Source organism: Hamadaea sp. NPDC050747, from assembly GCF_040654195.1.
Lineage (GTDB): Bacteria > Actinomycetota > Actinomycetes > Mycobacteriales > Micromonosporaceae > Hamadaea.
Genome location: NZ_JBFAHM010000008.1, coordinates 325997 through 383667 on the forward strand (window position 1 = coordinate 325997; position 57671 = coordinate 383667).

Annotated in this window: 48 protein-coding genes (2 of these 48 running past the window's edge); 27 read left to right on the top strand and 21 right to left on the bottom strand. The window is 70.2% G+C overall.

Annotated elements, in window-relative coordinates; genetic code table 11:
- On the top strand, positions 1-271 hold the final stretch of the coding sequence (locus AB0H43_RS21290; protein ID WP_360001477.1) for a YegS/Rv2252/BmrU family lipid kinase. 611 nt of this gene lie to the left of the window's left edge; 271 of the gene's 882 nt are visible here — the last part of the coding sequence; the start codon falls outside the window, past its left edge; its stop codon occupies positions 269-271.
- 45 nt (positions 272-316) lie between these two features.
- On the opposite strand, the gene AB0H43_RS21295 is transcribed toward AB0H43_RS21290, so the two are convergent.
- The gene (locus AB0H43_RS21295; RefSeq protein ID WP_360001694.1) at positions 317-1030 is read right to left on the bottom strand and encodes an HAD-IA family hydrolase; all 714 of its coding nucleotides are present in this window, start codon (positions 1028-1030) and stop codon (positions 317-319) included.
- A 134-nt stretch (positions 1031-1164) separates the two neighbouring features.
- On the opposite strand from AB0H43_RS21295, the gene AB0H43_RS21300 reads away from it, so the two are divergent.
- Together AB0H43_RS21300 and AB0H43_RS21305 are read left to right on the top strand one after the other, a co-directional pair.
- On the top strand, positions 1165-3921 hold the full coding sequence (locus tag AB0H43_RS21300; protein ID WP_360001478.1) for a DEAD/DEAH box helicase: 2757 nt from the start codon (positions 1165-1167) through the stop codon (positions 3919-3921).
- Between the two features lie 106 nt (positions 3922-4027).
- Positions 4028-4879 carry an MHYT domain-containing protein gene (locus AB0H43_RS21305; RefSeq protein ID WP_360001480.1) on the top strand — a complete coding sequence of 284 codons (852 nt, stop codon included), beginning with the start codon at positions 4028-4030 and terminating at the stop codon, positions 4877-4879.
- Here the strand turns inward: AB0H43_RS21305 and trxA are convergent.
- The 5 genes from trxA to AB0H43_RS21330 form a co-directional block, all read right to left on the bottom strand.
- The gene (gene trxA / locus AB0H43_RS21310) at positions 4848-5192 is read right to left on the bottom strand and encodes a thioredoxin (RefSeq protein WP_360001482.1); all 345 of its coding nucleotides are present in this window, start codon (positions 5190-5192) and stop codon (positions 4848-4850) included. The two genes, AB0H43_RS21305 and trxA, sit on opposite strands and share 32 nt — an antisense overlap.
- Positions 5189-5536, bottom strand: a complete 348-nt coding sequence (locus AB0H43_RS21315; protein ID WP_360001484.1) for a MerR family transcriptional regulator — start codon at positions 5534-5536, stop codon at positions 5189-5191. Before AB0H43_RS21315 ends, trxA begins: the two co-directional genes overlap by 4 nt.
- A gap of 34 nt (positions 5537-5570) precedes the next feature.
- A complete protein-coding gene (locus tag AB0H43_RS21320; protein ID WP_360001486.1) occupies positions 5571-5777 on the bottom strand; it encodes a hypothetical protein in 207 nt (68 codons plus the stop codon).
- Positions 5778-5925: 148 nt separating this feature from the next.
- Positions 5926-7071, bottom strand: coding sequence for a geranylgeranyl reductase family protein (locus AB0H43_RS21325; RefSeq protein WP_360001487.1), 1146 nt, complete (start codon positions 7069-7071; stop codon positions 5926-5928).
- Positions 7072-7179: 108 nt separating this feature from the next.
- Entirely contained in the window at positions 7180-8298 is a 1119-nt protein-coding gene (locus AB0H43_RS21330) for a neutral zinc metallopeptidase (RefSeq protein ID WP_360001489.1), read from the bottom strand.
- 96 nt (positions 8299-8394) lie between these two features.
- On the opposite strand from AB0H43_RS21330, the gene AB0H43_RS21335 reads away from it, so the two are divergent.
- Entirely contained in the window at positions 8395-9996 is a 1602-nt protein-coding gene (locus tag AB0H43_RS21335) for an ABC-F family ATP-binding cassette domain-containing protein (RefSeq protein ID WP_360001491.1), read from the top strand.
- A gap of 18 nt (positions 9997-10014) precedes the next feature.
- Here the strand turns inward: AB0H43_RS21335 and AB0H43_RS21340 are convergent, their stop codons facing one another.
- Positions 10015-11076: a hypothetical protein gene (locus AB0H43_RS21340; protein ID WP_360001493.1), complete on the bottom strand. Its 1062-nt coding sequence runs from the start codon at positions 11074-11076 to the stop codon at positions 10015-10017.
- 395 nt (positions 11077-11471) lie between these two features.
- On the opposite strand from AB0H43_RS21340, the gene AB0H43_RS21345 reads away from it, so the two are divergent.
- The 3 genes from AB0H43_RS21345 to AB0H43_RS21355 all read left to right on the top strand — a co-directional run bounded on the left by AB0H43_RS21345 (position 11472) and on the right by AB0H43_RS21355 (position 14541).
- On the top strand, positions 11472-11699 hold the full coding sequence (locus tag AB0H43_RS21345; RefSeq protein ID WP_027343421.1) for a helix-turn-helix domain-containing protein: 228 nt from the start codon (positions 11472-11474) through the stop codon (positions 11697-11699).
- A 38-nt stretch (positions 11700-11737) separates the two neighbouring features.
- A complete protein-coding gene (locus AB0H43_RS21350) occupies positions 11738-12529 on the top strand; it encodes an enoyl-CoA hydratase/isomerase family protein (RefSeq protein WP_360001495.1) in 792 nt (263 codons plus the stop codon).
- Positions 12530-12609: 80 nt separating this feature from the next.
- Positions 12610-14541, top strand: a complete 1932-nt coding sequence (locus AB0H43_RS21355) for an ABC transporter ATP-binding protein (protein ID WP_360001496.1) — start codon at positions 12610-12612, stop codon at positions 14539-14541.
- Between the two features lie 283 nt (positions 14542-14824).
- On the opposite strand, the gene AB0H43_RS21360 is transcribed toward AB0H43_RS21355, so the two are convergent.
- A complete protein-coding gene (locus AB0H43_RS21360; RefSeq protein WP_360001696.1) occupies positions 14825-15697 on the bottom strand; it encodes an RIO1 family regulatory kinase/ATPase in 873 nt (290 codons plus the stop codon).
- Positions 15698-16047: 350 nt separating this feature from the next.
- Positions 16048-16620 carry a helix-turn-helix domain-containing protein gene (locus AB0H43_RS21365; RefSeq protein ID WP_360001497.1) on the bottom strand — a complete coding sequence of 191 codons (573 nt, stop codon included), beginning with the start codon at positions 16618-16620 and terminating at the stop codon, positions 16048-16050.
- Between the two features lie 80 nt (positions 16621-16700).
- Here AB0H43_RS21365 and AB0H43_RS21370 point away from each other — a divergent pair, with 80 nt between their 5' ends.
- The 4 genes from AB0H43_RS21370 to AB0H43_RS21385 all read left to right on the top strand — a co-directional run bounded on the left by AB0H43_RS21370 (position 16701) and on the right by AB0H43_RS21385 (position 21023).
- Positions 16701-17546: a carbon-nitrogen hydrolase family protein gene (locus AB0H43_RS21370; RefSeq protein WP_360001499.1), complete on the top strand. Its 846-nt coding sequence runs from the start codon at positions 16701-16703 to the stop codon at positions 17544-17546.
- A 42-nt stretch (positions 17547-17588) separates the two neighbouring features.
- A complete protein-coding gene (locus AB0H43_RS21375) occupies positions 17589-18245 on the top strand; it encodes an HAD family hydrolase (RefSeq protein ID WP_360001501.1) in 657 nt (218 codons plus the stop codon).
- A 106-nt stretch (positions 18246-18351) separates the two neighbouring features.
- Positions 18352-19746 carry a DUF222 domain-containing protein gene (locus AB0H43_RS21380; RefSeq protein WP_360001503.1) on the top strand — a complete coding sequence of 465 codons (1395 nt, stop codon included), beginning with the start codon at positions 18352-18354 and terminating at the stop codon, positions 19744-19746.
- Positions 19747-20441: 695 nt separating this feature from the next.
- Positions 20442-21023 carry a HEAT repeat domain-containing protein gene (locus AB0H43_RS21385; protein WP_360001698.1) on the top strand — a complete coding sequence of 194 codons (582 nt, stop codon included), beginning with the start codon at positions 20442-20444 and terminating at the stop codon, positions 21021-21023.
- A 9-nt stretch (positions 21024-21032) separates the two neighbouring features.
- Here AB0H43_RS21385 and AB0H43_RS21390 read toward each other — a convergent pair whose 3' ends face one another.
- From AB0H43_RS21390 to acnA, 5 genes are all read right to left on the bottom strand, one after another.
- A complete protein-coding gene (locus tag AB0H43_RS21390) occupies positions 21033-22121 on the bottom strand; it encodes a glycerophosphodiester phosphodiesterase (RefSeq protein WP_360001505.1) in 1089 nt (362 codons plus the stop codon).
- 70 nt (positions 22122-22191) lie between these two features.
- Positions 22192-22734, bottom strand: a complete 543-nt coding sequence (locus AB0H43_RS21395; RefSeq protein WP_360001507.1) for a hypothetical protein — start codon at positions 22732-22734, stop codon at positions 22192-22194.
- A 112-nt stretch (positions 22735-22846) separates the two neighbouring features.
- Positions 22847-24631 carry a glycosyl hydrolase family 18 protein gene (locus AB0H43_RS21400; RefSeq protein WP_360001509.1) on the bottom strand — a complete coding sequence of 595 codons (1785 nt, stop codon included), beginning with the start codon at positions 24629-24631 and terminating at the stop codon, positions 22847-22849.
- A gap of 205 nt (positions 24632-24836) precedes the next feature.
- On the bottom strand, positions 24837-25202 hold the full coding sequence (locus tag AB0H43_RS21405; protein WP_360001511.1) for a group 1 truncated hemoglobin: 366 nt from the start codon (positions 25200-25202) through the stop codon (positions 24837-24839).
- 196 nt (positions 25203-25398) lie between these two features.
- Entirely contained in the window at positions 25399-28143 is a 2745-nt protein-coding gene (acnA, locus tag AB0H43_RS21410; protein ID WP_360001513.1) for an aconitate hydratase AcnA, read from the bottom strand.
- Between the two features lie 173 nt (positions 28144-28316).
- On the opposite strand from acnA, the gene AB0H43_RS21415 reads away from it, so the two are divergent.
- From AB0H43_RS21415 to AB0H43_RS21425, 3 genes are all read left to right on the top strand, one after another.
- Complete coding sequence (locus AB0H43_RS21415; protein ID WP_360001515.1) at positions 28317-28676, top strand: VOC family protein; 360 nt, start codon at positions 28317-28319, stop codon at positions 28674-28676.
- 64 nt (positions 28677-28740) lie between these two features.
- Positions 28741-29664, top strand: coding sequence for a septum formation family protein (locus AB0H43_RS21420; RefSeq protein ID WP_360001517.1), 924 nt, complete (start codon positions 28741-28743; stop codon positions 29662-29664).
- Positions 29665-29713: 49 nt separating this feature from the next.
- A complete protein-coding gene (locus tag AB0H43_RS21425) occupies positions 29714-30202 on the top strand; it encodes a glutathione peroxidase (RefSeq protein WP_360001519.1) in 489 nt (162 codons plus the stop codon).
- Positions 30203-30249: 47 nt separating this feature from the next.
- On the opposite strand, the gene AB0H43_RS21430 is transcribed toward AB0H43_RS21425, so the two are convergent.
- A complete protein-coding gene (locus tag AB0H43_RS21430) occupies positions 30250-32631 on the bottom strand; it encodes a discoidin domain-containing protein (protein ID WP_360001521.1) in 2382 nt (793 codons plus the stop codon).
- Between the two features lie 398 nt (positions 32632-33029).
- Positions 33030-34616, bottom strand: coding sequence for a gamma-glutamyltransferase family protein (locus tag AB0H43_RS21435; RefSeq protein ID WP_360001523.1), 1587 nt, complete (start codon positions 34614-34616; stop codon positions 33030-33032).
- Positions 34617-34713: 97 nt separating this feature from the next.
- Here AB0H43_RS21435 and AB0H43_RS21440 point away from each other — a divergent pair, with 97 nt between their 5' ends.
- Entirely contained in the window at positions 34714-35598 is an 885-nt protein-coding gene (locus tag AB0H43_RS21440; protein WP_360001525.1) for a septum formation family protein, read from the top strand.
- A 41-nt stretch (positions 35599-35639) separates the two neighbouring features.
- On the opposite strand, the gene AB0H43_RS21445 is transcribed toward AB0H43_RS21440, so the two are convergent.
- Complete coding sequence (locus tag AB0H43_RS21445; protein ID WP_360001526.1) at positions 35640-36827, bottom strand: FAD-dependent monooxygenase; 1188 nt, start codon at positions 36825-36827, stop codon at positions 35640-35642.
- Between the two features lie 55 nt (positions 36828-36882).
- Here AB0H43_RS21445 and AB0H43_RS21450 point away from each other — a divergent pair, with 55 nt between their 5' ends.
- The 5 genes from AB0H43_RS21450 (at position 36883) to pulA (ending at position 45330) form a co-directional block, all read left to right on the top strand.
- The gene (locus AB0H43_RS21450) at positions 36883-37494 is read left to right on the top strand and encodes a PadR family transcriptional regulator (RefSeq protein WP_360001528.1); all 612 of its coding nucleotides are present in this window, start codon (positions 36883-36885) and stop codon (positions 37492-37494) included.
- Entirely contained in the window at positions 37491-38363 is an 873-nt protein-coding gene (mmuM, locus tag AB0H43_RS21455) for a homocysteine S-methyltransferase (protein ID WP_360001530.1), read from the top strand. Before AB0H43_RS21450 ends, mmuM begins: the two co-directional genes overlap by 4 nt.
- A gap of 9 nt (positions 38364-38372) precedes the next feature.
- A complete protein-coding gene (locus tag AB0H43_RS21460) occupies positions 38373-39200 on the top strand; it encodes a phosphoribosylaminoimidazolesuccinocarboxamide synthase (RefSeq protein WP_360001532.1) in 828 nt (275 codons plus the stop codon).
- 98 nt (positions 39201-39298) lie between these two features.
- Complete coding sequence (locus AB0H43_RS21465) at positions 39299-39589, top strand: hypothetical protein (protein WP_360001534.1); 291 nt, start codon at positions 39299-39301, stop codon at positions 39587-39589.
- 125 nt (positions 39590-39714) lie between these two features.
- Positions 39715-45330 carry a pullulanase-type alpha-1,6-glucosidase gene (gene pulA, locus AB0H43_RS21470; RefSeq protein ID WP_360001536.1) on the top strand — a complete coding sequence of 1872 codons (5616 nt, stop codon included), beginning with the start codon at positions 39715-39717 and terminating at the stop codon, positions 45328-45330.
- A 413-nt stretch (positions 45331-45743) separates the two neighbouring features.
- Here pulA and AB0H43_RS21475 read toward each other — a convergent pair whose 3' ends face one another.
- Positions 45744-47237, bottom strand: a complete 1494-nt coding sequence (locus AB0H43_RS21475) for an aminopeptidase P family protein (RefSeq protein ID WP_360001538.1) — start codon at positions 47235-47237, stop codon at positions 45744-45746.
- A 134-nt stretch (positions 47238-47371) separates the two neighbouring features.
- Here AB0H43_RS21475 and asnB point away from each other — a divergent pair, with 134 nt between their 5' ends.
- Together asnB and AB0H43_RS21485 are read left to right on the top strand one after the other, a co-directional pair.
- Positions 47372-49315, top strand: coding sequence for an asparagine synthase (glutamine-hydrolyzing) (asnB, locus tag AB0H43_RS21480; RefSeq protein WP_360001540.1), 1944 nt, complete (start codon positions 47372-47374; stop codon positions 49313-49315).
- A 6-nt stretch (positions 49316-49321) separates the two neighbouring features.
- Positions 49322-50266 (top strand): PfkB family carbohydrate kinase, encoded by a 945-nt coding sequence (locus tag AB0H43_RS21485; RefSeq protein WP_360001542.1) that lies wholly within the window; start codon positions 49322-49324, stop codon positions 50264-50266.
- A 118-nt stretch (positions 50267-50384) separates the two neighbouring features.
- Here the strand turns inward: AB0H43_RS21485 and AB0H43_RS21490 are convergent, their stop codons facing one another.
- Positions 50385-51260: an MBL fold metallo-hydrolase gene (locus tag AB0H43_RS21490; RefSeq protein ID WP_360001544.1), complete on the bottom strand. Its 876-nt coding sequence runs from the start codon at positions 51258-51260 to the stop codon at positions 50385-50387.
- Complete coding sequence (locus AB0H43_RS21495) at positions 51257-51664, bottom strand: hotdog domain-containing protein (protein WP_360001546.1); 408 nt, start codon at positions 51662-51664, stop codon at positions 51257-51259. Before AB0H43_RS21495 ends, AB0H43_RS21490 begins: the two co-directional genes overlap by 4 nt.
- Positions 51665-51786: 122 nt before the next feature.
- Between AB0H43_RS21495 and AB0H43_RS21500 the strand changes: the two genes are divergently transcribed.
- Both AB0H43_RS21500 and AB0H43_RS21505 read left to right on the top strand, forming a co-directional pair.
- Positions 51787-52929, top strand: coding sequence for an acyltransferase (locus tag AB0H43_RS21500; RefSeq protein ID WP_360001547.1), 1143 nt, complete (start codon positions 51787-51789; stop codon positions 52927-52929).
- Positions 52930-52968: 39 nt separating this feature from the next.
- Entirely contained in the window at positions 52969-54444 is a 1476-nt protein-coding gene (locus AB0H43_RS21505; RefSeq protein WP_360001549.1) for a replication-associated recombination protein A, read from the top strand.
- On the opposite strand, the gene AB0H43_RS21510 is transcribed toward AB0H43_RS21505, so the two are convergent.
- Entirely contained in the window at positions 54406-55404 is a 999-nt protein-coding gene (locus AB0H43_RS21510; protein WP_360001551.1) for a hypothetical protein, read from the bottom strand. The genes AB0H43_RS21505 and AB0H43_RS21510 overlap by 39 nt on opposite strands.
- A 286-nt stretch (positions 55405-55690) precedes the next feature.
- On the opposite strand from AB0H43_RS21510, the gene AB0H43_RS21515 reads away from it, so the two are divergent.
- The 3 genes from AB0H43_RS21515 to AB0H43_RS21525 form a co-directional block, all read left to right on the top strand.
- Positions 55691-56611, top strand: coding sequence for a hypothetical protein (locus AB0H43_RS21515; RefSeq protein ID WP_360001553.1), 921 nt, complete (start codon positions 55691-55693; stop codon positions 56609-56611).
- The gene (locus AB0H43_RS21520) at positions 56605-57171 is read left to right on the top strand and encodes a hypothetical protein (protein WP_360001555.1); all 567 of its coding nucleotides are present in this window, start codon (positions 56605-56607) and stop codon (positions 57169-57171) included. Before AB0H43_RS21515 ends, AB0H43_RS21520 begins: the two co-directional genes overlap by 7 nt.
- 87 nt (positions 57172-57258) lie before the next feature.
- Positions 57259-57671, top strand: partial view of a DUF948 domain-containing protein gene (locus tag AB0H43_RS21525; protein ID WP_253762196.1) — the 5' portion only. Its footprint extends 43 nt past the window's final position; the window shows 413 of its 456 coding nt (coding positions 1-413); the start codon lies at positions 57259-57261; its stop codon lies off the right edge, out of view.

Here is a 57671-nt window from a genome sequence, read left to right on the forward strand (position 1 = left end):
CGGCGGCATGCGGATCTGCCCGGCCGCCGATCCGACCGACGGGCTGCTCGATCTGGTCGTCGCCGGCCCGGTCTCGCGGTTCACCCTCATGCGGATCAAACCCCAGGTGTACGCGGGAACGCACGTCGATCATCCGGCGGTACGCCAGCTGCGCGGCCGCGTCGTGGAGGTGGCCTGCGACGGCATCACGAGCTACGCCGACGGCGAGCAGTCGCTGACCTTGCCGGTGACGATCAGCGCCGTGCCCGGCGCGCTTCGAGTGCTCGGCTGACGGAGTGGGTATGAGCGGGGTATGGCCTGCCCGTTTTGGTGGGATTCAGCAGGGCACGGCGAGGTTCAGCACCGCGCTCAGGCCGTTCGCCTGACCCGGTTCGGCGGCCGGCAGGACGAGCGTACGCAGACCGGCGTGCACGGCTCCGGCGTCGGCCGGGGTGTCGCCGACCATCAGCGTCCGTTCCGGCTCGGCGCCGAGCGCGGCGCACGCCCGCAGGAAGATCTTGGGATCCGGCTTGATCAGGCCGACCTCGTACGAGAGCGTCACCGGCAGGTCGCCCAGGCCCCAGGCGCTCAGATGCGGCCGGATGTCGAAGCCGATGTTGGACAGGACGCCGACCGCCACGCCGGCTTCGCGGAGCGCCCGGATCGTCGGGACGGCGTCGGGATAGACGGTCCAGCCCTCCGGCGTCAGCACCCGTTCGTAGATCGCCTCGGCGAGCCCGTCCACCCCGGAGTCGACCGTCTCGCACAACCCGATGTACGCCGCGCGATGGGCGTACGCCGAAAGATCACGATCGGACCACACTTCGGCGAGGTGGATGGGGATCCGGGCGTCCCGCTGGGCGACCCCCGGCAGCCCGCCGGAGGTGGCGTACCGGTCGGCGAGGACGGCCAACCGACCGGGATCGAGCGCCGCCCCGAGCTGGACCAGGGCGGCTCCGACCCAGGTCACCGGGGGCTGTGTCATGGCGAGCGTCCCGTGGAAGTCGAAGATCACGGCGTCGAGCAGGCGATCGGGGACTCCCGGGAGCATTCGGTTGGGCACGCCAGCACCATACCTACATGCAGGTTGGGGACCCCAGCAACTAGGCTCGGCGGTATGTTGCGCCGCACCTCCTCGCGGAGGCCCCGGATCTCCCATAGGCCGACCGGTGTGAGGAGTCCGAGATGACCAGCCCCGCGGAGCGGTACGCGGCCGCCAGGCGCCGGGCCGAGACTCCCCGGCTCACCGAGTTCACCGCCGGTCTGGAATTCCAGCTCGACGACTTCCAGAACCGGGCCTGCGAGGCGCTGGAGCGTGGCTCCGGTGTGCTCGTCTGTGCGCCCACCGGCGCCGGTAAGACGGTCGTCGGCGAGTTCGCCGTCCACCTGGCCCTGCGAGAGGGCCGCAAGTGCTTCTACACCACGCCGATCAAGGCGCTGTCCAACCAGAAGTACCACGATCTGGTGCAGGTGCACGGCGCGGCCAAGGTTGGCCTGCTGACCGGGGACAACGCGTTCAACGGCGACGCGCCCGTGGTCGTGATGACCACCGAGGTGCTGCGCAACATGCTGTACGCCGGTTCGAACTCGCTCAAGGGTTTGTCCTATGTGGTCATGGATGAGGTGCACTACCTGGCCGACCGGTTCCGCGGCGCGGTCTGGGAAGAGGTCATCATCCACCTGCCCGACTCGGTGAACCTGGTGTCGCTGTCGGCGACGGTGTCCAATGCGGAGGAGTTCGCCGACTGGCTCGTGACGGTACGCGGCCAGACCGAGGTCGTCGTGAGCGAACATCGCCCGGTCCCGTTGTGGCAGCACATGCTGGTCGGCAAGCGGATGTTCGACCTGTTCCACGACGCCGAGGCGGCCCGGTCCCACGAGGTGCACCCCGAACTTCTCCGCTACACCCGTGAGGTCAGCCGCCGGCTGGAGATGGGCGACATCCGCGGCGGCGGCCGCGGGCGGGGTGGCCGGGGCCGCAAGGCGATGATCTACCGGCCGGAGATCATCGAACGCCTCGACCGCGAGGGTCTGCTCCCCGCGATCGTGTTCATCTTCAGCCGGGCCGGCTGTGACGCGGCCGTCCAGCAGTGCCTTCAGGCCGGGCTGCGGCTGACCAGCCCGGACGAGCGCGCCGAGATCCGCGCGATCGTGGAACGCCGGATGAGCAGCGTGCCCAGCGAGGACCTGAACGCCCTCGGCTACTGGGAATGGCTCGACGGCCTCGAACGCGGCCTCGCCGCCCACCACGCCGGCCTGCTGCCGCTGTTCAAGGAGATCGTCGAGGAGCTGTTCGTCCAGGGCCTGGTCAAGGCGGTCTTCGCGACTGAGACGCTGGCCCTCGGCATCAACATGCCGGCTCGGTGCGTCGTGCTCGAACGGCTGGTCAAATACAACGGCGAGGCGCACGTCGACCTCACGCCGGGGGAGTACACCCAGCTCACCGGCCGGGCCGGGCGGCGCGGCATCGACGTCGAAGGGCACGCGGTCGTCGTCTGGGGGCCGGACGTCGACCCCCGGCACGTCGCCGGACTGGCCTCCACGCGGACCTATCCGTTGCGGTCCAGCTTCCGGCCGTCCTACAACATGGCGGTCAACCTCGTCGGCTCGGTCGGCGCCGATCGGGCCCGGGACCTGCTGGAAGCCTCCTTCGCCCAGTTCCAGGCGGACCGGTCGGTGGTCGGCGTGGCCAAGCAGGTCCAGCGCAACATCGAGACGATGGACCAGTACGGCCACGAGGCCGAGTGCGACAAGGGCGACTTCGCCGAGTACTTCGGCCTCCGGGTGGCGATCGCCGACCGGGAGCGGCAGCTGGCCAGGCAGTCCCAGCAGCACCGCCGGTCGCAGGTCGCGCATTCGCTGGAGCAGCTCAAGCCGGGTGATGTGATCCGGGTGCCGTCCGGGCGCCGGGCCGGGCTGGCCGTCGTCCTCGACGCCGGCGTCGGCGGATTCGGCGAACCGCGGCCGCTCGTCGTGACCGAGGACCGGTGGGCCGGGCGGCTGGCCGCGGGCGAGTTCAGCGTCGCCGTCGAGGTGCTCGGCCGCGTACGCCTGCCCAAGCACGTCAACCACCGCAATCCCGGGGAACGCCGGGACATCGCGGCGAGCCTGGCGGCGCTGGGGCTCGAACGCGGCTCCGGTCGCCGGGGCGGCCGGGCGAAGGCGGCCACCGGCGACGACGACGAGCTGCTGCGCCTGCGGCACCTCATGCGTAAGCACCCCTGCCACGCCTGCCCGGAACGGGAGGACCACGCCCGGTGGGCCGAGCGGCGGCACCGGCTCGAACGCGACACCGACCAGATGCGGGCCAAGGTCGCCAGCCGGACGGGGTCGCTGGCGCGTACCTTCGACCGGGTTTGCGACCTGCTCACCTCGCGGGGCTACCTCGTGCCCGGCGCGTCGGCCCTGGACGGCGGCGGAGTCACCGACGCCGGGCGGATGCTGGCGCGCATCTGGACGGAGGCCGACCTCCTCGTGGCCGAATGCCTGCGGGAGGGCGTCTTCGACGGGCTCGCCCCGGCCGAACTCGCCGCCGCGGTCTCCGTGGTGGTGTACGAGGCCCGCCGGGAATCGGAGGACCGGGCGTCGCTGCCGCGTGGCCCGGTCACCGACGCGGTGGAGGGCGTGCTGAGCGTCTACGGCGGACTGATCGGCGAGGAGCGCGAACGCGGCCTGCCGCTGACCCGGGAACCCGACCTCGGCTTCGTCTGGCCGATCTACCGCTGGGCCCGGGGTGAGCCGCTCGCCAAGGTGCTGGCCAGCGCGAACGCGATCGAAGGCGAGCTGCCGGCCGGCGACTTCGTCCGCTGGGCCCGTCAGGTCGTCGATCTCCTCGGGCAGATGGCCGAGGCGAAGGGGACGCCCGACGGCGTACGCACGACCGCCCGAGCGGCCATGGACCTGATCAATCGTGGCGTCCTGGCCTATACCTCAGTCGGGTGATCGGCTGAGGCGGAGATCCCTTCCGGCTCTGTTACCTTGACCCGGGCCCCTGTCAACGGCGAGAAGGCTTGCCACCTGACGGGGTCCGGGGGTTCGAGGGGGAGGCATGGCCGGAGTCTTGTCGGCTGAGATTCACCATTTCACATACGGTCCGATCACACCGATTCTGGCGTACGCGGTCTCGGTGCTCGGCTCGCTGCTCGGGTTGACCTGCACCGCCCGGGCACGACGCCTCGAACCGGGCGCGCGTCGCGGCGGCTGGCTCATGCTGGCGGCCTGGGCGATCGGCGGCACCGGCATCTGGACCATGCACTTCATGGCCATGCTCGGCTTCGGGGTCGCCGGCGCCGCGTTGCGCTTCGACATCCCGATCACGGTGGCGTCAGCCGTCCTCGCCGTGGCGGTCGTCGGCATCGGACTGTTCATCGTCGGCCTGGGCAAGCCGAGCGCGCCGCGAGTGCTGTTCGGCGGCCTGTTCACCGGGCTCGGCGTCGCCTCGATGCACTACACCGGCATGGCGGCGCTGCGGGTCGACGGCACGATCTCGCACAGCCGGAACCTCGTCATAGCCTCCGTCGTCATCGCGGTTGTGGCCGCGACCGTCGCCCTCTGGTTCACCCTGGTCGTCTCCCGGCCCGGCACGACCTTCGCGTCGGCGCTGGTCATGGGCGTCGCCGTGTGCGGGATGCACTACACCGCCATGGCGGGCGTACGCGTGAACGCCAGTCAGCCGTCGCTGCACCTGCACGGGGCGACCGCCGGCACGATGCTGCTGCCCATCCTGGTCCTCGTCGTTCTCGTCATCATCCTGCTCTTCTACGCTCTGCTCTCCGAGCCCAAGGAGGAGGACGCGGCGGCCCGGGCCTTCCTCGACCGGCAGGCCGCCGAACGTCTCGCCGCTCAGCAGGCGGCGCCCGCGGCGCAGCCTATCGGCGTACGCCGGACGCGGCTGCGCTGATCGCCTCGTCGAGCTTGGCCCGCAGCCGGCTCGTCGGCTGGGCGCCGATCACCTGCCAGACGACCTCGCCCCCGGAGAACAACGCGAACGTCGGCATCGCCATGATCCCGTACGCCCGGGCCGTGGCCGGGTTCTCGTCCGCGTTGAGCTTGGCGACCTTGGCACGGCCGGCGTACTCCCCGGTGAGCTGGTCGAGCACCGGCGCCATCTTGTGACACGGCGGGCACCACTCGGCCCAGAATTCGACCAGCACCGGTTCGTACGCCCCCAGCACCTCGTCGGCGAAATCGGCGTCGGTGACGGACAACGTCATGAGTTCTCCTCCAGCTCCAGGCTCACCCGGCGGCGGATCTCGACCAGCCGCCCGATGCTCGCGTCCAGATCGGCGAGCTTGCGACCGAGTACCGCGACCGAACCCGGGCACTGCCCGCCCGACTCGTGCCCGGAGCGGAGACAGTCCACGAACGGCCGGGTCTCCTCCAGCGAGAACCCGATCTCCAGCAACGACCGGATCTCCCGGACCAGCCGCAGATCGTCCTCGCCGTACTCCCGATAGCCGTTGGCGGCGCGCCGGGCGCTGAGCAGCCCGTGCTCCTCGTAGTACCGCAGCGTGCGGGCGCTCGTCCCGGCCCGGTCGGCCAGCTCACCAATGCGCATGCGGCAACGGTAAACCTTGACGCCCGCGTCAACGCTAGTGTGTCGCAGGTCGCCATTCGCCGGTCGACAGCACGCCCGCGGCGTAGTCCCGCGCCTGGCCGGAGTCGTCGAACCACCGGATGGCCCGGCGTCCGCCCGGCTCGGTCAGCCGGACCTCCCACGCCCCGAGAAGGCTGCTCCGGACGAGCAGCTCCAGCGGCGTCCCCTCGACGTCGCCGATCCAGCGCCCCGCAACGGTCATCAGAAGAGGGTAGAAAACGGGCCTTCGTGCCGGTCAAGCTCGACGCGCCCGCCGCGTGTGCCGCGCGTGCCACGATCATTGCGCCAGCCACGACGTTTCGCGGCGCGATTCGTCCGGTTAAACAGCATGGCTGACGCGATGATCATGATCAGAGGGCGCTGAGCAGCGCCATCCCGGCGCGCAGCGAGCGGCGCTCCATCGCGTCCGCGAACGTCAGCTCGCCCCGGCACATCCCCGCGAAGGCGCGCCAGCCCGCCTTGGTCGCCATCACCGTGTGGAAGGGTGCCGGGTGCTTGCGGAACGCCGCCAGCAGCCGCCGCCCGGCCGCCATCTCGGGCAGCAGATCCTCGCTCACCATCCGCGCGTACGCGCCGACCAGCTCCGCGGGCCGGTTGCGGTGAGTGGCGGCGGCCTGCCCGGCCAGCCGCCCCGAGCGCAGCGCGAAGCTGATGCCCTCGCGCGTCCACGGCTCCAGCAGCCCGGCCGCGTCGCCGGCGAGCAGCACCCGGTCCAGCCCCAGCGGCGAGTCGTCCGCGCGGCACCGGGTCAGATGGCCCGAGTCGTGCATCGGCTCCAGGCCGCCGAGTCCCAGCCTCGTCACGAATTCCGAGAGATACGCCTTGAGCCCGGACCCGTCGGTGCGGTCCCCGATGACCCCGACCGTGAGCCGATCCCCCTTCGGGAACACCCAGCCGTACGACCCGGGCAGTTTGCCCCAGTCGATGAGCATGCGGCCCTCCCACTCGCGCGCCCGGGCCCGGGTGACCGGCAGTTCGACCTCCAGCCCCACGTCGACCTGGGAGAACGTCGCCCCGACGTGGCGGGCGGAGACTCCGCCGGACCCGTCGGCGCCGACGATCACCCGGGACGTCACCGTCTCTCCACTCACGAGCCGGGCGACCGCCCGTTCCGGGTCCTGCCCGATCGACCGGACCAGCGCCTGCTCCCGGATGACCGCGCCCGACTCCTGCGCCGCCTTCCGTAACGCGTGGTCGAACTCCTCGCGTACCACCATGGAGATCAGCGGTTGGTCCACTTCCCGGGTGAACTCGCGGCCGCCGCGCAGCGTGAAGGTCGAGGCGCGCACCTGTTCGCGGGCCGGGACCGAGATCCAGCCCGACGCGACCCCGAGCGACGCGGCCACGAGCCCGCCGCCGCAGGTCTTGTATCGCGGGTGGGTGGAGCGTTCCAGGACGACGGTGCGAGCGCCGCCCCGGGCAGCGGTGATCGCCGCTGCGAGGCCCGCCGGCCCGGATCCGATGACCGCCACGTCCCAGTCTGCCGCTCGTGCCACGCTCGCCAGCATATGCGTGGGAGTGATTCCCGGAGTGCCGGGGTGAATCTTCAACCAGATACTGGATTACCGCACCAGGCCTAGATCATCGCGTCTTCCTACGCCGGCTCAGCCGAAGGTGTTGCACTGGCGCGGATCGCCGGTCTGATACCCCTGGGTGAACCACTGCTGGCGCTGGGCCGCGCTGCCATGGGTGAAGCCCGCCTCGTTGATCTGCCCGCCGGACTGCTGCTGGATGCGGTCGTCGCCCACCGCGGCGGCCGCGTTCAGCGCCTCCTGGAGGTCGGCCGTGGTGAGGCTCTTGAAGATCGGTACGCCGCTCGCGTCGGTCGTGCCGGAGGCGGCCTTGGCCCAGACCCCGGCATAGCAGTCGGCCTGGAGTTCCATCGCCACGGAGTACTTGTTGGCGTTGGCCGGGTCGCGCTGCTGCGCGCGGCGTACTTGGGCTTCGGTGCCGAGCAGGTTCTGGACGTGGTGGCCGTATTCGTGCGCCAGCACGTACGCCTGCGCGAAGTTGCCAGGCGCGCCGAACCGGCTGGCGAGTTCGTCGTAGAAGCTGAGATCGATGTAGACGCGCTTGTCGCCGGGGCAGTAGAACGGGCCCACACCGGAGGTGGCCGCGCCGCACGCCGTCGAGACCTGGCCGGAGAAGAACCGGGTCGGCACGATCTCGTAGTTCTTGCCCATGGTCTGCGGCAAGGACTTCTGCCAGTACGCCTGGATCGAGTTGATGTACGCGAGGTTCCGGCAGGCCGGGTCGTTGAACCGGTTGGGATTGCTCTTCGCGCACGTCGACGCGAGGGAGGAGCTGTTCGGGCTCGGGTTCGTGCCGCCGCCGAGGCCGCCCAGGTCGCCGAGGCCGGACAGGTTGCCCCGGCCGAGGCAGCAGAACAGGCCGACGCAGATCACCGCCACGACGATGATGATCAGCAGGCCGCTCTTGCCCATCCGGCCGCCGCGCTGGCCGGGTTGACCGCCCTGACCGGCTTGGTTCTGGCCGCCGCCCCGGAAGATCATCGGCAGTAGTCCGCTGAGGCACCCCGCCATGCCGGCGCCCCCGCCGCCGAGGCCTCCGCCGCCGCCGCCTCCGCCTCCGCCGCCCGACGAGCCGGGGAAGTTCATGCCGGGAAAGCCGCCGCCGGGCGGCACGCTCCCGCCGCCCCCGCCGGAGCCGCGCATGTCCTCGACTTGACTCGGATCGAGATCGGCGTTCTCGTTGAGCGACATGCGCCCATTGTCACCGGTTAAGTGCGTTATGCGGGCGTTTTCGCGGCGTCCGCGCTGGAAATCCGCTTCCAGCCTCCCGGTAGACTGGGCGCCACCATGATTACCGCAACCGGGCTCGAGCTGCGCGCCGGCAGCCGCATCCTGCTCTCCGACGCGACCCTCCGAGTTCAGCCCGGCGACCGGATCGGTCTCGTCGGCCGTAACGGCGCGGGCAAGACGACCTCGCTCAAAGTGCTCGCCGGGGAGGGTCAGCCGTATTCCGGGAAGCTGGAGAGCCGGGGACCCGTCGGCTATCTGCCCCAGGATCCGCGTACGGGCGATCTCGAGGTGACCGCGCGTGACCGGGTCCTGTCCGCCCGCGGTCTCGACGCGCTGCTGCGCGAGATGAAGGAACTCGAGCAGCTCATGGCCGACGGCGACGACCGCGCCGTGCGCCGTTACGGCACGCTGGAGGACCAGTTCGCCGCGCTCGGCGGGTACGCGGCCGAGGCCGAGGCCGCCCGGATCTGCGCCAACCTGGGCCTGCCCGACCGGGTGCTGGCCCAGACGATCGGTACGCTCTCCGGCGGTCAGCGGCGGCGCATCGAGCTGGCCCGCATCCTGTTCCGCGACCTGGGTCAGCCCGGCGGCGGCATCCTGCTCCTCGACGAGCCGACCAACCACCTCGACGCCGACTCGATCACCTGGCTGCGCGGCTTCCTCGCCGGGCACAAGGGCGGTCTCGTCGTCATCTCCCACGACGCCTCGCTGCTGGAGGCGGTGGTGAACAAGGTCTGGTTCCTCGACGCCAACCGCGCCACCGTCGACGTCTACAACGTCGGCTGGAAGAAATACCTGGAGCAGCGGCAGACCGACGAGCGGCGGCGGCAGCGGGAGCGCGCCAACGCCGAGAAGAAGGCCGGCGCGCTCATGGCGCAGGCCGACAAACTCCGGGCCAAGGCGACGAAGACGGTCGCCGCCCAGAACATGGCCAAGCGTGCCGAGAAGCTGATCGGCGGGCTGGAAGAGGTGCGCTCCGCCGACAAGGTCGCCAAGGTGCGGTTCCCCACACCGGCGCCGTGTGGCAAGACGCCCCTGACCGCTTCGGGGCTGTCGAAGGCGTACGGGTCGCTGGAGATCTTCACCGGCGTGGACGTCGCGGTGGACAAGGGCTCCCGCGTCGCGATCCTCGGCCTCAACGGCGCCGGGAAGACGACGCTGCTGCGGATGCTGGCCGGGGTGCTGGAGCCGGACACCGGCGCGGTCGAAGCCGGTCACGGGCTCCGGATCGGCTACTACGCCCAGGAGCACGAGCAGCTCGACGTCGAGCGCACCATCCTCGACCACATGCGCTCGGCCGCGCCCGACCAGACCGACACCGATCTGCGGCGCATCCTGGGCGCGTTCCTGTTCAGCGGCGACGACGTCGACAAGCCCGCCGGCGTGCTGTCCGGCGGGGAGAAGACCCGGCTGGCGCTGGCCACCCTGGTCTGTTCGGGGGCGAACGTGCTGCTGCTCGACGAGCCGACGAACAACCTCGACCCGGTCAGCCGGGAGCAGGTGCTCGACGCGATCGCCCGGTATCCCGGTGCGATCGTCCTCGTGACCCACGACCCCGGTGCTGTGACGGCACTCAAGCCGGACCGGGCGATCCTGCTGCCGGACGGCGTCGAGGACGCCTGGAGCGACGATCTGCTGGAGCTGGTCGAACTGGCCTGACGGCCCGGCGCCGGAAGCTCACCAGGGCGTCGCCAGCACCGCCTCCACGACGACGGCGGTGAGCGCGCCGACGCCGGCCAGCAGCAGCGGTGGCGGCGGGATCGGGCCGCCGCGCTGCTCCGGCGCCACCGCGGCGACCGTCAGCCACGGGAAGTACGCCAGCCAGGCGTGCTCGACGCCGCCCCGGGCCAACCCGGCGGCCACCGAGAACACCACAGCGGCTCCCGCGCCCGCCAGAAACGGCCATCCCGGCGTGTTCCGGAGTTTGCGTACGCCGGGGACCAGAGCGGGTCCGGCGGCCAGGAGAAGGGCGACGAGGCTGATCGCCGCCCACGGCAGGGCGGGCCGGGCCGGTTCGACCCGGGCGGTGAAGTCGTTGTGGGCGCTGAGGAGCCCGTCGAACCAGTTGAACCCGGCAGCCCAGGCGGCCAGCACCGGCAGCAGCGCGCCCAGTCCGCCGGCCCAGTTCAGGGCGGCCCGGCGCCGGGCGAAGTTCAGGCATACCACCGTCAGGCCCAGCCACGCGGCGGCGTACGAGAAGAGCGCGGCAGTGCCCAGCGCGATGCCGGAGGCCAGCGACCAGGCCAAGGCCCGCGTGCCGTGTCTGATCGTGGCCCGAACCCCGGCCGCGATGGTCGCCGCGGCCAGCGTGCCGACCAGCGCGTCGATCGAGACCGCGAGCCAGACCGCCCAGGTGGACAGCAGGAGCAGCGGGGCGTAGCTGCGGGCCGCCGCCTCGCCGCAGACCTCGCGGACCGCCGACAGCACGAGCGGAGCCACCAGCGCGCCCAGCGCGGTGACGGCGAGGCCGAGCAGCAGATGGTCGGTCAGCCCGGCCCGATGCAGTGCCCAGAGCAGCATGACCGGGCCCGGCGGGTGGCCCCGGCTGGCGATCGACTTCTCCGCGGCGGTCGCCGTATAGGCGCGCAAGTACTCCCACGGGTGATCACCCATCGCGGTGACATCGGTGAGGTAACTGTCCGGACTCAGCAGCGCGCGGGTGAATCCGTCGGCACCGTCCACGTAGGCCAGACCTACCGACCAGAGGAGCAATCCGCAATAGGAAACGATTACGAGCATTCCCCACCGTGCGGAATGGAACCACCCGCGATGCGCAAAGGTAAGGACCGAAAGCGCAATCAGTGGTGCCAGCACCGTCGCCGGGCCGATCTCAACTCGATAACGGCCGAGAAAAGGCGCGCTCGCGGTGCCGAGTGCGACTCCGGCGCGCACCGCGAGCCAGGTCGCGGCGGTACCCACGGTGACCAGTGCCAACCAGCTGAAAAGGTCGTCACGTTCACGTCTGCGCGCCGCTGCGGGGTCATCGCTCACCACGGCGCATCAGGCTATCGGGTAGCCGACAGAGGCGTGCGTGTCGGTTGGCGTGTAGTTGATATCTAGCGCATGATCGTTCCAGGCGGTCTAATAGATGAGACCGCGTAACCGCACCATCTTTCGGACGTGAGGGATTCACGATGGCAGCCACCGGCACAGCTACCACCACAGAGAAGGGTCGCCGGATCGTCGGGACCGAGCGGCAGACGCTGGCGAAGGACCTCGTCAAGCGATACACCTCCGGGGAGAGCATCCGTGCTCTGGCCTCGTCGACGGGCCGCTCCTACGGGTTCATTCACCGGGTGCTCACCGAGGCGGGCGTCCAGCTGCGTCAGCGGGGCGGCGCCCGGCGCCGTAAGAAGGCCTGACCGCCTTCTCCCCGGACAAGCGGATACGATCTGCAGGCATGACCTCGCGATCGCCACAGGACGTGCACCCGGCCGGCGACACCCCGCCGGCCGGTGTACGCATGGAGGCTGATGGTCCGATTGCGACGATCACGCTGGATCGTCCCGAAGTTCTGAATGCGCAGACCACGGCGACGTGGGAAAGCTTGCGCGACATCGGTTCGGCGCTGCGCGCCGACGTCAGAGTGGTGGTGCTCCGCGGCGAGGGGCGGGCCTTCTCGGCCGGACTAGACCTTGCCCACGCCCAGGCCAACCTGGGTGAGCTCGCCGCGGTGCCCCCCGACGAGGCCGAAGCTCGGATCGGGCGCTTCCAGGAGGCCTTCTCCTGGTTGCGCCGCACCGACATCGTCACCATCGCCGCTGTGCAGGGCCATGCCATCGGAGCCGGTTTCCAGCTCGCACTGGCCTGCGATTTCCGGGTCGTCGCCGACGATGCCCGGTTCGCCATGAAAGAAGTGGCCTTGGGCTTGGTGCCCGATTTGACGGGGACCAAGCGGCTCGTCGACCTCGTCGGCTACTCCCGCGCTCTGGAGTTGTGCGCCACCGGGCGTACGGTCGACTCGGCGGAGGCCGAGCAGATCGGGCTGGCCACTGTCCGCGTACCGCGAGCGGAGCTCGACCAGGCGGCCCGGGATCTGGCGGCCGCGCTGCTCGCGGCCGATCGCAACGCCCTCATCGAGATCAAGGCGCTGATCGCGGGCGCTCATCAGCGGTCATACGCCGAACAGGCGCTCGCCGAGCGGCAGGCTCAGGTGCGCCGTATCCGGGAGATCGCCGGGCTGGGCGAATAGCGCCCCGGTAAGCCCTCGTTCGGGAATGTCAGGCTTACCTCGTATGTTGGCCCTGCAGGATCATCCTGGGAGGGCGACAGATGTCAATGATGGGCGGGGGCGGCGGAGGCTGGGGCATGATGCGTGCCCTCCGCGAGGAGGACGCGGTCAAGCAGCACAAGCTGACCAGCGGCACGTTCAAGCGCGTGATGCGCTTCGCCCGGCCGTACCGGCGGGACATCGCGATCTTCCTCGTGACGGTGGTCGTGTCGGCCGCGATCGGCGTGGCGACCCCGGTTCTCGCCGGTGACGTCGTCAACGCCATCACCAGCGGCAAGCCGTCGGCGGGCGGCACGGTCATCCGGCTGGCGCTGATCATCGCGGGACTCGCCATCGTCGGCGCCGGCCTCTCGCTCGCCCAGCGGTGGTACTCGGCCCGGATCGGCGAGGGCATCATCTACCGGCTGCGCAGCGAGGTCTACGACCACGTCCAGCAGATGCCGCTCCAGTTCTTCACGCGTACGCAGACCGGCGCGCTCGTCTCACGTCTCAACAACGACGTCCTGGGCGCGCAGCGGGCGTTCACGTCGACGCTGTCCGGCGTCGTCAGCAACGTCATCCAGCTGGCCCTGACGGCCGGCGTGATGCTGAGCCTCAACTGGCAGATCACGGCCCTGTCGTTGGTCCTGCTGCCGGTGTTCATCCTGCCCGCGCGCCGGGTCGGGCGGCGGCTGGCCGCCATCACCAAGGAGTCCTACGAACTCAACGCCACCATGAACGCGACGATGACCGAGCGCTTCGGTGTCGCGGGGGCGTTGCTGGTGAAGCTGTTCGGCCGACCCGAGTCGGAGTCCGAGCGGTTCGGCGAGAAGGCCGCCCGCGTACGCGACATCGGCATCACCTCGGCGATGTACGGCCGGGCCTTCTTCGTCGCGATGATGCTGGTCGCCTCGCTGGCCCAGGCGCTCGTCTACGGGCTCGGCGGCTGGTTCGCCGTCCACCAGACGATCTCGGCCGGCACCGTGGTCGCCCTGGCGTTGCTGCTGACCCGGCTCTACGGGCCGCTGACGGAGCTGTCCAACGTCCGCGTCGACGTCATGAGCGCGATGGTCAGCTTCGACCGGGTCTTCGAGATCCTGGATCTGCCGCCCGCGATCGCGGAGAAGCCCGACGCGGTCGAGGTGACCAAGGGCTCCAGCCGAGTCGAGTTCCGGGACGTGTGGTTCCGCTATCCCACGGCGGCCGAGGTTTCCCTGGCCTCCCTGGAGGACGTCGCGACGCTGGACCGCAAGCAGACCGAGCCGGTGCTGCGCGGTGTTTCGTTCACCGTCGAGCCGGGGCAGATGGTGGCGCTCGTCGGCCCGTCGGGTGCGGGCAAGTCCACCACGTCGATGCTGGTGAGCCGGGTCTACGACGTGACCGAGGGTTCGGTGGCGGTCGGCGGCGTCGACGTCCGCGACGCCACGCTCGCGTCGCTGCGCGACACCATCGGCGTCGTCACCCAGGACGCTCACCTGTTCCACGAGACCATCGCGGCGAACCTGCGTTACGCCAAGCCCGACGCGACCGACGACGAGATCTGGGCGGCGCTGCGGGGCGCTCAGGTGGAGGAGCTGGTCCGGGCGCTGCCCGACGGTCTGGAGACGGTCGTCGGCGAGCGGGGCTACCGGTTCTCCGGTGGCGAGAAGCAGCGCATCGCGATCGCCCGCCTCCTGCTCAAGGCACCGTCGATCGTCATCCTCGACGAGGCCACCGCCCATCTGGACTCCGAGAGCGAGGCTGCGGTGCAGCGCGCGTTGTCGGTCGCGCTCGCCGGGCGTACGGCGCTGGTGATCGCGCACCGGCTCTCGACGGTGCGGGAAGCCGACCAGATCCTGGTGCTCGACGACGGCAAGATCGTCGAGCGGGGTACGCACGAGGAACTGGTCGCGGCGGGCGGTCTCTACGGCGACCTCTACCGGACGCAGTTCACCGCCTCGCCGGTGGATTCGCCGCTCACGACGAGCCTGCCCGCGAGCCCGGCCGCCGCCTGAGACCTCCCAGACGGCGGGGTGCCGGGCTCGCCCGGCGCGAGATCATCGCGTTTTCCGCGATAACGTCCCTGCCGAGCGCGAAAGCGCGAGATCATCGCGTTTTCCGGGATAACGTCCCTGCCGAGCGCGAAAGCGGGAGATCATCGCGTTTTCCGGGATAACGTCCCCTGCCGAGCGCGAAAGACCGCGTTATCCCCGGCTACGTCCCCTTTGCCGGCGGTCTGCCGCTGTTGCCGGCCGGTGCGGCAGCCGCGCCCATCGGAGCGGCTGCCGCGGTCCGGCGTCAGCGGATCCCCGCCTCGTCGCACAGGAACTGCACGACCTCGTTCTCATCCACTCCGGACAGTCCCCGGGAGCGGAACCAGGTCAGGACGTTGTGCACGTCCCGGGTCAGGAACCGCCGCCCGTGCGGGTTGGCGACGATGTCGACGATCTGCGGGAGATCGATGACGACTAACCGTCCTTCGTGGACGAGGATGTTGTACGGCGACAGGTCGCCGTGGGCGTACCCGCTGCGGGCCAGGACCCGCAGCCCGACCAGCAGCTGCTCCCACAGATCGGTCAGGTCCGCGTCCTCCGGCCGGATCGCGGCCAGCCGGGGCGCGGCCACACCGTCCTGCGTACCGATGAACTCCATGAGGATCTCGGTGCCGAGGATCTGCACGGGATAGGGCGTGAACGGGGCTACGTCCAGCGACTGGGCGGTCTCCCAGAGCTTGCACAGCGCCCCGAATTCGGCGTACGCCCACTGCCCGGCGATCGCCTCCTTGCCGAAGGCGGTGCGGGCGGCGACGGCCCGGTTGACCCGGCTGTCCCGGGTCCGCCGGCCCTCCAGGTATCCGGCGTCCCGGTGGAACATCCGGTGATCGCTGTCCCGGTACCGTTTGGCCGCCATCAGCGTGCCGTAGCCGGTCTCGGGGACTTCCCGCCGGATCAGGAAGACGTCGGCTTCCTTGCCGGTCTTGAGCATGCCGCGTTCGATGTCGACCGCGGCCAGCTCGGTGACCACCCACTCGGGATGCGGCAGCGGGCCGCGTTCGGTGGGGGAGGACAGGTCCCAGGTGGACCAGCGGTCGCCGGTCTCCGGGCCGTCCGGGTTCTCATCCCATTCGGGATCGTGATCGAAGAACTTCTCGAACGTGTCGGTTTCGGTCAGCGAGAAGTCGTCGTCGTCGAACTTGCGCTTGTTGCGCACTTCAGCGGCTCCTTGAGCGAAGAGGAAAGGGGAACGGCGCAGGGCACGGCAAAGACAGCCATCTGGCTCCCCTCCTCTCACTCACACACCACGCCGAAAAAAGACAGGCCGTGGTGGCGGCCATGATCAAACGTCGAACAGTCTAGGCGGCGTAGGGGGACATGTGTCAACCGATTTTCCGCGTGACGCCCGACTAGTCGATCACCTGCTCGCGGAGTCGATCAGGATGCTGGGCACACGACACGCCGGTCGATCATGACCGAAAGTTCATGATCAACGGGGAAAGCGGGAAAAAGCGGAAGAAGCGGGGCTCAGCGTTTGCGGACGGTTTCCTCGACGAGGTCGAGGACGGGGCCGAGGTCGCCGGCCGGCCGGCCCATGGCCAGGTGCAGCACGAGCCCGTCGTAGGCCAGTTCGAGGAAGCGCATGAGCGCCTCCAGTGGCACGTCGTCGCGGAGCACGCCGGCGTCGCGCTGACGCTTGAGCCGTTCGGCGGTGGCGCTTTCGATCGCGCTCGTGCGCTGGACCCACCGCTCGGCGAAGCCGGGGTCGGTCCGCACACGGCGGGAGACCTCCAGCTGCGTGCCGAGCCAGCCGGCCGCGTCGGGGTCGGTGGCGCGGGCCAACAGGTCGCGCATGACCTGCACGAGTCCGTTGCGGGCGACCGTCTCGACCATCTCGGCGGCGTCGTCCTCGGCGACCGCGAGGAACAGCGAGTCCTTGTCGCGGAAGTGATGGAAGATCGCGCCCCGGGAGAGCCCGGTCGCCTCTTCGAGCCGCCGCACGGTGGCGCCCTCGTAGCCGTAGCGCGCGAAACAGGCCCGGGCGGCGGTGAGGATCTCCTCCCGCCGGGCTTCCAGCTGGTCCTGACTCACCCTCGGCACACTACGATCCTCCCAGGTCAACCAAGTCTTCGCAATCCGTACGTACGGCTTGCTGCACGGGGCGGGCTAAGGTGACCTCCATGCTGACCCCGCTCACCGTCGCCGCTGTGCAGACGCCGTCGATCCCCGGCGACGTGGCCGCTAATGCGCGTACCGGCGCGGAGCTGGCCGGGCAGGCCGCCGACCAGGGCGCCCGGCTGTGCGTACTGCCCGAGCTGTTCCTGCCCGCCTACCATCCGCCGGCCCTGGCCGATCTGGCCACAGATGTCGCGGCCCTGGGTGGTCAGGTGGCGGACGCGAGGCTCGACCCGGTGCGGGCCGTCGCGCGCGACCGGCAGATCGTCGTCCTTCTAGGGGCGGCGGTACGCGATGAGCAGGACCGGCGTACGTGCGCCGTCGTGGTGGCCGACGGCACCGGCGAGATCCGGGTGGCGTACGAGAAGAACTTCCTCTGCGGCCCGGAGGAGAAGGCGCTCTTCGTGCCCGGTTCCCGGGGCGCGACGCTGCATCTGGACGGCTGGCGTCTTGGGCTGGGCGTCTGCTACGACGGGTGCTTCCCGGAGCACGCCCGGGCCGCGCAAGCCGACGACGTGCACGGCATGGTCTACCCGGCGGCGTACGTGTCCGGGTCAGAGCATCGGCGGGACGTCTACTACGCCGCCCGCGCCTTGGACAACACCGGCTATGTCGTTTATGCCAATGCGGTCGACGGCGTCGCGCCGTGGACCTTCAACGGGGGCGCCGCCGTCTACGACCCCGAGGGCCGAGCCGTTGTCCGGGGGCCGAATTCCGGCACGTCCGTGCTGGTGGCGACGCTGTCACCGGAGGCGCTGGCGGAGACCCGGGCCGGGCACACCATGCTGACCGATCGACCCAGGATGATGCCCGAGGAGGAAACGACCGGTCGCGACCAGGTCTATACGTGAGGACCCTTTCCTAGTGAGGCGCAGGTCACGTATTGTGCGGCCGTGCCATTGCTGCTCCTTGACCTCGACAACACCCTGATCGACCGGACCGGGGCGTTCAAGGCCTGGGCCGAATGGTTCCTGTCGGAGATCGGTGCGCCCGCGTACGACGTGGACTGGCTGCTCGACGTGGACGCGGACGGGCTGACCGACCGTTGGGACGTCGCCGAGGCCATCCGCGACCGGTACTCCATCCGCGCGTCCATCGTCGATATGGTCGACGAGCTTTTCGAGGGCATGATCGAGCACACCCGATTCGATCCCATGGTCGGCGCGGCCCTGCGCATCGCGGCGGACGCGGGCTGGGTTCCCGTGATCGTCACGAATGGCAGTACGCGGATGCAGGAGGCGAAGATCCGCCGGACCGGGCTGGACCGGTTCGTCGCGGACTGGGTGATCTCCGAGGAGGTCGACTGCCGCAAACCCAACGCCCGGATCTTCGAGATCGCGGCCGAGCGCGCGCGGCTGCGCCTGCGCGGCGCGTGGATGATCGGCGACAGCCCCGAGTCCGACATCGGCGGCGCGGCCGGCCTCGGGTTGCCGAGCGTCTGGATCCGGCGGGGCCGGGAGTGGACCGAGCGGCGGTTCGCGCCCACCCGGGCGGTCAACGGCGTCATCCAAGCCGTGGCGGCCGTGATGTCGCTGGCCCACTCTCGCTGACCGTCTGATGTGGACGGGTCAAGAGGTTGATCCCCTGTCGGCATCTTGTGTGCCGGTTGGGTTTTCCCCCGGTTAGTGGTCCGACAGGTGTTCTAAACTTGATCTCATGGGCACGGGGGTGTTGGCGCAGGTGGAGGCGGATGTCGCCGAGCTGCTCGCTGGTCCCGTGTGGACGTTGTCCGACGCAGAGTTGACCGATGAGGTGCGCCGGGTTTATGCGACGATCCAGCGTTTGTCGGGTCGGTTGGCGGCGTTGATCGCTACCGCGGACGGGCGTGAGGTTCCGTATAACGCGGGTGCGACGGGGACGGTGAACTGGCTGACGTTTCTGCTGGCGATCCGGGACAGGGACGCTCGTGCGTGGGTGTCTCTGGCGGCGATGCTGCCCGCTGTTCCCGTGGTGGAGTCCGCGTTGTCTTCCGGGCAGGTCAACGTGGAGCAGGCGCGGGTGATCGCCAAGACCGTCCACGACCTGCCCTCGGCGGTGGGTGAGGTGGGCAAGGCGAAGGCCGCCGACGCGCTGACGAGGCTGGCTGTCGACGATCGCCTGCGCCCGGAGGTGTTGGAGAAGCACCGGTCGCAGATCCTGGAGCTGGTCGCACCCGAGATCGCCGAAGAACGCCTGCGCCGGGAGGTGGAACGCGCCGAACGATCGGCGCATGATCGGCGTGACTTCACCCTCATCCCTTACGGCGACGGCGAATACCGCGTGCGTGGGGTGCTGGACGCGGAGATGGCTGCGATCGTCCGGACCGCCCTCGACCCGCTGTCCGCGCCCCGCAAACCCGCCCCGACCGCAGCAGCCACATCCGCATCCCCGTCCGGCGATCGTGCCGGTGCTGGTGCCGCGAGCGGCGACGGTGGCACGGCCGGGGAAGGTGTCAGCCGAGGCCTCGCAGTAGGCGCCCGGGTGCTGCCGGGCGAGGCGGATTTGCGTTCGGCCGGTGCGCGGCGGGCTGATGCGTTGATCGAGCTGTGCCAGCGGATCCTCAACGCCGCAGAGCTACCCGACAACGGTGGCGAGAAACCGCACCTGACCGTCACCCTGCCCTGGGACGCCCTGCAAGCCAAAGTCGGCGCCGGCCTGCTCGACACCGGCGACCTACTCACCCCCGAGACGGTGCGACGCCTCGCCTGCGACGCCATGATCATCCCCGCCGTACTCGGCGGCGACGGCCAAATCCTCGACGTCGGCCGCGCCCGACGCCTCATCGACGGACCACTGCGGCGGGCACTCGTGCTGCGGGACAAGGGATGCGCCTTCCCCGGATGCGACCGGCCACCCCAGTGGTGCCACGGCCACCACCTCAAAGCCTGGGCAGACGGCGGAAACACCTGCCTGGCCAACAGCGTCCTGCTCTGCGGCTTCCACCATCGCGAAATCCACCACGGGCACTGGGAAGTACGCATCCGACCCGACGGCTTCCCTGAATTCCTGCCACCCACCTTCATCGACCCGCAACGAAGGCCCGTCCGCAACACCCTCCACCGAAGATGCTGACGCGCTAGCCGCAACGGCGCTATGCGCCCTGCGTATGCGATCTGAGGCCGGGTTGCGGCGACATTCGCCCTCCCTATGCGCAAAACCGGGCCAGAGCGCACACCCACGGCGAATGATCCCGAGAAACGGGCAGAAATCGCATACCGAGGGCACACCACGGCAATTCCTGCGCCGACCCGCTCCCAAGGCCCGTCCACAACACCTCCACCGAAGATGCTGAACGACGGAGCCGGCGACACGTGCGGCCGACCGCGGCACGGTCGCAACATGCGCCCGCCATCTGCGATCTGAGGTGGATCCAGGCCGACAAGCGCCCTGCATATGCGCGTATCGGCCCGCAGACGCACATCCCCGGTACTCGATCTTGCGATTCGGTCCGAAATCGCAAACCACGGGCACACAGCCCAGACCGCTCCCGCTTCGTCATCGACGATCGCTGCGCGACGCGCTTGTCTTGCGCGACAAGGGTTGTACTCGATGCTTCTGTGTGCGAGACAGCCTTGATCGAGACTGGGAAGTCCTGGTGTGCCAGCATCAACCCCATGATGGCGCCGCTTGACGAGCAGTTTCACCGGGCTTTGCTCGCCTGGCGGGCTGAACCCCACGACGGTGACACGGTCGACGAGCGCCTGGTGCGGATCGTCCGGCCAAATCCGTAATCCGCCGTGGAGCTGGCTCGCGGTCATCTGACTGCTGTGCAAATTGACGTTCAGGCCGTCGCGTACCAGTTGCCGGCCGTCGCGGCAGAGCTGGGAGACCAGCAGGTACGCACGGACGTCGCCAGCCTGGTCCTTGAAGCGTACGAGGACGAGCGCGAGCGCGATCCTGACGTCCTCGTCGGCGTCGTCCGGGCACTGAGCAGTGCTCAGGACCCGCGTGGCCTGCCCGTACTCACCGCGTTGGCGGCTCATCCCGACGCGGGGGTGCGATTCCAAGTCGCGGCGGATCTGCCGATGATCATGGGAGGTCCGCCTGAGCCGGACGGCGTGACGGCCTTGATCGCCCTCACCGCCGACCCGGATCCGCAGATCCGAGGCAGTAGCGGCACTCGCTCGACGCCGAGATGCCGGGATACGCCCGTTCGTTGCCGATCTCTTGTCACAGCCATCGGTCGGTACGCTGATCTTCGAGGCCGCGGCACACCTCAAGGACCCCGCGTTGCTACCGCTGTTGCGAAGGTTCGACGTCGCAGAGGACGACGTGCGCGCTGCGATCGAAACGTGCGACCCGGGTGGCTCGGCTGGGTCAGGGGTGGCGATTCCCTGACCCAGCGCTGAAGAAGGCGCTCAGCGGAGGCTTCGGGCCAGGACTCCGATGTCGGCCTGGTCGGTGAAGAGCCCGTCGATCCCCGTACGCAGGAAGGCCACCTGCTCGTCGAGCGCCTTGCCGTATGCGTTGGGGTCGGCGCCGACCCGGTAGTCGGCCGGCAGGAACTGGTTCTCCGCCCGGAACGTGTAGGGGTGGACGACCAGCCCGGCGGCGTGCGCGTCGGCCACCAACGATGTGGGGGCGGCGAGCGTGCCGTCGGCGTTGCGGGGGATCACGAGGGACTTGTCCGGGCCGATGCCGTCGGCGAACACGGCCAGCTCGGCGAGCCCGGCCGGGCTCAGGTACGCCTTGTACGTCTTCGGATCGGCGAACGGCGTACCACCGGCACTGGCGAGGAAGACCAGCGGTACGCGGATGCCGAGCTTCTCGCGGAGGTCGCGGAGGTTGGCCGCCTCGAAGGACTGGACGAAGACCGGCGCGGAGCGGCGGTCGAGACCGTGCTTGCGCAGCGCCTGGACCAGCGGGGCCTCCAGGGCGAGACCGGCGGCCCGGAAGTAGGTGGGGTGTTTGGTCTCCGGGTAGACGCCGATTTCGCGGCCCAGCTCGCGGCTGAGCCGCTCGCGGAGCTGGAGCACCTCCTCGAAGGTGGGGACCTCGAAGAGTCCGTTGTAGAGGGTGTTGCGCTGCCGCACCGCCGGGAGCCGCTCCACCGCGCGCAGGGTCTTCAGCTCCGCGAGGGTGAAGTCCTCGGTGAACCAGCCGGTCACCGACGCTCCGTCGAGCTGTTTGGTGGTCCGGCGGCCCGCGAACTCGGCATGGTCCGCCACGTTCGTCGTGCCGGAGATCTCGTTCTCGTGCCGGGCGACCAGTACTCCGTCCTTCGTGGACACGAGGTCCGGCTCGATGTAGTCGGCGCCCATCCGGGCCGCCAGCTCGTACGAGGCCAATGTGTGCTCGGGCCGGTAGCCGCTGGCCCCGCGATGTCCGATCACCAGCGGGCCGTGCCGCCCCGGCCGGTCCGACGCGACGGCCGGAGCCGCCGCCAGGAGGGGCGCGGCTCCGGCCGCCATCGCACTCATCTTCAACAAACTACGCCTGTCAGCCATGCGGCTCATTCGAGACGATCTAGGGATACGCCGAAAGGCGTGGACCTGACCGGCAGGCGAACATCGGGGCCTACTGAAGCACCTGGGTGGGCGGCTCGCTGGGCGGGGCCGGCGGGGTGTGCCGGGCGCTGAAGTCCGGCAGGGTGCCGCCGAGCGACAGGAAGATCCGGAGGGCGGCGTACGCGACGAGGGCGGCGACCCCCAGCTCGGCCAGGCCCATCACGAGATGTTCCAAGGCACCGAACGCCGAGCGGGCGCTGTTGACGTAGTCGAAGGTCCGGCCGAGGCCGAGCAGGAACGAGACGAGGCCGAAGAAGAGCACCACGACGTACTCGACCAACGCGATGGCCGCCATGAGTTTGCCGGCCGCCAGGACCGGCGTGATCTGCGTAGCGATGAGCAGCGCCAGCAGCGGCAGCACGATCGTGTAGAGCGTGACGAAACCGGCCGAGGCCGACCGGGAGCTGAACGTGCTGTCCGGCGACGGCAGCAGCCAGCCGAAGAAGGTGAAGAACAGGTGCAGGGCGACGTAGCCCAGCAACACCCAGGCGAACAACGGCCGCAACGCCTTCACGGCACTGCCCGGGGAGGAGGGAACCGAGGGGGTGGTCATGGGCGTAATGAATATCGCCCGGCGCCCCTTCTCGCAACAGCTAGCGGAAACTGCTCGGCCGGTGCGACGGGCGCCGCACCGGCCGAACTTCACCTCGACTGAGCCCTGGTTATCAGCCGAGGCCGTTCTTCATGGCGGTGATGAGCGTGCCGCCGGTGGTGTCGCCGGAGAGCTCCCAGAAGAACGCTCCACCGAGACCCTGGTTCTTGCTGTAGGTCATCTTTCCGCCGATGGTGCTGGGCGTGTCGTAGCTCCACCACTGTCCACCGCAGAAGGCGTACGCGGTGCCTGCGACCGTGCCCGTGGGCGGGCACTTCGTCGAGATCACCTTGTAGTCCTCGATGCCGGCCTCGTAAGTGCCGGGCGCGGCGCCGGTGGCGGTGCCGCCGGGGGCGGCCTGGGTGACGCCGGTCCAGCCTCGGCCGTAGAAGCCGATGCCGAGCAGCAGCTTGGAACGCGGTACGCCCTTGCCGACGAGCTTCTGGATCGCGTTGTCCGAGTAGAACCCGGCGATCGGGATGCCCGAGTACGACGTCAACGGCGAGTGCGGAGCGGTCGGGCCGGTCGTGGCCCAGGCGCCGAAGAAGTCGTACGTCATGACGTTGTACCAGTTCACGTACTGCGCCGCGCCCGCGTAGTCGGCCGCGTCGATCTTGCCGCCGCTGGTGCCGTCGGCCGTGATCGCCGCGGTGATGAGGTAGCTGGAGCCGAACTTCGTCCGCAGCGCCGACATCAGGTTCTTGAAGGCCGCCGCGCCGCTGGTGTCACAGGACAGCCCACAGGCGTTCGGGTACTCCCAGTCGATGTCGATGCCGTCGAAGACGTCCGCCCAGCGCGGGTCCTCGACCAGGTTGTAGCAGGAGTTGGCGAACGCCGTCGGGTTCGCCGCCGCCTGGCCGAAGCCGCCGGACCAGGTCCAGCCGCCGAACGACCAGAGGACCTTGATGTTCGGGTAGAGCTTCTTCAGCTTGCGCAGCTGGTTGAAGTTGCCGCGCAGGGCACCGGCGTCCCAGGTGTCCGTGGTGCCGTCCACACTGGATGCCGCGTCGTAGAACTTGTCGTAGTCGGCGTACGCGTCACCGATCTGGCAGGCGCCGCCGGTCACGTTGCCGAAGGCGTAGTTGATGTAGCCGAGCTTCGCCGCCGAGCCGCTGGTCGCGATGTTCTTCACGTGGTAGTTGCGCTGGTACACGCCCCAGTTCGTGAAGTAGCCGAGCAGCTTGTTGCCACCGCCGCCGGGCGGTGAGGTGGTCACCGACGGACTGGGGGAGGCCGTCGTGGGGCTCGGGCTGGGCGAGGCGGTCGTCGGGCTCGGCGACGGTGAGGAGGTGGTCCTGGACGGCGACGGTGACGACGTCGTGGCGGACGCCGACGGAGACGGGTTGCCACCCGGTCCGGTCACCACGAAGTCGTCGGCCCAGTAGCTGCCGGTGCCGTACCAGCCGTGCACGTTGACCGTCAGCGTGGTCTGCGACGCGCCGGTGGTGAACGTGGTGCTGAGCTGGGTCCAGGCGCTCGCGGTCGCCGGGTTCCAGACCTCGGTGCCGCCGGTGACGCCGAGGTAGACGTAGCCGCCTCCGCCGTTCACCCACGCCGACACCGTGTACGCCGTGTTCGGCTGGACCGCGACGGTCTGGCTGCACTGGGCGTGGTTGGAGGCGCTCGCCGCGCCCTGGAGGGACTTGGTGCCACTGTGGACGGGGCTGCCGACGACGCTGCCGAGGTTGCCCGAACAGGTCCACGGCGACAGCGCGCCGGTCTCGAGGCCCGGGTTGGTCAGCAGGTTCGTCGCGGCGTCCGCCGTGGTCGCGAAGACCAGCGAGACGCCGGCGGCGAGGACCGCGGCCGCGGTCGCCGCCACCAACCGGAGTCGGGGGTTGAGATGTCTGAGGTTCATCTGATGTGCCACCTGCCTGGGGGAATGGGGACAGATTCACATGGATCGGGGTAACCCTCAGGCAAAGATAAATTAAAGTCCCCTAACAGTAAAGAGACCTTCCAGTGATCGCTGTGCCAACGCTGGCATCGGTCGGGCGAACTCCCGAGTGCGCCGGCGGTGGCTGAGTCGCCGATGAACCCGGGAGTCCGGGTGACGTCGCAGGTCAGCGCGTGACGATCTGCGGCGAGACCGATGTGAGCGTCTCCGCCACCGAGGCGATCACGTGTTCCGGTACGCCGAGTTCCTCGAGCACCGCGACGAGGTGCCCGCCGACCTTCGCGTACGTCTGGGAGTCGATGGCCAGGTGCGAATGCGCCTCGCCCAGGTCCCGTCCCGTGTAGCTGCTCGGTCCGCCGAGGACCATGGAGAGCAGGTCGACCTGATGCCGCTTCAGGTTGCCCAGGTCCACGCCGCTGAAGAAGCCGGCGAGCTCGGGATCGGCGACCAGCCGGTCGTAGAAGCGGCGGACCGCCTCGCGGACCGCCGGAGTTCCGCCGATCAGTTCGAAGTGGGTCACGACAGCAGTCATGAGAACCTCCCGCCCATGCCGCCCTGACACGACGATTGGGTGATGGTTCTGCGACGTTCCCGCACGTCGTGCCATCCATTTATGCACTTGACTATAGAGATTGATCGAGCTACTGGGAAGTGGTTCCGCCCACCAAAAACACGGAGGGCAACCGCGTGGTCGCCCTCCGTGCAATTTGCAGATCGCCGGGTGGCGGTCAGCCCTCGAGCATCTTGCGGAGCACGAACTGCAGGATGCCACCGTGCCGGTAGTAGTCCGCCTCACCGGGCGTGTCGATCCGGACCACCGCGTCGAACTCGACCGGCGCGCCCGCCCCGGTCGCGACCACGTGGACGGTCTTCGGCGTCACGCCGTCGTTCAGCGCGGTCACTCCGGTGATGGAGAAGGTCTCCTCGCCGGTGAGCCCGAGCGAGTCCGCCGTCTGCCCGGCCGGGAACTGCAGCGGAAGGACGCCCATGCCGATCAGGTTGGAGCGGTGGATCCGCTCGTAGGACTCGGCGATGACGGCCTTGACGCCCAGCAGCGCGGTGCCCTTGGCCGCCCAGTCGCGCGACGAGCCCGAGCCGTACTCCTTGCCCGCCAGCACGACCAGCGGGACGCCCGCCGCCTGGTAGTTCACCGAGGCGTCGTAGATCGTGCTGACCGGTGCGCCGTCGACGGTGAAGTCCCGGGTGAAGCCGCCCTCGGTGCCCGGCGCCACCTGGTTGCGCAGCCGGATGTTGGCGAACGTGCCCCGGATCATCACCTCGTGGTTGCCCCGGCGGGAACCGTAGGAGTTGAAGTCCCGGCGCTCGACACCATGCTCGGCGAGGTACTTGCCCGCCGGCGAGTCCGGCTTGATGGAGCCGGCCGGCGAGATGTGGTCGGTGGTCACCGAGTCGCCCAGCTTGGCCAGCACCCGCGCCCCGGCGATGTCGCCGACCGGGGTGGGCTGGGCCTGCATGCCCTCGAAGTACGGAGGCTTCCGCACGTAGGTCGAGGAACCGTCCCAGGCGAACGTGTCGCCGGTCGGCGTCGGCAGCGACTGCCAGCGCTCGTCGCCCGCGAAGACGTCGGCGTAGTCCTTGGCGAACATCTCGGAGTTGATCGAGGAGTTGATCGTGGCCTGCACCTCGGCCGGGGTCGGCCAGATGTCGCCGAGGAAGACCGGCTTGCCGTCCGCGTCGGTGCCCAGCGGGTCGCGGGCCAGGTCGATGTCCATCGTGCCGGCGATGGCGTACGCCACGACCAGCGGCGGGGACGCCAGGTAGTTCATCTTGACGTCCGGGTTGATCCGGCCCTCGAAGTTCCGGTTGCCGGACAGGACCGAGACCACCGCCAGGTCGTTGTGCTGCACCGCGGCGCTGATCTCCTCCGGCAGCGGGCCGGAGTTGCCGATGCAGGTGACGCAGCCGTAGCCGACGAGATGGAAGCCCAGCTTCTCCAGGTACGGCGTGAGCCCGGCCTTCTCGTAGTAGTCCATGACCACCTTGGACCCGGGGGCCAGCGTGGTCTTCACCCACGGCTTGGCGTGCAGCCCTCGCTCGACGGCCTTCTTGGCCAGCAGCGCGGCGCCCAGCATCACCTGCGGGTTGGAGGTGTTGGTGCACGAGGTGATCGACGCGATGACGACCGCTCCGTGGTCCAGCTCGTAGACCGTGCCGTCGGCGGCGGTCACCGGGGTCGGCTTGGTCGCCCGGCCGTTGCTCGCGCGCGAGTTCGACGCGGGCGGGTCGGACGCCGGGAAGCTCTCCTCGGCCTCCTCGTCCGTCTCGTCGTTCTGCACGTAATCCGGCAGCACCGACCGGAACGCGGTCTTGGCGTTGCTCAGCTCGACCCGGTCCTGCGGGCGCTTCGGGCCGGCGATCGACGGGACGACGGTGCCGAGGTCCAGCTCCAGGTACTCGGAGTAGACCGGCTCGACGGCCGGGTCGTGCCACAGGCCCTGGCGCTTGGCGTACGCCTCGACGAGGGCGAGCTGCTCCGGCGAGCGGCCGGTCAGGCGCAGGTATTCGATGGTCTCGCCGTCGACCGGGAAGATCGCGCAGGTGGAGCCGAACTCGGGGCTCATGTTGCCGATGGTCGCCCGGTTGGCCAGCGGCACCGCGGTCACGCCGGAGCCGTAGAACTCGACGAACTTGCCGACGACGCCGTGCTTACGCAGCAGCTGGGTGATGGTCAGCACCAGGTCGGTCGCGGTCGCCCCACTGGGCAGCTCGCCGTGCAGCTTGAAGCCGACGACCCGGGGGATGAGCATCGACACCGGCTGGCCCAGCATGGCCGCCTCGGCCTCGATGCCGCCGACGCCCCAGCCGAGGACGCCCAGACCGTTGACCATCGTGGTGTGCGAGTCGGTGCCGACCACCGTGTCCGGGTACGCCTGCCCCCGGCGGTCCATGACCACGCGAGCGAGGTGCTCGATGTTCACCTGGTGCACGATGCCGGTGCCGGGCGGGACGACCTTGAACTCGTCGAACGCGGTCTGGCCCCAGCGCAGGAACTGGTAACGCTCCTGGTTGCGCCCGTACTCGATCTCGACGTTGCGCTCGAAGGCGTCCGGGCGGCCGAACACGTCGGCGATGACCGAGTGGTCGATGACCAGCTCGGCCGGGGCCAGCGGGTTCACCTTGGAGGTGTCGCCGCCGAGGTCGCGGACGGCCTCACGCATCGTGGCGAGGTCGACGACGCAGGGCACGCCGGTGAAGTCCTGCATCAGCACCCGGGCCGGGGTGAACTGGATCTCGACGCTCGGCTCGGCCGCCGCGTCCCAGCTGCCCAGCGCGCGGATGTGGTCGGCGGTGATGTTGGCGCCGTCCTCCGTGCGCAGCAGGTTCTCCAGCAGGATCTTCAGGCTGTAGGGCAGGCGCTCGTGGCCCGCGACCTTGTCGATCGTGAAAATCTCGTAGCTCGCGTCGCCGACGTCGAGCTGGCTCTTCGCACCGAAGGTGTCGAGGCTGGCCACCGTCTTGCTCCTTTAAGTCACACCATCCACTGGGCACAAGTCTTTCGCACACCGGGCCGACCGGGGGCGGTTAGGGCGGACTAACCCCACGGCGCGGCCCACCACGGCATGCCGACAATGCATACCGTACGTCCGTCTTGTTTTTTTGGCAACCTCATCTTATCGTCTGGATCATGCTGCATCACGTTCAGATCGCCTGTCCGCGCGACAGCGAAGAGGCCCTCCGGTCCTACTACGTGGGTGTGCTCGGGATGACCGAGAAGCCGAAGCCGCCGTTGCTGGCCGTCCGGGGCGGCTGCTGGTTCGTCGACGCCGAGGGGGCCGAGCTGCACCTCGGGGTGGAAGACGACTTCCGGCCGGCCCGCAAGGCCCACCCCGCCCTCACCTGCGCCGACCTCGACGGACTGGCCGCCCGGCTCACCGCGGCGGGCTACCCCGTCGTGTGGGCCGACCCCGCCGAGCAGCCGGGCCTACGGCGGTTCCACACCAACGACTGCCACGGGAACCGGATCGAGTTCGTGACGGCCGAATAGCCGATCGTCCCCGGCCTGGGCTGAGCTCTAGACTGCCGTCCGCAGACTTTTGGGGAGGAGTTTCATGACAAGCGGGGGAGCCTCTCGGACGGGCCGCCAGGCGTACGCGCGGCGGCGATGGCTGCTGGCGGGTGTGACGGCCGCGGCGGTGCTGATGGGACTGGCGGGCTGCGGCCTGCCCAGCGGGGTCGACGGGAAGCTGGCCAACGAGTGGTCGATGCCGCCCGCGGCCCAGGAGGTCCAGGCGAAGGTCGGCGACTGCCGATCCGCCACGCAGGAGCAGGTCAACCCGGTCACCGAGACGATGGTGCCGTGCAGCGGCACGCACAACCGGGAAATCGTGTACATCGGCGAGTTCACCGGCGCCTCCGCCGCGCTCAGCTCGCCGCCGACGCTGCAGAAGAACGCGACCGGCGCGGCGGCCGCCGCCCAGGCCGAGGCGTACGCCGAATGCAGCAAGCAGGCCAGCGCATACGTCGGGCATGCCTGGTACGACGTGCGGCTGGACCTCAACGTCGTGCTGCCGAACAGCACCGCCTGGGCGGCCGGGCGCAAGTGGTACCGCTGCGAACTCCAGCAGGTCGACTGGTACTCCTTCGACGACGAGACCCGTGAAGGCAGCCTGAAGGACTTCACCTACCCGATCAGGTGCATGAACTTCGCCAACGACGAGTCCCGGGAGGTCGGCTGCGCCACCAAGCACAACGGCGAGTACGTCGGCACCTTCACCGCGCTCAGCCAGACCCGGCCGAAGACCTCCGCGCAGTACGCCGCGTACCACACGAAGTGCCGCTCGCTGGCCGCGCCGTATCTCGGCGTGACCGTCGCCCAGGTGCGCTACCTCACTGGCACCTACGTCTGGTTCTCCTACAACGAGGACTACGCCGCCTCCGGCCGCCAGGACGTCCACTGCTTCCTCTGGTACGGCGAGACGAAGTCGATGACCGGCACCGCCAAGGGCAAGCGCGGCACCAACCTGCCCAAGTAACGCCCCGGGAGCGGATCATCGGACCTGCCGGCGAGATAGGCTCGCCGGCATGTCCGTCTTCGACATCGAGATCTCTTCCCTGGCCGGGCAGCCCGGCGAGCTGGCCCGCCACCGCGGCAAGCCGGCCCTGATCGTCAACGTGGCCTCCCGGTGCGGGCTCACCCCGCAGTACGCCGGGCTCGAGCGCATCGCGGCCGGCACTCCCGGGCTGACCGTCATCGGGGTGCCCTGCAACCAGTTCGGCGGCCAGGAGCCGGGGACCGCCGAGGAGATCGCTGAGTTCTGCTCGGCGACCTACGGCGTCACCTTCCCGATGACCGAGAAGGTCGAGGTCAACGGGGACGGCCGGCACCCGCTCTACGACCAGCTGACCCGGGTCGCCGACGCCGAGGGGCACGTCGGCGACATCCGCTGGAACTTCGAGAAGTTCCTCGTCGACGCGGACGGCACGGTCGTCGCCCGATTCAGCCCGCGGGTCGAGCCCGAGGCGCCCGAGCTGGTCGCGGCCATCGACAAACTGGTCTCCGCGGCCACCTGACCGATTCGCTCGGTGCCGGCGCAGGACGGCCGGCACCGAGCGCTGCTTCAGGCGTACACCTCCAGCTCGGCAACCTGACCCGCCGGCCAGCCGGTGTTGCCCGTGACCTGGATCCGCACGTAGCGGGCGCTCGCCGCCCCGAACGTGACGGTGACCGTGTTGCCGGTGGCCGGATTGAAGGTGTAGCCGCCGCTCGCGAGCGTCGTGAACGACGAGCCGGCGACGCTGCCCTGGATCGCCAGGGTCTGTGTGCGGGTCTCCCAGGTCGACGGCAGCTTGAGCACCACGCGGCTGATCGTCGTGGCCGCGCCGAGGTCGACCTGAAGCCACTGCGGGAACGCGTTGTTGGCGCTCTCCCAGTAGGTGCCGGTGTTGCCGTCGACGGCGTTGCCGGAACCGTAACTCTGCGTGTGGCTGCTCTCGGCGGTGGCCTTGCCCCGAGCCAGGTTCGTGGCCGGCGCAGCGTCGGTCGTGACGCTGACCGCGTTGGACGCGGCTGACGTGTTGCCCGCGGCGTCCTGCGCCGTGACGGTGAAGCTGTACGCGGTGCCCGGGCTGAGATTGGTGACGGTGGCACTCGTCCCGGCGACGGTCGTGGCGACGGTGCCGCCCTGGCGGACCTGGTACGCGGTGACGCCGACGTTGTCGGTCGACGCCGACCAGGAGAGCGAGACGCTGGTGGCGGTCTTCCCGGTGACGGTCAGACCGGCCGGAGCGCTGGGCGCCTGGGTGTCGCCGCCGCTAGTGCCGTAGACCTCGAGTTCCGACAGCTGCGCCGCAGGCCAGCCCGTGTTGGCCGAGATCGTCACGCGGACGTATCGGACGGTCTTGGTGGCGAAGGTGACCGGCACCGTGTTGCCGCTCGCCGGGTCGAACAGGTAGGAGCCGTTCGCCAGGGCTGCCCCGGTCGACCCGTCGCTGATCTGGAGGGTCTGCGTACGCGCGCCCCAGCCGGTCGGCAGCTTGAGGACGACGCGGTTGACCGCGGCTGCCGCGCCGAGGTCCACCTGTACCCACTGCGGGAACGAGTTGTTGACGCTCTCCCAGTAGCTGTTCTGGTCGCCGTCGACGGCGTTGCCCGCGACGTAGCCCTGGTTGTGGCTGCTCTCGCTGGCCGGCTTGCCCCTCGCCAGGTTGCCGGTCGGCGGCGGTGTGCCGAGGACGGGCTGGGTCGGCCTCGTCGCAGTGAGCGGAAGCTGCCCCTTGAGCATCTTGCCGCCGTCGGCGGTGATCCGCAGGTAGTAGTCGGACGAGCAGGCGGTGCCATCCTCGTCCAGCGTCACGAAACTCGACCCGGCCGGGATGTACGCCGCCGACTCGGCGGTCTTCGCGATCTGGTTGCCCTCGTTGTACTCGTCGAACATCGAGACGTAGAGGCCCTGCGCGCCCAGCCGGATCATGTTGTAGAGGTGCCGCCAGTAGAAGTCGCCGTGGCGGCGGGCGTGCGACGACAGGTCGCCCGGCATGACGCAGGGCTGGTAGTCGATGCCACGGGCGTTGCACTCGGCCTGATCGGCCAGGTTCACGTTGGTGTAGAACCAGTCCAGCCCGTCCAGAGTGCCGGTCCGCCCGACCATCCACGGCGAGATCATGTGGAACGCCGTGTAGACGTCGAAGTAGCCCGCCCGGGAGTCGTTGATGCCCTGACGCCAGTAGGTCGGCACGCCGCCGATGACGTAACACCCCTGATTCTTGAACCAGGTCACGACGTCGAGACAGGCCGCCGCGCTGAACGGGCGGCCGTCGTCGTTGAAGCCGAAGCCCCAGACGCACACGACCGGCTTGCCGTTCTGGCGGGCGTACGCCCCCGACGCGGTGTGCGCCGACATCTTCTGCGTCCAGTCGGTCTTGATCTCCGACTGCATGTTCGTCCAGTTGGTGACGTCGTACATCACGTAGAACTTCCGGCCTGTGGCTTCGGCGGCGGTGCGCACCTTGGCCGCCATCGCGTCCCGGATCGCGCCCTCGCCGCCGAACGGATTGAAGCGTTGCAGCGCCGCGGTGTCGCAGCCGTTGTCGCGCATCCACTGGAAGTGCGTGTCGACCGTCTGCTGGTCGTAGTGGGAGAACAAGGCGGCGGGCTGCCCGTTGCCGAGGTTCGCCCACGCCGTGGGATAGGTCCGCGTGTAGTCGCGTACGTCGGGCCAGGAGACGATCGAGTTGTTGGACGGCGACGGCGTCTGCCCCCAGTTCTGCGCCCAATGCCACCAGCCGTTGATCGGCGAGCCGTCCCCGGCCGCGGCGAACCAGCCCTGGTAGCCCACCGTGATCTTGCCGACGACGTCGCCGGGCGGGCTGGCGGCTGCCGCCACGGTCGCCTCCGTGGCCCCGGCCGCCGTTCCCGCCGCCGCACCGGCCGCGGCCGCCGTCGCGGTTGCCGTCGCGGTTGCCGTCGCGGTTGCCAGGACTTGCCTGCGTGTGACCGTCATGGCGCTCCCTTGTGTCGAATGTGGACAGGGATTGCGGCGACGCCCGGCCGCCGGGCCATCATGCCAGTGGCCGACATGAGAACGCAATACTTAGATATTCGTACGCAACATCGCGACAACCCGCGTGCAACGTTCGGTGCTCCGCGTGGCGGCATGGCGCGGTGGCCTGCGCGGCGTGGCGGCGTGGCGGCGTGGCGCGTTATCGGCGTGGCGCGTTATCCGGGATAACGCGGTATTGGGGCAGCCTCGAGACCGCGTTATCCCGGATATCGCGCAGGCGCCAGCCGGATAAAGCAGGCGCCAGCCGGATAAAGCGGGCGGCCCCGGATAAAGCGCGGCGGCCCCGGATAACGCGCAGGCGAGCCTGGAACGCGCGGCGTCCGGAGAGGGGTGCAGGGTCAGCAGGGCGCGGCTTGCCCGTCCGCCCGGGGTTCGGACCCAGCGACGTAGCCGTGGGGCGTACGCCAGATGGCCTGGCCCATGCCGAAGAGGCCGACGTCGGAGGTCACGCGGACCCGGTGCCCGCGAGCCGACAGGTCGGCGACGATCGACGGGTCGAACGAGGGCTCGACGAGCACGTCGAGGTCGCCGGCCCAGTACCAGCGCGGCTGGGCCAACGCCGCCTGCGGATCGAGACCGCCGTCGACGGTGGCCGTCACCAGTTGCAGGTGTCCCTGGGGTTGCATGTGCCCGCCCATGACGCCGAACGGCCCGACGGGTGCGCCGTCACGGCTCAGGAAGCCGGGGATGATGGTGTGGAACGGGCGTTTGCGCCCGGCCGCCACGTTCGGATGTGACGGGTCGAGGCTGAAGCCCGCTCCCCGGTTCTGGAGGCTGAAGCCGTACTCCGGGATGGTGACGAACGAGCCGAACCCCATGTAGTTCGACTGGATCAGCGAGACCATCATGCCGCCGGAGTCGGCCGTCGCGAGGTAGACCGTCCCGCCGCGCATCGGATCGCCGGGCGGGGGAACGGCCGCCCGGTCCCCGATGAGCGCCCGCCGGCCGTCCAGGTAGGACGGATCCAGCAGGTCTGGGAGGGCGCCGAACGCGGGATCGGCCACGTAGGCGTGCGCGTCCGCGAAACCCAGCTTCATCGCCTCGACCTGCTGGTGCGTACCGGGGGTGCCGGGCAGCCCGTCGAGCAGCGCGAAGGCCTGAAGCGCGGCCACACCCTGCCCGTTGGGCGGCAGTTCGTGCACCTCGTAGCCGTGGTAACGCGCGCTCATCGGCTCGACCCAGGTCGACTCGTGGCTCGCCAGGTCGTCGCCGGTCAACAGGCCCGCCGTGTTCCAGGCGTGGCGGACCATCGCCGCCGCCAGCTCACCGGAGTAGAAGTCCCGCGCGTGCGAGCCTGAGATCAACCGCAAGGCCCGTCCCGCGCCCGGGTTCGCGAACCGCTCCCCGGCCGTGGGCGCCCGGCCGTCGAGGGTGAACGTCCGCGCCCAGTGCGCGCACGCGTCATCGGCCAATCCGGCTTGTACGCGTACCGCAGCGGCCCAGTTCCGGGCAGTCGCCGGCGAGACGGGAAAGCCGCTCTCGGCGTACCGGATGGCGTCGTCGAAAAGCCGTTCGAACGGCAGCCGGCCGAACCGCGCGTGCAGATCGGCCCACCCGGCGGGAGCGCCGGGGACGGTGACCGGCAGCCACCCCCGGGCCGGGGGAGCGATGGCGGCAGCGGCCTGCGCGCCGCCGAGCGCGGGCGTGGGCGGTTGCGCGGAGGCGACCATGAGGTCGTGGGTCAGCGCGGCGGGCGACCGGCCGGAGGCGTTGAGGCCGTGCAGCTGCTTGCCGTCCCACACCAGGGCGAAGAGGTCGCCGCCAAGGTCGTTGGAGCCGGGCTGCACGACGGCGAGGGCGATGGCCGCGGCGACCGCGGCGTCGACGGCGGTCCCGCCTTCCCGCAGCATGGCCAGCCCGGCCTGAGCCGCCAGCGGCTGGCTGGTCGCGACCACTCCGTTCGGAGCGTAGACAGGCGAACGCACGACCCCTATCCTGCACCCTCCCCGGGGTCGGGGTGGGGCACGTGCGCGGCTGACCTAGACTGCCCTGCACGAGGACAACCTGGGGAGGGGCCCTTTCATGAAACACAGGCGTGGCATCGCGACCATCACGCTCGTGCTGGCGGCCGGGCTGGGCTTGTCCGGCTGCAGCGCGCTGTCCGGCACCGACGGCGATCTGGCCAACGACTGGTCGGCGTTGCCCGCGCCGAAGAGCTTCGTTCCCGACCTCGGCTGTCACGCCCGCGAGACTGACGCGTCCGTGAAGGCGACCGAGTTCGCGGTGGTCGACTGCACGAAGAGCCACGAGACCGAGACGGTCTACGTCGGCGAGTTCAGCGGCTCCGCCGCGAGCGCCTCGACGCCGCCGGAGACGGACTCCAAGGACGCCGCGGACGCCTTCAACACCTGCGAGGAGCAGGCGAACAAGGTCCTCGGCCAGGACTGGCGCGACCTGCGGGTGGAGCTGAAGCTCGTGACCCCGTCCAGCGCGGCCTGGAAGGGCGGCGCGCACTGGTTCGCCTGCGACGTCATCGAGCTGGCCGACCTGGAGAACGCCGAGACCAAGTCCCGGACGGCCGCCATCAAGGACGGCGTCGACAAGCTGCCGCTGGGCTGCTTCACCGCGACCGAGAGCGGCGGCGACCTGACCATGGCCGAGGTCGCCTGCAGCACCTCGCACAACAGCGAGTACGTCGGCTCGTTCGAGCCGGCGGCCGGGGTGGCGTACCCGTCGACCGACGCGGGCTGGGACGTCCTGCACGAGAAGTGCGACGAGGTCGCGGCGGCGTACATGGGGATCTCGGGCAGCCAGTTCGACAAGAGCTACAGCGAGATCGCCTGGGCCACCTCGAAGAAGTACTGGTCGGCCGGGAACAACAACGTCCGGTGCTTCCTCTGGCTGGGCAAGTCGAAGATGACCGGATCGGCGAAGGACAAGAAGACCACCGTGCCGAAGTGGTCCTGACGCTCGTCTGAGAAAGGCGCCGGCCGTGGCCGGCGCCTTTCTCATGCCCAGTGGATCTCGTGGGACAGGACCCAGTCGTCGCCGCCGGACTTGGCACGCCGGGCGAACACCAACGGCAGCACCAGGTCCCGGACGACTCGGCCGATCGGCCCGGGCATCTTGTCGGCGCTGCGCTTCTTCGCCTCGGCCACGACGCGTTCGACTCGCTCCCGCCGTTCCCGCTCGTACGCCGGGAACGCAGTGGCCGCGTCGGGCGCGTCCCGCAACGACTTGGCGAGCACCAGCGCGTCCTCGATCGCCAGCGACGCGCCCTGGCCCGAGGTCGGCGAGGCGGCGTGGGCGGCGTCCCCGACGAGCACCATCCGATCGTCGTGCCAGGTGGGGACGCTGGGAAAGTCGTAGGTGTTCCAGGGCTGGGCGACCTGTTCGGTCGCCTCGACGACGGCGCGTGCCGGGGTCGTGTCCACGGCGAAGGTCTCGATCAGCCGCCGTCGCCACTGGTCGGGCGTGATCGCGGCCAGCTCGGCCGGGCTCAGTTCGCGTACCTGCGGCACATTGGCGAACCACCAGACGACGCCGTCCGGGGCGAGCATGTGGCAGAAGAAGGCGTCGCGGCCGAAGTACATCACCATCGTGCCGGGGTCTCCGGGCACCGCCGCCCGGGTGAAACCGCCGGTGTTCAGCAGCGGGACGTACCGCGGCTTCGGCGCGGCCGGGTCGATCAGGTCTCGCGTACGCGACAGCAGGCCGTCGGCTCCGACGAGGATGTCGGCGGTGAACCGGGAGCCGTCGGCGAAGACCGCGGTGACCCCGTCGCTCGTGCGCTCGGTGGTCACCAGGCGCTTGCCGTATTCGATGGGGACCCCTCGTCGCAGCGCTTCGTCGCGCAATGCCGTGTAGAGGTCGGTCCGGCGCAGCGTACGGCTGGTCAGGCCGTCGGCGGTGCGTTCCGGCGCGGCCGGGAAACCGCCCAGCGGCTTGCCCTTGCCGGAGACGAACTCGAACCGGGGGCAGTCGAACCCGTGCCGGCGGACCACGTCCAGCAGCTCCAGCTCCCGGAGGGCACGTTGACCGTTGACCGCCACGGTGAGGAAGGAGCCGACGCCTTCGGCGCCGTGGGCGTACGCCTCGAAGACGGTCGCCTCGATGCCGGCCCGGCGGAGCGCCATCGCGGTGACGGGACCGGCGACGCCACCGCCGATGACGGCTGCGGTTCTGCTTTTAGTCATGTAATGACTATACATGGAATGACTATCTCGCGGTCAAGGCCGTACGATGTGATCCATGGCAGAACGGCGCTCCCCGCTGGCGATGGTGATCTTGTCCTTGCTGGCCGAGGAGCCCATGCACGCGTACGGGATGCAGCAGAAGATCAAGGGCCGCCGCAAGGACGAGGTCGTCAACGTCGCCCAGCGCAACAGCGTCTACCAGGCGATCGAGCGGCTGGCCCGGGACGGCTACATCCAGGTGCGGCACACCACGCGGGACTCCGGCCGGCCCGAGCGCACGGTCTACGAGCTGACCGACGCCGGCCGGGAGACCCAGGCGACCTGGCTGCGGTCGATGCTCGCCACCCCGGCTCGGGAGTTCCCCGAGTTCCCGGCGGCGCTGGCCTTCGTCATGATCCTCGACCCGGCGGACGCCCGGGAGCAGCTGGAGAAGCGCGCGCGGCTCCTGCAGGACCGCCTCGACCAGTACGCCGCCGGCCTGCGGCGCAGCGAGGAGATGGGCCTGCCCCGGCTGTTCGTCGTCGAGGACGAGTACGCCCACAGTGTCACCGCCGCCGAACTCGCCTTCGTCCGCGGGATGATCGAGGACCTGGCCAGCGGCGAGCTGACCTGGAACCGTGAATGGCTGGCCGAGATCGTCGCCAAGTTCGAAGGAGCGCCCGCGTGACCGGCGATCGTCCGGCCGGGCGGCCCAGCCGGATCATCGACGGCGGCCTGTCGACGGAGTTGGCCGCCAACGGGCACGACCTCAGCGATCACCTCTGGTCGGCTCGCCTGCTCCGGGACGAGCCCCAGGCGATCGTCGACGCGCACGCGGCGTTCCTCCGGGCCGGGGCGACGGTCAGCACCACCGCCAGCTATCAAGCCACCTTCGACGGCTTCGCCCGCAGCGGCATCGACCGGGCCGAGACCGAGCGGCTGCTGACTCGCAGCGTCACGCTGGCCCGTCAGGCGAGCGCGGAGACGGGCGCCGACGCCCTGGTGGCGGCCTCGGTCGGCCCCTATGGCGCCATGCTCGCCGACGGGTCGGAGTACCGCGGGAACTACGGTCTCAGCGTCGACGACCTCGTCCGCTTCCACCGTCCGCGGCTGGAGGTGCTGGCCGCGGCCGGCCCCGACCTCTTCGCCGTCGAGACTGTGCCGGACCTCGTCGAGGCGGAGGCGCTGCTGATCGCGCTCGACGGGATCGGCGTACCGGCCTGGCTGTCGTTCACCGTCGCCGGGGACACCACCCGGGCCGGTCAGCCGCTGGCCGAGGCCTTCTCCCTCGTCCGTGGCGTCGACGGGATCGTCGCCGTCGGGGTGAACTGCTGCGACCCCGCCGACGTCGCGCCCGCGTTGGCGACCGCGCGAGCGGTGAGCGGGAAGCCGCTCATCGCGTACCCGAACAGTGGCGAGGAGTGGGACGCGACCGCGCGGGAGTGGACCGGCGAGGCCGGGAAGTGGCTGGCCGAGGCGCCGTCCTGGGGCGCGGACTGGCTGGGCGGCTGCTGCCGGGTGACGCCCGCGGACATCGCGGAGTTGGCTCGACCGTAGGATCTTCCCGTGGAGCTGCTGCACTCGGGCAAGGTCAGGGATCTGTACGCCGACGGCGAGGACCTGATCCTCGTCGCCTCCGACCGGGTGTCGGTCTTCGACGTCATCCTGCCGACGCCGATCCCGGACAAGGGCGCCATTCTGACCCAGCTGTCGCTGTGGTGGTTCGAGCAGGTCGCCGACCTGGTGCCGAACCACGTGATCTCGCAGGACGTGCCGCCGGAGTTCGCCGGTCGGGCGATCCGCTGCCGCCGGCTGAAGATGGTGCCGGTCGAGTGCGTCGCGCGGGGCTATCTCACCGGGTCGGGCCTGCGCGACTACGAGGCGACCGGCGTCGTCTCCGGGATCACGTTGCCGCCGGGTCTGGTGGAGAGCTCACAGCTCGCCGAGCCGATCTTCACGCCGTCGACCAAGGGCGCGGTGGGCGAACACGACGAGCCGATGACCTTCGCCGAGGTGGTCGCGACCGTCGGTGAGGCGACCGCGGAGCAGCTGCGGGACATCACGCTCGCCGTCTACCGCCGGGGTTCGGAGATCGCTGCCGAGCGCGGAATCCTCATCGCCGACACCAAGATCGAACTCGGGTGGGACTCCTCCAGCCAGCTGGTGCTGGCCGACGAGGTGCTGACGCCGGACTGCGCGCGCTTCTGGCCGGCCGACGACTACCTGCCGGGCAAGGTCCAGGACAGCTTCGACAAGCAGCCCCTGCGGGACTGGGCCGTCGGCCTCGGCTGGAACAAGACCGCCCCCGGGCCGTCGATTCCGCCCGACATCGTGGAGGCCACGCGCGATCGCTATGTCGCGGCCTACGAGCGGCTGACCGGCCGCACGTGGTGACGCCGGGCGCCTGATCATTGCGTCAGCCATGCTGTTTCGGCGGACATTTCGCCGCGTGAAACAGCATGGCTGACGCAATGATCACGCAAAATAGAGGTATGTACGGCACTGTGATGATCGGCAAACTCAAGGTCCCTTACGACGAGGTCGTCCGCGCCGAGAAGGAGTGGGACGACCAGCGCAAGGTGCCTGGTTACGTGCGTGGCGACCTGCTGCGCGCCGACGACGGCCAGACGATCGTGATGGCCGTCCAATTCGAGAGCAAAGAGCAGTACGTCGCCCTCGCTGACGACCCTCAGCAGGACGAATGGTGGCGCACGGTGATGGCGCCCATGCTCGACGGCGAACCGACGTGGATCGACGGCACCTGGGAGTCGCAGACTCGGTAAGCATTGCAAGATCTTGCAGCACAGCCTGCCGTGGACGGACAAGTCTTGCGGTGAGCTTTCAGTAACGCGTATGTTGCGGCGGACGCTTCGCAGTGATGTGTGCCACCGAGCCCCCGAGGTACGCGATGAATCTCCGCAGGTTGCTGCCGCTTGCCCTGATCCTCCCGATGACCGTGGTGCCACCGTTGCCGGCTCAAGCCGCCGCCGAGCAGCCGGCGCCCGCACAGCTCGCGGCGCCGAAGAGGGCGGAGCAGTTCTACTTCGTCCTGCCCGACCGCTTCGCCAACGGCGACCTGTCCAACGACAAGGGCGGGTACACCGGCGACCGGACGAAGACCGGCTACGACCCGGCGGACAAGGGCTTCTACCACGGTGGCGACCTGCAAGGCGTGATCGACAAGCTGGACTACATCCAGGGCCTCGGCACGACCTCGATCTGGCTCGCGCCGGTCTTCAAGAACCGCCCGGTCCAAGGTGATTCGGCGGGTTACCACGGCTACTGGATCACCGACTTCACCCAGGTCGACCCGCACTTCGGGACGAACGCCGACCTCAAGCGCCTCGTGCAGAAGGCGCACGACCGGGGGATGAAGATCTACCTCGACGTCATCGTCAACCACACCGCCGACGTCCTCCAGTACGCCGAGAACAAGTACGCCTACGTGGACAAGAAGACCAGCCCCTACACCGACGCGCAGGGCCGGTCCTTCGAGGACGCGAACTACGCCGACGGCACGCAGGGTTTCCCGAAGGTCGACGGGACGGCCGGCCCCTACACGCCGGTCTTCGCGACGGCGGCCGACCGTACGGTGAAGAAACCGGCCTGGCTCAACGATCCGTCGATGTACCACAACCGCGGCGACTCGACGTTCTCCGGCGAAAACTCGGCGTACGGGGACTTCTACGGGCTGGACGACCTGTGGACCGAGCGACCCGAGGTCGTCGCCGGGATGACGAAGATCTACCAGGACTGGATCGGGACCACCGGCGTCGACGGGTTCCGGCTCGACACCGTCAAGCACGTCGACATGGCCTTCTGGCCGCAGTTCAGCCAGGGCGTCACGAGCTACGCCAGGGACCACGGCAAACCGAACTTCTTCATGTTCGGCGAGGTCTACAGCGCCGACGCGGCGTACGCGTCGACCTTCGTGCGCCAGGGCAAGCTGCCCGCCACGCTCGACTTCGGCTTCCAGGCCGCCGCGCAGGGCTTCGTCACCGGCGGCAGCGGCCAGGGCCTGGCCGACCTCTACGGGATGGACCCGTACTACACCGCGCCCGGCACCGACGCGAACGCGCTGCCGACCTTCCTCGGCAACCACGACATGGGCCGGATCGGCTCCTTCATTACCAAGTCCGGTGTGGACGCTTCGACCTACCTCGACCGCGACAAGCTCGCCCACGAGTTGATGTTCCTCACCCGCGGGCAGCCGGTCGTCTACTCCGGCGACGAGCAGGGCTTCACCGGCCCTGGCGGCGACAAGGACGCCCGCCAGGACATGTTCGCCAGCAAGACCACCGACTACCTCGACGACGACCTGCTCGGCACCGATCGCACGCACGCTCAGGACAACTACGAGACCACGCATCCGCTCTACCAGACCATCGCGGCCCTCAGCCGGCTCCGCGCGGCTCATCCCGCGTTGGCGACTGGTACGCAGAAAGTCCGCTACGCGGGCGGTGGAGTCTTCGCGTTCAGCCGGGTCGACTCCGGTGAGCAGGTGGAATACCTCGTCGCAATGAACTCGTCGACGCAGGCGCAGACGGTGACCCTGTCGACCTCCTCGGCTCCCGGCACCCGGTTCGGCCAGATCTACCCGAGCCTCGCCGACGGCCCGGCCTCTGACGGGGACGGGCAGGTCACCGTGACCATCCCGCCGCTGTCGTCGGTGGTGCTGCAGGCCTCGAATCAGCTCGGCGTGGTGTCCGGGACGCCGACGATCACCGTCAGCTCGCCCGGTGACGGGGCGAAGGTGCCCACCATCGCCAAGGTCAGCGCCACCGTCGGCAACGCGTCGCCGACCGCGACGGTCAGCTTCTCCGCGCAGGTCGCCGGCGGTCGCTGGCAGGCGCTGGGCACCGCCACGCAGCCGGACGCCGACGGCCGCTACACCGTCTACCACGACCTGACCGGGCTCGGCGGGACGACGCCGATCGCGTACCGGGCGGTCGTGGACAGTGGGGGAGTGAAGGCGAGCGACACGACCCAGATCACGGTGGCCACCCCGGTCCAAGGCGCGCAACGGGAGTACGTCCTCGTCCACTATCGGCGTACGGACGGCGACTATGCCGGCTGGGGTCTCTACAACTGGGGCGACTCCGACTCGTCGTCGCAGCACGATTGGCCGGTGGGGCAGCCGTTCGCCGGGGAGGACTCCTACGGGCGGTTCGCCTGGGTCAAGGTGAGACCGGGGGCGACGAACGTGGGCTTCCTCGTCGTGAACTCCCAAGGCGCCAAGGACGTCGAGGCGGATCGCAGCCTCGACCCCAGCCGCGTCGGCGAGGTCTGGCTCAAACAGGGCGACGCCACGATCTACTCGTCGCCGGCGGCGGCGCTGGGCTACCAGACGATCCACTACCACCGGGCCGACGGGAACTACGCCGGGTGGGGCCTGCACCTGTGGGGCGACGGCCTCGGGATCTCCGTCGACTGGGCCAATCCGATGCCGCCCACCGGGACGGACGCGTTCGGGGCGTACTGGAACGTGCCGCTGACCGACCCCACCAAGGTGGTCAACTTCATCGTCCACAACGGAGACGCCAAGGACCCCGGGGCGGACCAGTCGGTCGACCCGACGCAGGGCGCCGACGCCTTCGTGACCAGCGGCGAGAACGCCGTGTACGCCACCGAAGCGGCCGCCTCGCACGTGGCGGTGCTGCACTACCGGCGGACGAACGGCGACTACACCGGCTGGGGTCTGCACCTCTGGGACGGCGCGGCCGGCCCGACCGACTGGGGCTCGCCGATGCCGCCCACCGGAACGGACGCCTACGGCGCGTACTGGCGAGTGCCGTTGGCCGAGGCGGCCACCGCGCTGAGTTACATCGTGCACAACGGCGACGAGAAGGATCTCCCGGCCGACCAGAAGCTGACCTTCGCCACGAGTGGCAACGAAGTGTGGCTCCAGCAGCAGACGCCGGGATATCTGCGGCCCGGGGTGAAGAGCGCGCCGAAGGACATCGACCTCGGGCACAGTTACGCCCAGTGGATCGACCGGTCCACCATCGTGTGGAACAAGGGCGACACCGACGGCAAGGTCTACGACCTCGTCATCGCCCCGAACGGCGGGTTGGGCGTGGCCGACGGGCGCCTCACCGGCGACTACACCACGATCCGGCTGAGCGCGCGGGCCGACGGGCTCACCGAAGCACAACGCGCCGCCTATCCGCACCTCTGGGCGTACCACTCGTTCGGCTTGAGCGCGGACCTGAAGAAGATCAAGGCCGCGCTGACCGCGCAGCTGGTCGTGACCGAGAGCGACCACGAGGGCAACCTGTTGTCGGCGACCGGCGTGCAGGCGCCGGGCGTCCTCGACGACGTGTACGCCGCCGCGACCGGCGTGAAGCTGGGGCCGGTCCTGACGCGCGACCAGACGCGGATCTCGGTCTGGGCGCCGACTGCCCGCAGCGTCCAGCTTGAGCTGATGGCGACGCCGACCGGTACGCCGACCCTGGTCCCGATGAAGCGGGACGACGCGACCGGTGTCTGGCGGGCGACCGGGCCACTGGCCTGGAAGGGGAAGTTCTACCGGTTCCGGGTGGACGCGTGGCAACCCGCGTCGCATGCCTTCGTCACAGCGAGCGTCACCGATCCCTACTCGCTGGCGCTGGCCGTCAACTCGACCGCCAGCCAGATCGTGTCGCTCAGCGAGCAGAAGCCGGCCGGCTGGGACTCGCTGCGCAAACCCGCGGTGACCGGGCGGCCGCAGATCCAGGAGGTGTCGGTGCGGGACTTCTCCATCACCGATACCACCGTCGCGCCTGCCTCGCGCGGGACGTATCTCGCCTTCGCGGACTCGTCCTCGGCCGGGATGTCGCACTTGCGGGATCTGTCGGCGGCGGGCGTGACGCACCTGCACCTACTGCCGACGTTCGACTTCGCCACCACCCCCGAGGAGCGGTCGGCACAGGCGACCCCGGCTTGTGATCTGGCGTCGCTGCCGGCGGACTCCGACCAGCAGCAGGCCTGCGTGGCGGCGGTACGCGACACCGACGGCTACAACTGGGGCTACGACCCGTTGCACTACACCGTCCCCGAGGGCGGATACGCCGTGTCGCCCGCCGACCGGACGCTGGAATACCGGCGCATGGTGCAGGGCGTGAACAACGCCGGGCTGCGCGTAGTGGCCGACGTCGTCTACAACCACACCTCCGCGTCGGGGGTCGCGCCGGGTTCGATCCTGGACCAGATCGTGCCCGGGTACTACCAGCGGCTGCTCGACGACGGCACGGTGGCGACCTCCACCTGCTGTGCCAACACGGCGCCGGAACACGCCATGATGGGCAAACTCGTGGTCGACTCGGTCGTCACCTGGGCACGTGAGTACAAGGTGGACGGATTCCGGTTCGACCTCATGGGTCACCACCCGCGCGCGAACATCCTCGCCGTGCGTCAGGCGTTGGACGCGCTGACGGTTTCGCACGACGGGGTCGACGGGAAGTCGATCCTGCTCTACGGCGAGGGCTGGGACTTCGGGGAGGTCGCGAACAACGCCCGGTTCGTCCAGGCAACCCAGCGGAACATGGCGGGAACCGGCATCGGCACCTTCACCGACCGGCTGCGCGACGCCGTACGCGGTGGCGGGCCGTTCGACGCGAACCCCGGCATCCAAGGCTTCGCCTCGGGCCTCGGCTCCTCTTCCGACCTGCCCGCGCTCTTGCACGCACAGGATCTGATCCAGCTGGGGCTGGCCGGGAACCTGTCTTCCTACACGTTCCGCGACTCGTCGGGCACGCTCGTGCGCGGCGACCAGGTCTCCTACAACGGAACCCCGGCGGGCTACGCGGCCTCTCCGTCGGAGGCGGTCACCTACGTGGACGCCCACGACAACGAGATCCTGTACGACGCGCTCGCGTACAAGCTGCCGCGGTCCACCTCGGCGGTGGATCGCGCCCGGATGCAGATCCTCGCCCTGTCGACGGTGGCGTTCTCCCAAGGGACCGGGTTCGTGACCTTCGGCTCCGATCGGCTGCGGTCCAAGTCGCTGGACAAGAACTCCTACAACTCCGGCGACTGGTTCAACGCGGTCGAGTGGGACTGCTCGGCGGGCAACGGGTTCGGCCGGGGCCTGCCGCCGGCGGCGGACAACTCCTCGCGCTGGGACTACGCCCGGCCGCTGCTGGCCGATCCAGCGTTGGTGCCGTCCTGCGACGTGATCAACCTGGCCGCGGCCCGGTACGCCGAACTGCTGCGGATCCGGTCGTCCTCGCCGGTGTTCAGCCTGCCGACGGCGGCCGCCGTTCAGGAGCGCGTCTCGTTCCCGGTGTCAGGAACCTCGGCCGCGCAGGCCGGAGTGATCGTGATGTCTCTCGACGCCCGAGGGCTGGATGGCCATTTTGGGCGGTATGTGGTGATCTTCAACAGCAAGGCGGAATCGGTGACGCAGTCGATCCCGGGGCTGACCGGGTCATACGCGCTGCACCCGGTCCTCGCCGGATCCGTGGACGCCTCGCTCCGCTCGGCCTCCGCCGCCGGCTCATCCTTCACAGTTCCGGCGCGATCGGTGACGGTCTTCGTCTCCTGACGCCACTTTGAGCGCCGGCCGCTTTGGGCGCCGGCCGCTGGCCGCCGGCCGCTGGCCGCCTTGGGCGCTGGATCAGGGTTCTCGGTCGAATCTTGGCTGATGATTCGACCGAGAACCCTGATCCAGTGGCGTGTGTCGTACGGGACAAGGCACGCCGGACAGCCGACCGCCGCCGGAGCCTCGACGTCACGGCGGCGGGCGGCGGTCAAGTGTTTATCCGCCGATGTGGATCCACAACGGGCCGATGTGCAAAAGATGGCCCAGACCCACGAACAGTCCGATGAACACGCGAAACACCCCCCACACCTTGAGTGCCTTCGGTTCTGAGCGTAGGCACTTGGTTGATGGTGTGGAGGGCGTTTCGTGAAAAGAGTTCGCGCAGGGAGGTACGCGTACTCCTTCGTGGTGCTTCGTCAGCCGGGCAGACGCGGCCCGGCCTCTCGCTGCTCGGCCAGCCAGGTCTCGACCTCGGCGCTGGTCCGGGGCAGCCCGGCGGACAGGTTGACGGAGCCCTCGGCGGTGACGAGCACGTCGTCCTCGATGCGTACGCCGACGCCGCGCAGTTCCTCGGGCACCAGCTCGTCCTCGGCCTGGAAGTACAGCCCCGGTTCGACGGTCAGGACGTAGCCCTCGTTCAGCTCACCCTTGTTGTAGTGCTCCGCGCGAGCGTTGGCGCAGTCGTGCACGTCGATGCCGAGCATGTGGCCGAAGCCGTGCAGGGTCCACCGGCGGTAGAGCATCGAGTCCTTCTCCATCGCCTCCTCCACCGACACCGGCAGGATGCCCAGGTCGTGCAGACCCTCGGCGAGCACTCGCATGCAGGTCGTGTGCACGTCCGCGAAGTTGACGCCCGGCTTGATGAAGTCCATGCCGGCCTGCTGCGAGGCGTACACGATGTCGTAAACCTGCTTCTGCAACGGCGTGAACCGCCCGTTGACGGGCACCGTGCGGGTCACGTCGGCGGTGTAGAGGTTGCGGTTCTCGACACCCATGTCCATGAGCAGCAGATCGCCGGGCTGCGTACGCCCGTCGTTGCGGATCCAGTGCAGGATCGTGGCGTGGGCGCCGTTGCCGACGATCGACGAGTAGCCGACGTCGTTGCCGTCGTGGCGGGCCCGTAGCCCGAAGACGCCCTCGATGAGGCGCTCGGACACGGCCCGGTCGGCCGGCAGGATGCGGGCGACGTCCTCGAAGCCGCGGACGGTGGCGTCGATGGCGTCCTGCAGCTGCGCGAGCTCCCAGGCGTCCTTGACCAGCTTGTGCTCGGAGATCGTCCAAGCCAGCTCCTGGTCGCGGTCGAGGTCGGTCGCGTTCCACGGCAGCACGGCCGCGTCCACGCCCGGGTCGAACCCACGCAGGACCCGGGTGCCCTTCGCGGTCAGCCCGGCCAGCACCTCGGGCAGATCGGCCAGGTTGGCCGTCTTGACCCCGAGCTCGGCCGCCTTCTCGCTCAGCGTGTGCCGGCGGCCGATCCACAGCTCGCCGTACATGCGGTCTTTGAAGAACTCGTCGGTGTCGCGCGGCGAGCGCGGCCGGACGAACAGCGTGGCCTCGCCGTCGGGGCGGACGATCAGCACGCTCTCCGGGTCGAACTCGCCCGTGAGGTAGAAGAAGTCGCTGCCGGGCCGGTAGTTGTACCCGGTGTCGTTGGCGCGCACCTTCTCGTGGCCGCTCGGGATCACGAGCGTCTCGCCGGGGAAGGCGGCGGCCAGCCGGGCGCGGCGCGCGGCGTAGTTGGGCGCCCCGTCGGTCCCGGTCACCGCCAGCTCCGCGTCCCGCCATCCGGTCCGCATGAACTCGAGGAACTTCTCCGGGTACGCCGGGTCGTGGGTCTGCTGGGTCTTGGTCTTCCCGTTGCCGGCCTCGGTGTCGGCGGCTTCCGGGGTGGCCTGGTCGGCCTCGGTCATGGTGATGTACCTCCCTGTGGTGTTCACCTGGCCTCGACCCTACCCGGATCTTGAACGGCGCATAATCGCCGACCGGATGTCTGCCCGCCGGGGGTTGGCCCGCGCGCGATCATCCGCGTGACAAGATGGTGCCCATGTGCGGGATCCTTGCCTTCTTCAGCGCCACCGGCGACGCGTACCGGCACGAGCAGTCCCTGGCCGGGGCGCTCGAGTGCCTGCACCACCGCGGGCCCGACGAGACCGGCCTGGAGCTGGTCGGCGCGGACGCGATCTTCGCCCACAAGCGGCTGTCGATCATCGACGTGGCCCTGTCCCATGAGCCCATTCACTACCTCAACGGCCGTTATGTCCTGACCTTCAACGGTGAGATCTACAACTACCTGGAGCTGCGCGACGAGCTGGCCAGGGAGTTCGGCGCCGAGTTCGCGACCAACGGCGACGGCGAGGCGGTCGTCGCGGGCTTCCACTACTGGGGCGAGGCGGTCCTCGACCGGCTGCGGGGCATGTTCGCCTTCGTCATCTGGGACCGGCAGGAGCAGCGCGCGTTCGGCGCTCGCGACCCCTTCGGCATCAAGCCGATGCACTACCTCACCACGCCGGACGGGCTCTACCTGGCGAGCGAGAAGAAGGCGTTGTTGCCGTTCGCCCCGTCGGCTGAGGCCGGCGACAACGGGGTCGACACCGCCAATCTGTCGCACTACCTGACCCTGCAATACGTTCCGGAGCCCCGCACCCTGCACAAGGGCATCGCGCGGATCGGCTCGGGGGAGTGCCTGTCGTGGTCGGCCGCCGAGGGAGTGCGTACCCGGCGCTACTACCAGCCGACGTTCCGGCCGACCCCCACCGACAACCCCGAGGCGCTGTACGCGCGGATCCGCGAGACGCTGCGCGAGAGCGTACGCATGCACATGCGCTCGGACGTGCCGGTCGGCGCGTTCCTGTCCAGCGGCATCGACTCCACCGCGGTGGTGGCCCTGGCCCGCGAGTTCAACCCCAACATCCTGACCTTCACGGTCGGCTACGACGTCGACGGCTACTCCGAGATCGACGTCGCCCAGGACTCGGCCCGCCACCTCGACGTCACGACGATCCCGACCAAGATCGGGCCGGCCGAGATGATGGCGGCGCTGCCCAAGATCGTCTGGCACCTGGACGACCCGGTCGCCGACCCCGCCCTCGTGCCGCTCTACTTCGTCGCGAAGAAGGCCGCCGAGCACGTCACCGTGGTCCTGTCCGGCGAAGGCGCCGACGAGTTCTTCGGCGGCTACACGATCTACCGTGAGCCGCTGTCCCTCGCGATGGTCAACGACCTGCCCGACCCGGTGCAGAAGGGTCTCCGGGCCGTCTCGAAGGTCATCCCGCAGGGCGTCAAGGGCAAGAGCTTCCTCGAGCGCGGCACCACCCCGATCGAGGCCCGCTACTACGGCAACGCCCGGATGTTCACCGAGGCCGAGAAGCAGAAGCTGCTGCGGCGCTACGACCCGTCGGTCCGCTACACCGACGTCACCGCGCCGATCTACGCCGAGGTTCCCGACCTCGACGACGTGACCACGATGCAGTACGTCGACCTCTACACCTGGCTGCGCGGCGACATCCTCGTCAAGGCCGACCGCATGTCCATGGCGCACTCGCTCGAACTGCGGGTGCCGTTCCTGGACAAGGAGGTCTTCAACGTGGCCTCGATCATCCCGGTCGACCTGAAGCTGCCGCCGCGGTCGGAGCAGACCAAGTTCGCGATGCGCCAGGCCCTGCAGCAAGTGGTGCCGCCGGCCATCGTCAGCCGGAAGAAGCTGGGCTTCCCGGTGCCCACCCGGGTGTGGCTGGCCGGCGAGATGTACGAGTGGGCGCGGCACGTCATGGCCACCTCCGGCGCGGGCGAGCTGCTCGACCTGGCGTACGCCGACAAGCTGCTCCAGGAGCACAAGGCGGGCACGGCCGACCACTCGCGCAAGATCTGGACCGTGTTGGTCTTCTGCATCTGGCACGCCATCTTCGTGGCACGCACGCTGGATCCGGGGATCGCGCGGAACCAGTCGGCACTGCTTACCAAGCCGGTCGTCGGGTCCATGGTCTCCTGAGCCGTCATGCCCCCCTCGGCTGTCGTCCTCGGTGAAGCACTCGTAGATCTGCTCGAACAGCCGGACGGGAGTTTCCGTCCGGCGGTCGGCGGCGCGCCCCTCAACGTCGCCGTCGGCCTCGCCCGCCTCGGTACGCCCACCCAGCTCGTCACGGGGGTGGGCACCGATCCCTTCGCCGCCTCCGTCCTCGACCTGCTCGTCGGGTCCGGGGTGTCCCCGGTGGCCGTCGCCGCGGTGCCGGGCCCGACGCCGCTGGCCGTGGCCAGCTTTCAAGGCGTGGAGCCGTCGTTCTCGTTCTACGGCTCACTGCCGATCCCCGCGCTCGATCCAGCGGCCGTCGCGGCGGCGTCGGTGCTCTACTGTGGATCGATCGCGCTGCTGAGCCCGTTCGTCGAGGTGGCCCGCGCCGCGTGGGCGATCCCGGGTCCGCAGCGGGTCTTCGACCCCAACCTGCGGCCGTTCCTGCTCGAGCCGTTCGGCGCCGACCGCGTACGCGACATCGTGGAGGAGTTCGCGGCCTCGGCCGACCTCCTGAAACTGTCCGACGCCGACGCCCGGCTGCTCTACCCGGAGCTGTCGCCCATCTCCACGGCGCTCCGGCTGCGGTCGCTCGGGGCGCGTACGGTCGTCGTGACGCTGGGCGCGGCCGGGGCGGTGCTGCTCCGGCCGGACCGGGGAGCGCGCCCGTCCGCGATGGTGGACAGTGCGATCCACTCCACCGACACGGTCATCGGCCTGCCGACGTACTCCGGACCGGTGGTCGACACCACGGGCTGCGGCGACTCCGTCTCGGCCGCTCTGATGCACTGCCTCGCCGCCGGACTGCCGGACGAAGACGCCGCCTGGATCTCGGCGGTCCAGTACGCGCTCCGCGTCGCCGCGTACGTGGCGGCCCGGCCGGGTGGCGCGGTCGCGATGCCCTGGCCGGCCGACGTTCCTCTGGCTGCTTAACGCCACCGCTGGATCAGGGTTCCCGGTCGAATCATGGACTGTGATTCGACCGGGAACCCTGATCCAGCGCTGAACCAGCCAGCGCAAACGTCGCCGGCGCGAAGGGCAAGAGGGTGGGTCAGCGGGTGCTCGAGGGCTGCTCGAGCTCCTCGTAGCCGCGGATCACCGCGTGCCGCGCTTCCTGGAGGCCCCGTTCGCCGAACCGGGTCAGCGTCGTCTTCTGGGCGACCTTCAGCGGGTCGCCGCCGTCGCCGTGGGCCTCGCGGATGAGCCAGGAGAGCTGGCTGAGTTCGCCGTGCTGGGCCCGGACGAAGTCCGGTCCGACGACCGCGCCGTGCCCGGGCACGACCCGGGTCTGCGGGCCGAGCCGGCTCAGCAGCGCGGCCAGGGTGTCCGGCCAGGAGATCGGGAAGGAGTCGCCGAATCCCGGCGGCGCGCCCTCCTCGACCAGGTCGCCCGCGACGACGAGATCGGCGTCGGGCACTTCGACGACGAGGTCGCCGATCGTGTGACCGCGCCCGAGATGCCGGAGGACGACCTGGCGTCCACCGACGTCGAGGCTGGTCTCTCCGTGGACGATCTGATCCGGCGGCCGGATCACGCACTGGCCGAGCGCGTCGGCGAAGGCGAGATCCTGCGGGAGGAGCTCCTCATACCACTCTCGTTGCAGGACCGTGCCCTTGTCGCGAAGTAGTGCGGCCGCCTCCTCGTGGGCGAAGATCGGCGCGTCCCGGGGCGGCTGCCCGCCGCCGGTGCCGTCGGCCACCACGGCGTTGCCGAACGCGTGGTCGTAGTGGTGGTGCGTGTTGACGACGGCCAGCGGTTCGCCGGTGACGCCGCGTATCGCGGTCAGCAGCTCGCGAGCCTGCCCGTCATGGGACAGGGTGTCGATCAGCAGCGCCTGTCCGTCGCCCACGACGAGGGTCACGTTGACGTTCACGATCGGTTCGACGGCGACGAGGACCCGGTCGGCGATCTCGGTGAAGGCGATCATCCGGCGGCCCCGTCGAGGGCGTCGGTCGCCTTCGCGATGAACCGCTGCCGGTCCACCAGAATGCGCTCGACCCGCCCGTCGGCCACGACGAGATCCTCGTCGCGTACGGTGATGTCGAAGATCAACCGTCGACCGTCCACCTTGACCAGTTGAGCGTGGGCGACGACGGTGCGGCCCACCGCGGTCGGCGAACGATGATCCAGCTCGGCGCGTACGCCGACGGTCGTCGCGTCGGCCGGAAGGTGCCGTGCGGTCGCGGCGACGGTGGCCGCCTCCGCGAGGGCGAGCACCCTCGGCGTACCGAGCACCGGCACGTCGCCGGAGCCCAGTGCCTGCGCGGTGTCGGCGTCCGAGACGCGAAGCTGCACCCGGGCGGTCAGTCCGGCGGCCAGGGAGTGCTCCATGGGCTCACTCTAGGCAACGAACCCGACGCGGGCCACTCTCGGCGCATAATTCCCACAATCACGGGGGAAGGTGGGCGACTGGCGATATGACCGACTGAGGGGACTCGCCTATGCTCGGCACGATGCGATCGCAGGAGATGGCACCCCCGGCGCAAGCCGCGCCTCCGGCACAGACTCCCCTCGAAACGCACGTTTCCCGCGAAACGCACCCTCCGAAACCGCCGCGAAAACCACGGCTTCGCATTCTGGACGGGCTTCGTCTGCTGGCCGCGCTCGCCGTGGTGGGCTGGCACCTCATCGCGGCTCCGACGGCAGGCTGGGCCGAGGACGGCGTACGCGACTTCGGGCCGTTCGCGGCGATCGCCCGGTACGGCTGGCTCGGCGTCGAGCTGTTCTTCCTCATCTCCGGCTTCGTCATCTGCATGAGCAGTTGGGGACGGCGGGTCGGCGACTTCGCGGCTTCCCGCGTCGTACGCCTCTATCCCGCGTACTGGCTGGCGGTGCTGGCCTCGGCCGCGGTGCTGGCGTTGTTCGGCGCGCGCGAGGTGACCTGGCCGCAGACGGCGGCGAACCTGACGATGTTGCAGAATCCGCTGGGCGTGCCCGACGTCGACCCGTCGTACTGGACGCTCGCCGTGGAACTGCGGTTCTACCTGCTCTTCGCCATCGTGGTGGCGCTCGGCGTGACCTACCGCCGGGTGGTCTACTTCTGCGTGATCTGGCTGGCCGTCTCGGTCTTCGTCGCCGGGCAGCCCTGGCTGGCCTGGCTGATCTCGGCCGAGAACGTGCCCTACTTCGTGGCGGGCATGGCGCTGTTCCTGGTCCACCGGTTCGGCGGCACGCCGCTGCTGTGGGGGATCGTGACGGCGAGCTGGCTGGTCGCGCTGTACCGGGTGGACTCCCACCTGACCGCCGCCCTCGGCGAGCACGGGCCGGCCGAGTGGATTCCCGCCGGGCTCATCGTGACCGGGTTCTTCGCCCTGATGAGCCTGATCGCGGCGGGGTTCGGCAGCCGGATCGGCTGGCCGTGGCTGGTCACCGCGGGTGCGCTGACCTATCCGCTCTATCTGCTGCACCAGACGTTGGGCGTGACGATGATCGGCCGGCTCCGTGGGCACGTGCCGGGGTGGCTGCTCTTGATCGCCCTGGTCGCCGCGCTCCTGGGGCTGGCCTGGCTCGTGCATCGTTACGTCGAGCGACCGCTCGCGGCGTGGCTCAAGCGCGCCGCGACGTCCTCCCTGGTGGCGATGCGCAGCGCTCGCTGAGCGCGGGGAACGTCGGTTACGGGGAGTATCCTTCTGCCGATGGAATCCCAGCCCGCGGAGATGGACGGCCTCTTCGCCATCCCCACGACGCCCGGCCCCGGCGGTCCTGTCGCCGGGTTCGCCGAGCCCGGCCCGGACGCGCCGCTGGCCGTCCGGATGCGCCCGGCGAGCGTCGACGAGCTGGTGGGACAAGATCATCTGCTGGCGGCGGGCGCTCCGCTGCGGCGGCTCGTCGGCGGCGGCGCCCCGATGTCGGTGATCCTCTGGGGCCCGCCCGGCAGCGGCAAGACCACGATCGCGCACCTGGTCGCCCGGGCGAGTGAGCGGCACTTCGTCGCCATGTCCGCGCTGACCGCCGGGGTGAAGGACGTCCGAGCCGAGATCGACGCCGCTCGCAATCGCCGCCGCCGGGGCGGCCCCGCCACCGTCCTCTTCCTCGACGAGGTGCACCGTTTCTCCAAGGCGCAGCAGGATTCGCTGCTCGCGGCGGTCGAGGACCGCACGATCACGTTGCTCGCGGCCACCACGGAGAACCCGTACTTCTCGGTCATCTCGCCGCTGCTGTCGCGCTGCGTACTGCTCACGCTGAAGCCCCTGGACGACGACGGCGTCCGCGCTCTGGTGCGGCGCGCGACCGCCGATGAGCGTGGCCTGGGCGGTGCCGTCACGCTCGCGTCCGACGCGGAAGATCATCTGGTACGCCTCGCCGGCGGTGACGTCCGGAAAGCGCTGACGGCGCTGGAGGCGGCGGCCGGGTCGGCCGCGGAGCTGGGCGTGACCGAGATCGACCTGGCGCTGGCCGAGAAGGCCGTCGACACCGCGGCGTTGCGCTACGACCGGGCCGGTGACGAGCACTATGACGTCGTGAGCGCGTTCATCAAGAGCATGCGCGGCTCCGACGTCGACGCCGCGCTGCACTATCTGGCTCGCATGCTCGTCGCGGGCGAGGACGCCCGGTTCATCGCCCGGCGCATGATCATCTTCGCCTCCGAGGACGTCGGCATGGCCGATCCGACGGCGCTGATGGTGGCGACCGCCGCGGCCAACGCCGTCGAGTTCGTCGGCCTGCCGGAAGCGCAGCTCAACTTGTCGCAAGCCGTCATCCATCTGGCGACCGCGCCGAAGTCCAACTCGGCCACGACGGCGATCGGCAAAGCGATGGCCGACGTACGCGCAGGCCAGGCCGGCAGCGTCCCCAAGCATCTCCGCGACGCCCACTATCGCGGGGCAGCCGGGCTCGGCCACGGTTCCGGCTACCGCTATCCGCACGACGACCCCCGGGGTGTCGTGACCCAGCAATACGCCCCGGACGCGATCGCCCGGACCGACTACTACGAGCCGACCGATCACGGCGCGGAGCGCGCCGTCGCCGCCCGGCTGCCCAAACTCCGTTCGGTGGTACGCGGTGTGCCGCTGCCGCCGTCCGACCGGCACAATGGCGCGAACGCCGGTCCGGTGCCCGAACCGGACCAGACCTCAGCTGACCGAGGACCGGAGAAGGGGGAGGGGCGGTAGATGGCGCGCGACGCGGAGCGACCCGACGACGGCCGGGGCCGTCGCAAAGGCCGCGGTGGCGAGCCGCAGGAAGTGCCCCAGGAGGAGACCGGCTGGCTCGACGACCTGCGGCACGCCAAGGAGGCCAAGGTCGACATCGGCCCAGGTGGTGCCGCCGCCGGCCCGGGGGAGAAGACCCGGGGCGGCTCCGGAGACTCCCGGTGGGCCGCCTTGCGGGGCGAGTCCGGGCCGGCCGCTGCCGGCGGACCGCCCGCTGCCGGCGGACCGCCCGCCGCGCCCGCTGGTCCGGCTCCGGCCGGTCCCCAGCCGGCCATGCCCGGGTCGCCGGTCGCCCGCCGCCGGAGCGAGGACGCACCCCCACCGCCCCCGCCCGTTCGACGCCGGGCGGAGGAGCCGTCCGGTGAGCCCACCTTCGGTGGTGGCCGCCGTCGCGCCGACGAACCCGCGGGTGAGCCCACGTTCGGCGGTGGCCGGCGCCGGGCCGAGGAGCCGTCCGGTGATGTGATGGGCGGCCGTCGCCGCGCTGAGGAACCGGTGTCCGGCGGGCATCGCCGGGACGACGATCCCGCGGGTGAGCCCACGTTCGGCGGTGGCTTCCGCCGGGGCGAGGAGCCGTCGGGCGACGTGATGGCCGGACGCCGTCGCGCGGAGGAGCCGACCGGTGGCTTCCGCCGGGGCGAGGAGCCGTCGGGCGACGTGATGGCCGGACGCCGTCGCGCGGAGGAGCCGACCGGTGGCTTCCGCCGGGGCGACGAGCCGTCCGGCGACGTGATGGCGGGCGGCCGTCGTCGCGCCGAGGACACGCCTCCGGCAGCGCCGGCGGGCCGGCGTCGAGCCGAGGACACGCCTCCGCCTCCGCCCGCCGGTCGTCGCCGGGCGGACGAACCGGCGGAGGAACCGACGTTCGGCGGTGGCCGCAGGCGCGCGCCCGAAGCCGCAGAGCCCCCTCGAGCGGGCCACCGGCGCGACGAACGCCCGGCGCCGCCGTCCGGTCCACTCTCGACTCCCCGGGCCGAGCCGCCCGCCGACGGGCCGAGCGCGCCCGCCGGCCCGCCGCCGCCCGGTCGCCGGGCCGGCGCGCTCGGCGAGCGTTTCGTGCCATTGGGCCGTCGCGACCCATCAGGTCCGGCCGAGCCCCCGCCCGCCGGACGGGGTGGCCCCGCGACTGGTGGCCCGACTGCTGCGGGCGTAGCCGGTCCGGCCGGCCCGACCGCGCCGGGTCGTGGCGGCGCACCGGGTGAGCCGCGTGGGGCGGATCGTCCCCGCGACGGCGAGCCCGGTGCTCGAGGAGCCGGTCCCGGCGCCCCGGGCGGCCCCGGTCGAGGCGGCCCCGCCGCGGGTACGCCCACCGGCCGTCCCACCTCCGGCCCCGGTGGCGGCCTCGGCGCTCCTCCTGGTGGCGCCGCGGTGCCGCCCGCCGGCCGCGGCGGTGCTCCGGGCGGCCCCGGTGCCGGTGGCGGAGTCGGCAGTCCGGTCGCGCCGGGTCGTGGTGGCGTACCGGGCGGGCCGCGTGGCGATCAGCCCGGCGGACCCGGTCGCGCGAGTGCTCCGGGTGCCGGTGGTGCGCCCGGCAGTCCGGTTGCTCCCGGGCGCGGTGCTCCCGGTGCCGGTGGTGGACTCGGTAGCCCCGTTGCTCCGGGGCGTGGTGGCGTACCTGCTGGTGGACTCGGTAGCCCCGTTGCTCCGGGGCGTGGTGGCGTACCTGCTGGTGGACCCGGTAGCCCGGTCGCTCCCGGGCGTGGCGGCGTACCCGTCGGCCCGCGAGGGCCGCGCGACGGCGAACCCGGCGGCCCTGGTCGCGCGCCTGCTGGTGGGCCGGTCGCACCGGGACGCCCCGGCGGACCCGGCGTCGGCGGCCCGGCCGGACCTGGCCGTGGACCCGGTGGTCTCCGGGCCGGCGCACCGCCCATGCCGGGTGGACCCGGCGGCCCCGCGATGCCGCCCGGTGCGATGCCTCCAGGCGGGATGCCGCCCGGCGGGATGCCGCCCGGGATGGGCGGACCTGGCGCTCCGATGCGGCCCGGTGATCCCGACGACTTCGGCTTGGACGGCCCGCCGCGTCCCCGATCCGCGAAGTCCGGCCTGCAGGCCGGCGTGGGCGCGATCCGGGACGCCCGGTCGGAGCTGCGTAAACGAATGCGGGAGCGCCAGCGTCTGCGGATGCTGACCCTCATGGCGGTCGTCGTGACCGTGCTCGGCGCGCTGCCGCTGTACCTGCTGGTGCAGGCGGCGACCCGCGACCCGGTGTTCACCTCGCTCGACGCGCTCGACGTGCCGTCCTGGGCCGCGACCAGCCACGCCGACGAGGTCGACGGCAGCCGGTGGTGCGTCATCGAATGCCGTTACCGCGAGCGGGACGTGTCGTCGCAGAAGTCGCCCGACGAGACCAACACCGCTTACGTGCAGGCCTTGCAGGACGCCGGATGGCAGCGCTGGAAGGTGCCGGACTGCCCGATGCAGACGGCCGGGGTCACAGTGGAGGGCCACTACACCTGCTGGCGCAAGGACGAGTACACACTCGACCTTTGGGTAAGGAACAAGCCGTGCACCGACGAGTTGCTGCGCAACCGGCCGACGGTCGCGCCGGACCCGTCGGGATCGACGGCCGCCTCGCCCGCTCCGCAGGACTGCAGCGGTTCGCTGGTGTCGTTCAAGGTTTACAACGCCATCGCCGACGACCGGCTGAACCGGACCGGCGCCGACGCGACCGCCTCCCCCGGGCCCTAGCCGTCCGAGATCAGCGGGGCGCAAGGGGCGCAACGCGGCCGAAAAGGTAAGGTCTGCACGTCGGGCTGAGTCGAGGGAGGCCGCGCCATGCGTGGTTGGGAGATCGCGGCGTTGGTCGCCGCGGGGGCGTTCGCGGTGCTGATGCTCGCATTGGTCGTGCCCGTGCTGCGGCTGCGGCACACCATCGACGCCGCGACGCAGACCCTGAAGGATGTTCAGGTCCGCACAGGTCCGCTGCTCGACGAGGTGCACGGCACGGTGGACAACGTGAACACCGCGCTCGGCCAGGTCCAGGTCACCCTGGACGGGGTGAACGTGCAGCTCGCCCGGGTCGACACCATGACGCAGCACGCCCAGGCCGCCACCGCCAACGTGGCCAACCTGGTCGGCGTCGTCTCGGCCGCGGCGTCGAGCCCGCTGGTCAAGGCGGCCGCGTTCAGCTACGGCCTGCGCCGCGCCAACTCCGCGCGCCGCCAGGCCGACGACGAGAAGGCAGTCCG

Bases quoted from the DNA above. Each gene is read 5' to 3' on its own strand.
- AB0H43_RS21295 (WP_360001694.1), bottom strand. From the start codon at position 1,030: ATGCTCCCGGGAGTCCCCGATCGCCTGCTCGACGCCGTGATCTTCGAC.
- AB0H43_RS21300 (WP_360001478.1), top strand. From the start codon at position 1,165: ATGACCAGCCCCGCGGAGCGGTACGCGGCCGCCAGGCGCCGGGCCGAG.
- AB0H43_RS21305 (WP_360001480.1), top strand. From the start codon at position 4,028: ATGGCCGGAGTCTTGTCGGCTGAGATTCACCATTTCACATACGGTCCG.
- trxA (WP_360001482.1), bottom strand. From the start codon at position 5,192: ATGACGTTGTCCGTCACCGACGCCGATTTCGCCGACGAGGTGCTGGGG.
- AB0H43_RS21315 (WP_360001484.1), bottom strand. From the start codon at position 5,536: ATGCGCATTGGTGAGCTGGCCGACCGGGCCGGGACGAGCGCCCGCACG.
- AB0H43_RS21320 (WP_360001486.1), bottom strand. From the start codon at position 5,777: ATGACCGTTGCGGGGCGCTGGATCGGCGACGTCGAGGGGACGCCGCTG.
- AB0H43_RS21330 (WP_360001489.1), bottom strand. From the start codon at position 8,298: ATGTCGCTCAACGAGAACGCCGATCTCGATCCGAGTCAAGTCGAGGAC.
- AB0H43_RS21335 (WP_360001491.1), top strand. From the start codon at position 8,395: ATGATTACCGCAACCGGGCTCGAGCTGCGCGCCGGCAGCCGCATCCTG.
- AB0H43_RS21340 (WP_360001493.1), bottom strand. From the start codon at position 11,076: ATGCTCGTAATCGTTTCCTATTGCGGATTGCTCCTCTGGTCGGTAGGT.
- AB0H43_RS21345 (WP_027343421.1), top strand. From the start codon at position 11,472: ATGGCAGCCACCGGCACAGCTACCACCACAGAGAAGGGTCGCCGGATC.
- AB0H43_RS21350 (WP_360001495.1), top strand. From the start codon at position 11,738: ATGACCTCGCGATCGCCACAGGACGTGCACCCGGCCGGCGACACCCCG.
- AB0H43_RS21355 (WP_360001496.1), top strand. From the start codon at position 12,610: ATGTCAATGATGGGCGGGGGCGGCGGAGGCTGGGGCATGATGCGTGCC.
- AB0H43_RS21370 (WP_360001499.1), top strand. From the start codon at position 16,701: ATGCTGACCCCGCTCACCGTCGCCGCTGTGCAGACGCCGTCGATCCCC.
- AB0H43_RS21380 (WP_360001503.1), top strand. From the start codon at position 18,352: ATGGGCACGGGGGTGTTGGCGCAGGTGGAGGCGGATGTCGCCGAGCTG.
- AB0H43_RS21390 (WP_360001505.1), bottom strand. From the start codon at position 22,121: ATGGCTGACAGGCGTAGTTTGTTGAAGATGAGTGCGATGGCGGCCGGA.
- AB0H43_RS21395 (WP_360001507.1), bottom strand. From the start codon at position 22,734: ATGACCACCCCCTCGGTTCCCTCCTCCCCGGGCAGTGCCGTGAAGGCG.
- AB0H43_RS21400 (WP_360001509.1), bottom strand. From the start codon at position 24,631: ATGAACCTCAGACATCTCAACCCCCGACTCCGGTTGGTGGCGGCGACC.
- AB0H43_RS21405 (WP_360001511.1), bottom strand. From the start codon at position 25,202: ATGACTGCTGTCGTGACCCACTTCGAACTGATCGGCGGAACTCCGGCG.
- AB0H43_RS21415 (WP_360001515.1), top strand. From the start codon at position 28,317: ATGCTGCATCACGTTCAGATCGCCTGTCCGCGCGACAGCGAAGAGGCC.
- AB0H43_RS21420 (WP_360001517.1), top strand. From the start codon at position 28,741: ATGACAAGCGGGGGAGCCTCTCGGACGGGCCGCCAGGCGTACGCGCGG.
- AB0H43_RS21425 (WP_360001519.1), top strand. From the start codon at position 29,714: ATGTCCGTCTTCGACATCGAGATCTCTTCCCTGGCCGGGCAGCCCGGC.
- AB0H43_RS21430 (WP_360001521.1), bottom strand. From the start codon at position 32,631: ATGACGGTCACACGCAGGCAAGTCCTGGCAACCGCGACGGCAACCGCG.
- AB0H43_RS21440 (WP_360001525.1), top strand. From the start codon at position 34,714: ATGAAACACAGGCGTGGCATCGCGACCATCACGCTCGTGCTGGCGGCC.
- AB0H43_RS21445 (WP_360001526.1), bottom strand. From the start codon at position 36,827: ATGACTAAAAGCAGAACCGCAGCCGTCATCGGCGGTGGCGTCGCCGGT.
- AB0H43_RS21450 (WP_360001528.1), top strand. From the start codon at position 36,883: ATGGCAGAACGGCGCTCCCCGCTGGCGATGGTGATCTTGTCCTTGCTG.
- AB0H43_RS21465 (WP_360001534.1), top strand. From the start codon at position 39,299: ATGTACGGCACTGTGATGATCGGCAAACTCAAGGTCCCTTACGACGAG.
- pulA (WP_360001536.1), top strand. From the start codon at position 39,715: ATGAATCTCCGCAGGTTGCTGCCGCTTGCCCTGATCCTCCCGATGACC.
- AB0H43_RS21475 (WP_360001538.1), bottom strand. From the start codon at position 47,237: ATGACCGAGGCCGACCAGGCCACCCCGGAAGCCGCCGACACCGAGGCC.
- asnB (WP_360001540.1), top strand. From the start codon at position 47,372: ATGTGCGGGATCCTTGCCTTCTTCAGCGCCACCGGCGACGCGTACCGG.
- AB0H43_RS21485 (WP_360001542.1), top strand. From the start codon at position 49,322: ATGCCCCCCTCGGCTGTCGTCCTCGGTGAAGCACTCGTAGATCTGCTC.
- AB0H43_RS21490 (WP_360001544.1), bottom strand. From the start codon at position 51,260: ATGATCGCCTTCACCGAGATCGCCGACCGGGTCCTCGTCGCCGTCGAA.
- AB0H43_RS21495 (WP_360001546.1), bottom strand. From the start codon at position 51,664: ATGGAGCACTCCCTGGCCGCCGGACTGACCGCCCGGGTGCAGCTTCGC.
- AB0H43_RS21500 (WP_360001547.1), top strand. From the start codon at position 51,787: ATGCGATCGCAGGAGATGGCACCCCCGGCGCAAGCCGCGCCTCCGGCA.
- AB0H43_RS21505 (WP_360001549.1), top strand. From the start codon at position 52,969: ATGGAATCCCAGCCCGCGGAGATGGACGGCCTCTTCGCCATCCCCACG.
- AB0H43_RS21520 (WP_360001555.1), top strand. From the start codon at position 56,605: ATGCTGACCCTCATGGCGGTCGTCGTGACCGTGCTCGGCGCGCTGCCG.